The sequence below is a fragment of the Pseudomonas sp. GW821-FHT02H09 genome (assembly GCF_059421425.1).
The window spans coordinates 394225-436081 of record NZ_JBWKVA010000002.1; the positions used below are offsets into that span (position 1 = coordinate 394225).

37 protein-coding genes (1 of these 37 cut by a window edge) are annotated in these 41857 nt (G+C 57.8%); 14 read left to right on the forward strand and 23 right to left on the reverse strand.

Features of this window, described 5'->3' with window-relative positions:
- On the forward strand, nucleotides 1-1622 hold the 3' portion of the coding sequence (polA, locus tag AC07VR_RS04370) for a DNA polymerase I (protein WP_495010549.1). Its footprint begins 1147 nt before the window's first position; the window shows 1622 of its 2769 coding nt (coding positions 1148-2769); its start codon lies off the left edge, out of view; the stop codon is at nucleotides 1620-1622.
- Nucleotides 1623-1910: 288 nt separating this feature from the next.
- Here the strand turns inward: polA and yihA are convergent, their stop codons facing one another.
- Nucleotides 1911-2552, reverse strand: a complete 642-nt coding sequence (yihA, locus tag AC07VR_RS04375; RefSeq protein WP_494991136.1) for a ribosome biogenesis GTP-binding protein YihA/YsxC — start codon at nucleotides 2550-2552, stop codon at nucleotides 1911-1913.
- 190 nt (nucleotides 2553-2742) lie between these two features.
- Here yihA and AC07VR_RS04380 point away from each other — a divergent pair, with 190 nt between their 5' ends.
- From AC07VR_RS04380 to AC07VR_RS04410, 7 genes are all read left to right on the forward strand, one after another.
- The gene (locus tag AC07VR_RS04380; RefSeq protein ID WP_495010550.1) at nucleotides 2743-3033 is read left to right on the forward strand and encodes a c-type cytochrome; all 291 of its coding nucleotides are present in this window, start codon (nucleotides 2743-2745) and stop codon (nucleotides 3031-3033) included.
- 46 nt (nucleotides 3034-3079) lie between these two features.
- Nucleotides 3080-3685, forward strand: a complete 606-nt coding sequence (locus tag AC07VR_RS04385) for a c-type cytochrome (protein WP_495010551.1) — start codon at nucleotides 3080-3082, stop codon at nucleotides 3683-3685.
- Nucleotides 3686-3883: 198 nt separating this feature from the next.
- On the forward strand, nucleotides 3884-4513 hold the full coding sequence (locus AC07VR_RS04390; RefSeq protein WP_494991139.1) for a thiol:disulfide interchange protein DsbA/DsbL: 630 nt from the start codon (nucleotides 3884-3886) through the stop codon (nucleotides 4511-4513).
- Between the two features lie 12 nt (nucleotides 4514-4525).
- Nucleotides 4526-5404 (forward strand): endonuclease/exonuclease/phosphatase family protein, encoded by an 879-nt coding sequence (locus AC07VR_RS04395; protein ID WP_494991140.1) that lies wholly within the window; start codon nucleotides 4526-4528, stop codon nucleotides 5402-5404.
- Nucleotides 5401-7539, forward strand: coding sequence for a GGDEF domain-containing protein (locus tag AC07VR_RS04400; protein WP_495010552.1), 2139 nt, complete (start codon nucleotides 5401-5403; stop codon nucleotides 7537-7539). Before AC07VR_RS04395 ends, AC07VR_RS04400 begins: the two co-directional genes overlap by 4 nt.
- Nucleotides 7540-7642: 103 nt before the next feature.
- Nucleotides 7643-8422, forward strand: coding sequence for an N-acetylmuramoyl-L-alanine amidase (locus AC07VR_RS04405; RefSeq protein WP_494991142.1), 780 nt, complete (start codon nucleotides 7643-7645; stop codon nucleotides 8420-8422).
- Nucleotides 8423-8497: 75 nt separating this feature from the next.
- A complete protein-coding gene (locus AC07VR_RS04410; protein ID WP_495010570.1) occupies nucleotides 8498-10117 on the forward strand; it encodes an EAL domain-containing protein in 1620 nt (539 codons plus the stop codon).
- Nucleotides 10118-10132: 15 nt separating this feature from the next.
- On the opposite strand, the gene AC07VR_RS04415 is transcribed toward AC07VR_RS04410, so the two are convergent.
- Both AC07VR_RS04415 and algB read right to left on the reverse strand, forming a co-directional pair.
- Nucleotides 10133-11926, reverse strand: coding sequence for an ATP-binding protein (locus AC07VR_RS04415; RefSeq protein ID WP_495010553.1), 1794 nt, complete (start codon nucleotides 11924-11926; stop codon nucleotides 10133-10135).
- A 10-nt stretch (nucleotides 11927-11936) separates the two neighbouring features.
- Entirely contained in the window at nucleotides 11937-13283 is a 1347-nt protein-coding gene (gene algB, locus AC07VR_RS04420) for a sigma-54-dependent response regulator transcription factor AlgB (RefSeq protein ID WP_495010554.1), read from the reverse strand.
- A gap of 429 nt (nucleotides 13284-13712) precedes the next feature.
- On the opposite strand from algB, the gene AC07VR_RS04425 reads away from it, so the two are divergent.
- The 4 genes from AC07VR_RS04425 to AC07VR_RS04440 all read left to right on the forward strand — a co-directional run bounded on the left by AC07VR_RS04425 (nucleotide 13713) and on the right by AC07VR_RS04440 (nucleotide 17653).
- Nucleotides 13713-14000: a hypothetical protein gene (locus AC07VR_RS04425; protein WP_495010555.1), complete on the forward strand. Its 288-nt coding sequence runs from the start codon at nucleotides 13713-13715 to the stop codon at nucleotides 13998-14000.
- Between the two features lie 80 nt (nucleotides 14001-14080).
- Complete coding sequence (locus tag AC07VR_RS04430; RefSeq protein ID WP_494991146.1) at nucleotides 14081-14245, forward strand: DUF1328 domain-containing protein; 165 nt, start codon at nucleotides 14081-14083, stop codon at nucleotides 14243-14245.
- Between the two features lie 742 nt (nucleotides 14246-14987).
- Nucleotides 14988-16319 (forward strand): glutamate/aspartate:proton symporter GltP, encoded by a 1332-nt coding sequence (gene gltP, locus AC07VR_RS04435; RefSeq protein ID WP_494991147.1) that lies wholly within the window; start codon nucleotides 14988-14990, stop codon nucleotides 16317-16319.
- A gap of 104 nt (nucleotides 16320-16423) precedes the next feature.
- Entirely contained in the window at nucleotides 16424-17653 is a 1230-nt protein-coding gene (locus AC07VR_RS04440; RefSeq protein WP_494991148.1) for a nucleoside recognition domain-containing protein, read from the forward strand.
- A gap of 48 nt (nucleotides 17654-17701) precedes the next feature.
- On the opposite strand, the gene AC07VR_RS04445 is transcribed toward AC07VR_RS04440, so the two are convergent.
- From AC07VR_RS04445 to AC07VR_RS04540, 20 genes are all read right to left on the reverse strand, one after another.
- Complete coding sequence (locus tag AC07VR_RS04445; RefSeq protein WP_495010556.1) at nucleotides 17702-18358, reverse strand: ABC-type transport auxiliary lipoprotein family protein; 657 nt, start codon at nucleotides 18356-18358, stop codon at nucleotides 17702-17704.
- A complete protein-coding gene (locus tag AC07VR_RS04450; protein ID WP_494991150.1) occupies nucleotides 18355-19293 on the reverse strand; it encodes an MlaD family protein in 939 nt (312 codons plus the stop codon). Before AC07VR_RS04450 ends, AC07VR_RS04445 begins: the two co-directional genes overlap by 4 nt.
- A 1-nt stretch (nucleotide 19294) precedes the next feature.
- Nucleotides 19295-20098 (reverse strand): ABC transporter ATP-binding protein, encoded by an 804-nt coding sequence (locus AC07VR_RS04455; RefSeq protein WP_495010557.1) that lies wholly within the window; start codon nucleotides 20096-20098, stop codon nucleotides 19295-19297.
- On the reverse strand, nucleotides 20095-21243 hold the full coding sequence (locus AC07VR_RS04460; protein WP_494991152.1) for an ABC transporter permease: 1149 nt from the start codon (nucleotides 21241-21243) through the stop codon (nucleotides 20095-20097). Before AC07VR_RS04460 ends, AC07VR_RS04455 begins: the two co-directional genes overlap by 4 nt.
- A gap of 54 nt (nucleotides 21244-21297) precedes the next feature.
- Nucleotides 21298-22341: a DUF5924 family protein gene (locus AC07VR_RS04465; RefSeq protein WP_495010558.1), complete on the reverse strand. Its 1044-nt coding sequence runs from the start codon at nucleotides 22339-22341 to the stop codon at nucleotides 21298-21300.
- A gap of 47 nt (nucleotides 22342-22388) precedes the next feature.
- Complete coding sequence (locus AC07VR_RS04470) at nucleotides 22389-23783, reverse strand: M16 family metallopeptidase (RefSeq protein WP_495010559.1); 1395 nt, start codon at nucleotides 23781-23783, stop codon at nucleotides 22389-22391.
- Nucleotides 23784-23882: 99 nt separating this feature from the next.
- The gene (locus AC07VR_RS04475) at nucleotides 23883-25541 is read right to left on the reverse strand and encodes a Na/Pi cotransporter family protein (RefSeq protein WP_495010560.1); all 1659 of its coding nucleotides are present in this window, start codon (nucleotides 25539-25541) and stop codon (nucleotides 23883-23885) included.
- Between the two features lie 227 nt (nucleotides 25542-25768).
- Nucleotides 25769-26536 carry a TerC family protein gene (locus AC07VR_RS04480; protein WP_494991156.1) on the reverse strand — a complete coding sequence of 256 codons (768 nt, stop codon included), beginning with the start codon at nucleotides 26534-26536 and terminating at the stop codon, nucleotides 25769-25771.
- 84 nt (nucleotides 26537-26620) lie between these two features.
- Entirely contained in the window at nucleotides 26621-27928 is a 1308-nt protein-coding gene (locus AC07VR_RS04485; protein WP_494991157.1) for a CitMHS family transporter, read from the reverse strand.
- A 420-nt stretch (nucleotides 27929-28348) separates the two neighbouring features.
- Nucleotides 28349-30310 carry a DUF7844 domain-containing protein gene (locus AC07VR_RS04490; RefSeq protein ID WP_494991158.1) on the reverse strand — a complete coding sequence of 654 codons (1962 nt, stop codon included), beginning with the start codon at nucleotides 30308-30310 and terminating at the stop codon, nucleotides 28349-28351.
- The gene (locus tag AC07VR_RS04495) at nucleotides 30307-30627 is read right to left on the reverse strand and encodes a DUF2388 domain-containing protein (protein ID WP_494991159.1); all 321 of its coding nucleotides are present in this window, start codon (nucleotides 30625-30627) and stop codon (nucleotides 30307-30309) included. The genes AC07VR_RS04490 and AC07VR_RS04495 overlap by 4 nt, the downstream gene beginning before the upstream one ends.
- Nucleotides 30628-30653: 26 nt before the next feature.
- A complete protein-coding gene (locus AC07VR_RS04500; protein ID WP_494991160.1) occupies nucleotides 30654-30962 on the reverse strand; it encodes a DUF2388 domain-containing protein in 309 nt (102 codons plus the stop codon).
- Between the two features lie 107 nt (nucleotides 30963-31069).
- Complete coding sequence (locus AC07VR_RS04505) at nucleotides 31070-31387, reverse strand: DUF2388 domain-containing protein (protein WP_494991161.1); 318 nt, start codon at nucleotides 31385-31387, stop codon at nucleotides 31070-31072.
- A 184-nt stretch (nucleotides 31388-31571) separates the two neighbouring features.
- Entirely contained in the window at nucleotides 31572-31781 is a 210-nt protein-coding gene (locus AC07VR_RS04510; RefSeq protein WP_494991162.1) for a DUF1127 domain-containing protein, read from the reverse strand.
- Nucleotides 31782-32052: 271 nt separating this feature from the next.
- The gene (locus AC07VR_RS04515) at nucleotides 32053-32268 is read right to left on the reverse strand and encodes a DUF1127 domain-containing protein (protein WP_494991163.1); all 216 of its coding nucleotides are present in this window, start codon (nucleotides 32266-32268) and stop codon (nucleotides 32053-32055) included.
- 319 nt (nucleotides 32269-32587) lie between these two features.
- Nucleotides 32588-34081 (reverse strand): succinyl-CoA:acetate CoA-transferase ScpC, encoded by a 1494-nt coding sequence (gene scpC, locus AC07VR_RS04520; protein ID WP_495010561.1) that lies wholly within the window; start codon nucleotides 34079-34081, stop codon nucleotides 32588-32590.
- Between the two features lie 180 nt (nucleotides 34082-34261).
- Nucleotides 34262-35698 carry an NAD(P)(+) transhydrogenase (Re/Si-specific) subunit beta gene (locus tag AC07VR_RS04525; RefSeq protein ID WP_495010562.1) on the reverse strand — a complete coding sequence of 479 codons (1437 nt, stop codon included), beginning with the start codon at nucleotides 35696-35698 and terminating at the stop codon, nucleotides 34262-34264.
- Entirely contained in the window at nucleotides 35698-36021 is a 324-nt protein-coding gene (locus AC07VR_RS04530) for an NAD(P) transhydrogenase subunit alpha part 2 (RefSeq protein ID WP_005783507.1), read from the reverse strand. The genes AC07VR_RS04525 and AC07VR_RS04530 overlap by 1 nt, the downstream gene beginning before the upstream one ends.
- 15 nt (nucleotides 36022-36036) lie before the next feature.
- Nucleotides 36037-37158, reverse strand: coding sequence for a Re/Si-specific NAD(P)(+) transhydrogenase subunit alpha (locus AC07VR_RS04535; RefSeq protein WP_495010563.1), 1122 nt, complete (start codon nucleotides 37156-37158; stop codon nucleotides 36037-36039).
- Nucleotides 37159-37608: 450 nt separating this feature from the next.
- Complete coding sequence (locus AC07VR_RS04540; RefSeq protein ID WP_494991167.1) at nucleotides 37609-38508, reverse strand: LysR family transcriptional regulator; 900 nt, start codon at nucleotides 38506-38508, stop codon at nucleotides 37609-37611.
- 157 nt (nucleotides 38509-38665) lie between these two features.
- Here AC07VR_RS04540 and AC07VR_RS04545 point away from each other — a divergent pair, with 157 nt between their 5' ends.
- Nucleotides 38666-39847 (forward strand): acyl-CoA dehydrogenase, encoded by a 1182-nt coding sequence (locus AC07VR_RS04545; RefSeq protein WP_494991168.1) that lies wholly within the window; start codon nucleotides 38666-38668, stop codon nucleotides 39845-39847.
- Nucleotides 39848-39860: 13 nt separating this feature from the next.
- Nucleotides 39861-41081: a CaiB/BaiF CoA transferase family protein gene (locus AC07VR_RS04550; RefSeq protein ID WP_495010564.1), complete on the forward strand. Its 1221-nt coding sequence runs from the start codon at nucleotides 39861-39863 to the stop codon at nucleotides 41079-41081.
- The last annotated feature ends 776 nt before the right edge of the window (nucleotides 41082-41857 follow it).

Consider the following 41857-nt stretch of genomic DNA (forward strand, 5'->3'; position numbering starts at 1 on the left):
GCGACACCGTCCTGCGAGCCTTGAAACCGTTACTGGAAGACCTGAGCAAACTCAAGGTCGGCCAGCACGCCAAGTTCGACATGAACATTCTGGCCAACTGCGCCATCGGTGGTGATCAAGCCTGTGGCATTTCGGTGCAAGGCATTGCCTTCGATACCATGCTCGAATCCTATGTACTGGATTCGACGGCGACCCGCCACGACATGGACAGCCTGGCGCTCAAGTACCTGGACTACACCACCACCAGCTTCCAGGACATCGCTGGCAAAGGCGCCAAGCAACTGACCTTCGACCAGATTTCTCTGGAGCTGGCCGGACCCTATGCGGCCGAAGACGCGGACGTGACCTTGCGTTTGCATCAGGCCCTGCAGGAAAAACTCACGGCCATCCCGAGTCTTTGTAACGTGCTGAGCGAAATCGAGATGCCGCTGGTACCAGTCCTGGCGCGGATTGAACGTCAGGGGGCGTTGGTCGATGCCAATCTGCTAGGTATTCAGAGTGTCGAACTGGGCGACAAGCTGGTCGCTCTTGAACGCGAAGCCTTTGCCATTGCCGGTGAAGAATTCAACCTCGGTTCGCCCAAGCAATTGGGCGTGATTCTGTATGAGAAACTCGGCTTACCGATTCTCAGCAAAACTGCCAAAGGCCAGGCCTCGACGGCCGAAGCTGTGCTGGCGGAACTGGCCGAGCAGGACTTCCCGCTGCCCAAGGTGCTGATGCAGTACCGCTCCATGAGCAAGTTGAAAAGCACCTACACCGACCGCTTGCCTGAGCAGATCAACCCGCGTACCGGGCGGATTCACACCTCCTACCATCAAGCGGTGGCGGCGACCGGGCGTTTGTCTTCCAGCGATCCGAACCTGCAGAACATTCCGATCCGTACTGCTGAAGGTCGGCGGATTCGTCAGGCATTTGTCGCGCCTGAGGGCTACAAACTGCTAGCGGCCGACTATTCGCAAATCGAACTGCGGATCATGGCGCACCTGGCCAAGGATGAAGGTTTGTTGTACGCCTTCCGTCACAATCTGGACGTGCACAAGGCGACCGCTGCCGAGGTGTTCGGCGTTGAGCTGGCAGAGGTCACCACCGATCAGCGCCGCAGTGCCAAGGCCATCAACTTCGGTCTGATTTACGGCATGAGCGCGTTCGGCCTGGCCAAGCAGATCGGTGTCGACCGCAAGCAATCACAAGCCTATATCGACCGCTATTTTGCTCGTTACCCGGGCGTGCTTGAGTACATGGAGCGCACTCGCGCCCAGGCTGCAGAGCAAGGTTTCGTTGAAACCATCTTCGGTCGTCGCCTCTACCTGCCTGACATCAACGCAAAAAACCCGGCCTTGCGCAAAGGCGCCGAGCGTACGGCAATCAACGCGCCTATGCAGGGCACGGCGGCTGACATCATCAAGAAAGCCATGGTCGCGGTGGATAACTGGCTGACGTCTTCAGGTCTGGACGCCAAAGTCATCCTGCAGGTACACGACGAACTGGTGCTTGAAGTTCGCGAGGACCTGGTGGACCGGGTTCGCGATGAAATTCGCGTCCATATGAGTGGTGCTGCGTCGCTCGATGTGCCGCTTTTGGTCGAAGTAGGTGTCGGAAATAACTGGGACGAGGCTCATTAACCTGTCTTGAGGATGCCTTTTGCTGCGGCATCGTGCCGCGGCAAAGGCTGGCTAAGGGCTATTGGTTCGGAAAACCGGGCCGGTTATTACCAATAGTTTTTGAACCTGTCCGGAACTAAATCCGCGAACCGCCACTCAGATTTACTGAATGGCTGGTGAAGCCCTTCGATGCTCCTATGTTGTGTTAAGTGTTGGCAGATATCTGGACCCCGCCCTAGCGGTCCGGAATTTGAACCCCGAACTTCTCCTCCCCATACGAAGTCCGGGGTTTTTTTTGCCTGAAATTCCTTATTCCGTAGCCTCTGCGCCTTTATCGGCCAGTTCCATCCAGCCCGCCAGTACAGTGTAGGCCTCTTCCAGACCAAGGCGTTTCGGTGCGGAGAACAGCTGGATGGTGATGGTATCGCCCCAGCCTTTGCGGATGTCCGCCTGCACTTTGAGCAAGGTGTTTTTCGCTGCACCGTAGGTCAGTTTGTCGGCCTTGGTCAGCAGGATGTGCATCGGCATGCCACTGGCTACGGCCCAATCGAGCATCAGCAGGTCGAAGTCAGTCATTGGATGACGGATGTCCATCATCAAAATCAAACCTTTCAAACTCTGGCGACCGCCCAGATACGCTTCCAGGTGGCGCTGCCAGTGAAGTTTCAGCGGGATTGGGACTTTGGCGTAGCCGTAACCTGGCAGGTCGACCAAACGGCGATCATCGTCTAGCTTGAAGAAGTTCAGCAGCTGTGTGCGACCCGGAGTCTTCGAGGTTCGGGCCAGGCTGGCGTGAGTCAGGGTGTTCAGAGCGCTGGACTTGCCGGCGTTGGAACGCCCCGCGAAGGCCACTTCAAAGCCTTCGTCGTCGGGACATTGGTCAACTTTGGCCGCGCTGAGCATGAAGGTGGACTGTTGGCACAGACCGAGAATGGGGTTCTTGAGTTGCATGGGATTTCCGATGTGGGCGGTGCCGAGAATGGACGCGGCGAGCAGTGTCGTTTCCGTTTCAGTAACGCCAGTATATAATGCCGCAGATTTTGTGTGCGCTTTGTCCCGGCGTAGGATGAAGTTCACGGGAGCGATTGACCGAAATTGCGCACTAGAACGCAGCTCGCTCTCAACCCTGAAAGGTCGTTTTATGACGAAATGGCTGCTAGCTGCCGGTGTCTTGATGCCGCTTTACAGTGCGCAGGCTACACAGGATCCGGAAGCTGTGTACAACCGTGTTTGTGGAGCCTGTCATTCCGGCCAACTGCCAACGGCGCCTGTAAAGGGTGATCTGGAAGCCTGGAAGCCAAGATTGGCGCAAGGTATGGAGACGCTGGTGCAACACGTGACCCAGGGTTTCAAGGCGATGCCGCCGCGTGGTTTGTGCATGGACTGCAGTGCCGAGGATTACCAGGCAATCATCCACTGGATGAGCGAGTGATCCCGGTCCATAACTCTTTAACCCTTAGCCGTAGTTGGATTAGCTGATGAACAAATTGATCGTGAGTCTGCTGTTGACCCTGGGGATCTCCGGCATTGCCCATGCTGCAGGCGATGCGACTGCTGGTCAGGCGAAAGCCGCAGTATGTGGCGCCTGTCATGGCCCGGATGGCAATAGCATGGCGCCCAACTTTCCAAAACTGGCGGGTCAGGGCGAACGCTACCTGAACAAGCAATTGCACGACATCAAGTCCGGCAAGCGCACCGTCCTGGAAATGACCGGCCTGCTGACCAACCTGAGCGATCAGGATCTGGCTGATCTCTCGGCCTACTTCGCCAGCCAGAAGGGCAGCGTTGGCGCAGCAGACCCGAAAGTCGTGGCTCGCGGTGAAGAGTTGTTCCGTGGCGGCAAGCTGGACCAGGGCATGCCTTCCTGCACCGGTTGCCACTCGCCTAACGGTGCAGGCAACGCCGCTGCTGCTTTCCCGCACCTGGGTGGCCAGCACGCTCAATACATCGCCAAGCAACTGACCGATTTCCGTGAAGGTAACCGTACCAACGACGGTGACACGAAGATCATGCAAAGCATCGCGTCCAAATTGAGCAACAAGGACATCGAAGCAGTGTCCAGCTATATTCAAGGCCTGCATTAAGGGTGGATCAATTGACGTTGTGCATGACTTACATCTTTTGCAACGTTAACGCTCTATTAATCCATTGATGCAAGCATAAAAAGGGTGGCTTTGGCCGCCCTTTTTTGTGGCTGCTGCCGTTACACTAGAAATCAAGCCCGACTGGGCCTGTCTGAGTGCAGGTCGCATGAGGCGACCTTATTTGTCCAGGAGTAAAGCATGCGTAATCTGATTCTCAGCGCCGCATTCGTCACAGCCAGTCTGTTTGGCATAACCGCCCAAGCTGCCGAGCCGCTTGAAGCTGGTAAACAATATGTCGAATTGAGCAGCGCCGTTCCGGTTGCTATACCTGGCAAGATCGAAGTAGTGGAGCTGTTCTGGTACGGCTGCCCGCATTGCTACGCGTTCGAGCCAACCATCAATCCCTGGGTTGAAAAGCTCCCTGCCGATGTGAACTTCGTACGTATTCCGGCCATGTTCGGCGGTATCTGGAACGTTCACGGCCAGTTGTTCATTACCCTGGAAGCCATGGGCGTGGAGCACAAGGTTCACAAAGCGGTCTTCGACGCGATCCACGGTGGCAAGAAACTCGCGACTCCAGAAGAAATGGCCGAGTTCCTGGCGACCGAAGGCGTCGACAAGGATAAATTCCTGAGCACCTACAATTCCTTCGCCGTTAAAGGCAAGGTTGAAGATGCCAAGAAGAAGGCTCAGGCCTATCAGATCTCCGGTGTACCGACCATGGTCGTCAACGGCAAGTACCGCTTCGACCTCGGCACTGCCGGTGGCCCTGAAGGCGCCTTGAGCGTGGCTGACCAGTTGATCTCCAAGGAGCGCGCCGCTAAGTAAGCGGCGCCCACCATGCGCCGCTGGGGTACTGAGCGTGTCGTTGGCCTGCATGACCCGCAGGTCAACGCGCATCATCTGGAGTCGACGGGCTTGCCCGCAGACAGTCGTCTGCGTTTGCTCAGTTTCAATATTCAGGTTGGTATCAGCACCGAGCGTTATCGGCATTATCTGACCCGTGGCTGGCAGCATCTGTTGCCGCACACCGGGCGAGCAGACAATCTGCAAAAGATCGGCAATCTGCTGGGCGATTTCGATCTGGTCGCCTTGCAGGAAGCCGATGGCGGCAGCCTGCGGTCGGGCTACGTCAACCAGGTCGAGCACCTGGCCCAACTCGGCGCCTTTCCTTACTGGTATCAACAGCTCAATCGCAATCTCGGTCGCTTGGGGCAGCACAGCAATGGTGTGCTCAGCCGCTTGCGTCCGTGGGTTATCGAAGATCATCCATTGCCGGGTCCGAAGGGCCGTGGTGCGATTCTGGTGCGCTTCGGCGAGGGACCGGAAGCGTTGGTGGTGGTGATGATGCATCTGGCGCTGGGTGCCCGTACCCGAACCCGACAGCTGGCCTATATTCGCGAATTGATTGCTGGGTACAAACACCAGGTGCTGATGGGTGATATGAATACCCATGCCGGCGACTTGCTGCAAAGTTCCCCATTGCGCGATCTGGGTCTGCTCGCGCCACAGCTTGAGGCGACGTTTCCCAGTTGGCGCCCGCAACGATGCCTCGATCACATTCTGCTCAGCCCGAGCCTGACCCTTGAACGGGTCGAGGTGCTGGCTCAACCCATTTCCGATCACTTGCCGGTCGCGGTAGAGATTCGGCTGCCGGGTTCGCTTACGGCTGACGCATTGCCCGCATTGAGTCTTGTCCCTCGCGGATCCCTTGAATGAGCGACGAAGCGCAGCGCTGGAAAGAAAAGTACCTCAAGAGCATCGAGCAGCAAGAGAAGCTCGAGCGCCGATGGGATGCCCGCCTTGATTTGCTTCGCCGAGGGTTGGTTCGCAGCACGCTGGCGGCGGAGGGCACTGACCGGGCCGTTGACCAGTGTATGAAGGAAATGCGTGAGGCTATTCGCACGGACGATATGGACGCGGCTTTGGCAGCGTTGCTGCCACGCCTGGAAAAAGCCGTGCTCGATTCCGAGCAGCGCCGGGAAACGCGCGTTGATCAAATGGGAGCAGCGCTGACTGCTCTGGTCACTCAATTACAAGCCTTGCCGCTGCCGCGAGAAGTGAGTCGGCCGCTCAAGAACTTTGCCCGGCAACTGGATGGGCGTGTCAGCCAGGCCCGTGAAATCCCCTTGCTGCTTGGTGAGCTGAGCGGCTTGCAAGGCCGGGCGCTGAGCTTGCTGGAGAACCCTGAAGAGCCGAATCGTCCCGGCTTGTTGCAACGTCTGTTCGGTGGGCGGGAAACCGCGGACGTTGTGCCGCAGGCTAATGCTTGCTTGGTGGCGTTACCGGGTTCGAATCCCGCTGAACAGATTCAGATGCAGGCCGTCGAGACGACGCTTGAGCCTGTTCGTGACTATTTCCAGCCTGTTCCTGTCGCTCCAAGCGTTGTGGCGATCACGCAGGAAGTGCCGTTGCCGGCCGTAGAAATGCCGGTATCCGTGGTTTCAGTGGTCGAGTCGGTTTCGAATCCAGAGCTGACTGATAAAAAACCACACATCGAAGTGCAGGTTTTTGTCCCTCCAGTGCTGGAGTCAGAAGGGCTGAGGGCTCCTCAACTGTCAGGAGTCGAAGAACTCGTCGCTGCACCGCAACCGACTCTGACTGCGAGCCCCGAAGACTCACTCGCTCAGGTTGATATCAATCCTGACGAACTGATATCCCCTGTGCCCTCGGAAACCAGACACGAAACACCTGACCTCCTCGACAGCCTGCCTTTGCCGTCAGCTACGGCGCAGGCGTCGGTGGCCTTTGATCCAGAGCAGCCTGAGCAGGATGTCCACTACGCCTTGCCTGATTCACCAGAGCCTTCTTACAGCTCGGTGGCCAGGCACATAGAAGACACGCTGCTGGGTCTGCTCGACGACTTGTCCCTGCCCGAGCGCCACCGACCGCAAGCCGAGGCCATGCGTGATCGACTGCAAAACGGTCTGAACTGGTACGAACTGCTACCAATCCTCGACGATTTGGCCGTCTTGATGCTGGCGATCACCAACAGTGGACAACATGAGTTTGAGGTTTACCTCAAGCAGCTCAACGAGCGGCTCGAGTCATTTCAAAGCAATCTGCAGGCGGCCAGCGACGGTCATGCGGACAGCCGTTCAGCTGCGCGAGAAATGGATACCCAGATCCGCGAACAGGTCGATGGCTTGCAGAGCAGCGTTCAAGATGCGGCAGACCTGGACAGCCTCAAGCATGTGTTGGAGAACCACCTTGAGGGTTTGCTCGGCACCATGGATCAGCACCGCAAGCAACGCGATCAGCGTGAGCAAGAGGTCGCCGGGCGTCTGCAAGGGCTGGCCGAACGCGTGGCAAGCATGGAGCAAGAGGCTCAGGGCTATCGCGAGCACCTTGAGGAGCAACGGCAGAAGGCGCTGATTGATCCGTTGACCGGCCTGCCCAACCGAGCTGCTTGGGGTGAGCGACTGGATCACGAAGTTGCTCAATGGCAGCAGAATGGCAACACACTTCTGTTGGCAATGCTCGATCTGGACCACTTCAAGCGAATCAACGATAACTATGGCCATCTGGCTGGTGACAAGGTTCTGAAAATCATTGCCGGCGTCCTGCGCAAGCGTATGCGCGGCTCGGACTTCATCGCCCGATTTGGTGGTGAAGAATTTGTCCTGTTGGCTCCCAATACCTCATTGCCGTTGGGTTCAAAACTTGCCGAAACGCTGCGGGCAGCCATTGAGGCTTGCCCGTTTCACTTCAAAGGTGAGCGGGTAACGATAACCGTCTCCATGGGCATGACGGCATTCAAACCAGGTGAGCGCAGCGAAATGGTGCTTAAAAGAGCCGATCAGGCGCTTTACCGCGCCAAAGATGCCGGGCGTAACAGGGTGGAACTGGGCTGATCCCGATTGTTCCATTTTGTTTAATCTCGGGCTTTTGCCGGTCCATCCAGAGGGCAATACGTTACACTGTTGCATTACTGTCTTCAGCGTACTGCACACTGCCATGAAATTTTACTCTCTCGTCCTGTCGCTTCTTGTGTTGGCCGGCTGCGCCAGCGGGCCTCGACTCGACACCCGTCATCCTTCGGTCAATTACGATAACCGTGTTCAGTTCGTGGTGGTGCATTACACCAACGCTTCTCTGGAACGCTCGCTGGCACTGTTGACCCATGGCGACGTCAGCAGTCATTACCTGATTGGCGACAACAATCCGCCGACTATCTATAAGTTGGTTGATGAAAACCTGCGGGCCTGGCATGCCGGGGAAAGTGAATGGCAAGGCCGGACCTGGTTGAACTCCAGCTCCATCGGCATCGAAATCGTCAATCCGGGCTACCGCGAGACACCGACTGGCCGCGTCTGGTATCCGTATACCGAGGGTCAGGTCCAGGCGTTGATCGTTCTGCTCAAGGACATCAGCAAGCGCAACAACATCGACCCGCGCCATATCATCGGGCATAGCGATATCGCTCCATTGCGTAAACTCGACCCTGGCCCGTTGTTCCCCTGGAAGCGTCTGGCTGACGAGGGGCTGGTGATCTGGCCGAACGCTCAGGCCGTGGCACGCCAGCAAGCGTTGTTTGCGGCTGAACTACCGAGCATCACCTGGTTTCAGGAAGAGCTGGCTCGTCTGGGCTATACCACGCCGCAAACCGGCCAACTGGATGTCGCGACCCGTCATGTACTGGCGGCGTTCCAGATGCATTATCGACCGTCACGCTTCGACGGTATGCCAGACGCGGAAAGTGCAGCAATTCTGCAGGTCTTGAACCAGACAAAATAATGACGCCGCCCGACGGTCCGGGCGACTTCTCAATCAGTTGCTATAACTCATTGGTAATCCTTTGGATATTCAATGATGCCGGCCGCTGGCGAGACGCTACATAGTTGGTTTCATCGCCCGTGGTTTCTGGCGATGCTGGCGGCTGTGCTCAGCGCGGCGTTGTTACTGCTGGGCAGTCTGGGCGTGGCGCTGCATCAGGTGCAACAACGCGAAAGCGAGCAGATGAATGCTCAGGGCGAGCGTTTTCTTGAGCGTCTTGAGCAACTGTTCGGCCAATTGCGTGAAGGTCTCGATGAGCTGGAAGCCCAACCATTGCGTGGATGCAATGCTGAAATGGTCGCGACATTGCAAAAGGTCAGCTTCAGTTACCGCTTCGTTTATGAAGCGGCTTATATCGATGCCACTCAGTCCTGCTCAAACCGGCCGCGCCAGGACACCCTTTCTTCCCCAGGGCCTCCAGACATCAAGGGGCCGACCTACAGTTACTGGTTGAATACCTCGACAGAACCTAATGAAAACCGTGCAGCATTGATGCTCGGACGGGGCAACTTTCGTGTGGCGACCTCCCGAGGTCATTTGACCGATATGGTCGACCTGCACCCGGGCAGCAGCTTGCTGGTGGTGCTCGACCATGGCACCAGAGCGATCCCGGTACTGGGCGCGGCTCAACCCTGGCCACCGATCCAGCCCTGGCCTCCAGTGAGTCGTGACGCCCTTCAGGTCACGCAAGACCAACTGATTTACCGAATGCCGACCAACAACCCGGAGTACCAGCTTGTACTCATGACCCCGCGTACAAGTTTGCAAGTGGAAATGACTACGGCATGGCGCTGGTTGTTACCGATAAGTCTTCTATTAGCGATTTTTATCGGGTGGCTGGTCTTACAGTTGGCTCGCCAGCGTCAGTCATTGGGTGGTGAGTTACAGGGCGCTCTGCGTCGTAACGAGTTGCAGGTCTTGTACCAGCCGATTTTCGAGCTCAGCAGTCGTCAATGTGTCGGCGCCGAAGCACTGCTGCGTTGGCGTCGGCCAGACGGCACATTGACCAGCCCGGATCTGTTTATCCCTATGGCGGAAAATACCGGGCAAATCCGACAGATCACCGATTTCGTGCTGCAGCGTTTGCTTGAGCAGTTAGGCCAGCTGTTACGCGCCAATCCGCATCTCTACATCTCGGTCAATCTGGCGGCCTGCGATGTGATGGTTCCGCGCATCGGGCAGGTTATGGCCCGTTTATTGGCCATGCATCGGGTCGCAGCGCGACAGATTGCCTTTGAGGTTACCGAGCGTGGCCTGATCGACGTGGTCGTCGCGCGGGACAACCTGCAGGCCTTGCGCGATGCCGGGCATCAAGTGCTGATCGATGATTTCGGCACGGGCTATTGCAGCCTTGCGTATCTGCAAACCCTGCCTGTGGACTGTTTGAAAATCGATAAAGCTTTTATCGATGCCTTGGGGCACGATGCCGCCAGCAGCGGAGTGGCGCCGCATATCATTCGCATGGCGCATGCCTTGCAACTCAAGGTGATTGCCGAAGGGATCGAATATGAAGCACAGGCCTCGCTGTTGAGTAGTGAGGGTGTGAATTACGGGCAGGGTTGGTTGTTTGCCCATGCCCTGAGCGCTGTGCAGTTCATTGAGTTGATCACCCGCGGTCGCCGGATGGCTGCGCGGCGACTGGATGATGAAGCCTGATTGTGCGCCGCGCGCCTACAACGGAAGCGCCATGTAGAACTGCGAGCCCTGCCCCGGCCGTGAGTAGACGCCCATCCTCCCGCCGTGCAATTGCACGATTTCCTTGCACAACGCCAGGCCCAGGCCTGCGCCACCCTTCTTGCGACCGACCTGAACGAAGGGTTCGAAAATCCGCCCCTGTTGGCCGTAAGCGATGCCTTCGCCGTTGTCCTCGACGCTGATAATCACTCGCTCACCATGTCGGCGTGCTTGTAAGCGGACCTGGCCGTGCCGCGCGGTATGGCGTAGCGCATTGGCAATCAGGTTATCCAGCACCCGTTCCAGCTGTGGGTGGTCGACTTGTAGCCTGGGTAGCCGTGTTTGAACCTCCACCAACAACTCGATGTCTTGCTCGTGGGCTTGCTCTGCGAAGCGAGCTTGAGCGTGTTCGAGCAGTTCATCGATGGCGCAGGGCACAAGGGTGAGCTTTTGCAGGCCGTTCTGATAACGTGAGAAGTTCAGCAGGTCGTTGATCAGCTGCATCAAACGCTGCATTTCTTCGTTGACGGTGTTTAGCAGGTCGGCTTCGCGAGAGTCATCAGCAAAATGCACGCGTTCCTGAAGTAAGCCAAAGGCCATGTGCATACCGGTGACCGGTGTGCGCAGCTCATGTGAGGCACGTAACACGAATTCACTTCGGACCCGTTCGAAGGCCCGCTGTTCGGTGACGTCATGCAGCACCATGACCGCGCCAAGAATGTGCCCTTGGGTGTTGTGGCTGACCGGTGTCAGGCTGTAGGTCAGCAGCCGCGATTCGCCATCAACCTCGATACTCAAGTCCTCAGGCGCCCGTTCCAGACTGCCGCCACGCAGGATCAGTTGCAGTTGCTCATCGAGCTCCGCGCGTTCAAGGGCGCTGCCCAATCCCTGACCCAGACGATCTTTGTCCCAGCCCAATTGCCGTTGCGCTACTGGGTTGAGATGTTCCAGACGGCCCTGGCGGTCGATCATCAGCAAGCCGTCATCGATGCTGTCGAGTACCGCTTGCAAGCGTTGCTGGCCGGCGAGTAACTCATCGACGTTGGTGGCCTGATGCTGACGCAGGGCTTCGGCCATGATCCCGAAACGGCGGGTCAACAGGTTCATTTCCGCCACCGCCGATATGGGCAGCGTCACCTCGAAATTCCCTTGACCGATATTGTCCGCAGCCTTGGCCAGCGCCTCGATAGGGGCACCGAAGCGTCGGGCAATGCCGTGGGCAGTAATGAATCCGATGATCAAGATCGCCAATCCCACCAGCCCGAGCAATCCTGAAATCAATAGTGCGCGCTCGCGAGTCTGGTACTGGGCTTCATTGATGCTATCCAGTGTCAGTTTGTGTTCGGTGATCAGGCCGTTGCGCAGCACATTGAATTTTTCGGTCAGGTTATGGCTGCCGGTCAGGCTGCCCGAGAGATCCCGAGAGTGGCCGAATGCTTCGAGAAATTTCAGGTAGTCAGCTCGGGCCTGGCTGAAGCCGGTGTGCTGGCCACCGGTGCTTTGCTCGTGCTGGATGCCTTGATCGAGCAGCTCGAAGTAATGTTGCCTGGATGCCTCCAACGCCGCCAGGTCAGGTTTTTCGTTGAGCATGATGATCAACTGGTCGTCCAGGGTCTGTCGCAGTTTGAGTCCCAGATCAAGGGTGATGAAGTCGTTGTGGATCAGCGAATCCTGGGTACTGGCCATCTGTATGATGCCCATGAACCCGAGCAGAAGCCCAAGCAGGGCGACGGTGATCAGCGCCGAGATACTCAGAAACAGCCGAGTATGCAGTTTCATCGCGAGCTTCATGGGGCGCCGCTCATAGGTTGTACTGTTTGCGTTTTCGGTACAGCGTCGAAGCATCGATGCCGAGGGTTTTGGCGGCTTGATCAAGGGTGTCGCTAGTGGCCAGCACTGCGCCGATATGGGCTTTCTCCAACTCGTCCAGGCTTAACGCCGCACCGATCCGCGGAGCGTTGCTGGTCGCTTGTTCGGCCAAGCCCAGATGGCTGATTTCTACCCGTTCCTGAGGGCAAATGATGCTCGCGCGCTCGACCACATTGCGTAGTTCGCGGATGTTGCCCGGCCAGCGATAGTTGAGCAGTGCTTCGCGCGCTTCATCGCTGAAGCCGCGCGCCGGGCGCGCGTATTCCTTGACGAAGCGGGCCAGAAAGCGATCCGCCAGGGTCAGAATGTCTTCACTGCGCTCACGCAGCGGCGGCAGGTGCAAGGTGATGACATTGAGCCGGTACAGAAGGTCCTCACGAAAACGTCCGTCACGGACCATGTCTTCGAGATTGAGGTTGGTCGCGGCGAGGATGCGCACGTCCGCGCGACGGGTCACCGGGTCGCCGACGCGTTCGTATTCCTTGTCCTGAATAAATCGCAACAGTTTGGGTTGCAAGGTCAGCGGGAAGTCGCCAATTTCGTCGAGGAACAGTGTCCCGCCATCGGCCTGGTTGACCCGTCCGAGGGTGCTTTCGCTGGCCCCGGTAAATGCCCCGCGGCTGTGGCCGAACATCTCGCTTTCCATCAGCTCGGCGCTCAGCGACGGACAGTTGATGGTGACGCAGGATTTCTTCGCGCGTTTGCTCCAGCCATGAATGGCTTGGGACAGCTCGCCTTTACCGGTGCCGGATTCGCCAAGAATCAGAATGTTGGCATCGGTACCGGCGACCTGGCGTGCGGTTTCCAGTACCACTTTCATCGCCGGGCTGTGAGAGTCCAGGCCGTCCCTGGATTTGCGTATTTCCCCTTCGAGCGCTTCCAGGCGCGCCGAGAGCTGGCGCATTTCCAGTTGCTTGGCAGTGGCAAGGCGCAATTGGTCCGGGCTGCAGGGCTTGACCAGGTAATCCGCGGCACCGGCCTGGATCGCATCGACTGCGGTATCCACCGCCGAGTGGGCGGTGACGATCACCACACGCATCCACGGTGCTTGAATGCGCATCTGCGCGAGCACATCGAGGCCATTGTCTTCACCCAACCGCAGGTCGAGGAAACACAGGTCAAACACCTGACGTTGTAATAAGGCGTCGGCTTGGGCTGCGCTGTTGGCAGTGGCTACGGTATAGCCTTCGTCTTCCAGGCAGAAACGGAAGGTGCGCAGGATGGCGGACTCATCATCTACCAGAAGAATACGGCCTTGATGTTCCGTGGCTGATTCCATTTCCCACGCTCCATTAGTGAGTCATCTTATTTAGTCCCGGAAAAATCGGGCAAGTTGCATGGTCGATTCTGATTGATTCCACTAGATGCAGGTTAGCGACCTATTGATTTGTTTATAACATGCTGATTAATAAGGGTTTTATGTAGAAGCCTGATTGCTCCTTGACCCTCCCTTCTGACATCCACCGCTATCTTCCGGCTCCAGGGCTTTTCAATTCCCTCCCTATGGATCGTGCATTACGCACGACCCATAGGGAGTCATCGTGCAAGATGCGTTTGAAAGCACTTTTGTAACGTTTATAACCTACTGATTTGTTTAACTTATTGTGAAATGAAAGCTGGCATGCAGGCTGCAACAGTTTGAATAGCCAAAGGCGCTATTGAAGGGCGCCTTCTTCCGAATGACCACCCGTATGGGAGGAGCTTGAGGATGAATCGCCAACGTCTCGCCCAAATGCATATTTCACTACTGCATATACAGCAAGGACTGTTTGCAAGTTTGGCACTGCTTGTCATGCTCATTGGTGGTCAGCAGTTTCAGCGTTGGGGTCAGAGCCAGCAGGAAATGGCGCTGCGTTTGCCACCTCATTACACAAACCAAATGCATTTCAGCGCGCTCAGCAGCCAGTTTGCTGACTCTGCCCCAGTGCACCTGATGGGTGTTGACCAGGCACAGGCAGTAGTTGAATCCATCCCTCAGGAGCGTTGGGTGTTTTAGGCATAAGACCGGCGTGGGGGAAGCTGCACCAGGAATCGCGATACAAGCAACACTCCATTAGACGCGTAAGGAGAATTGTTATGTTGAGCTGGGCAATCACATTCTTGATCATTGCCATTGTGGCTGCGGTGTTGGGCTTCGGTGGCATCGCGGGCACCGCCACGGGTATCGCCAAAATTCTCTTTGTCGTGTTCCTGGTGATGTTTATTGCGTCTTTCTTCTTTGGCCGTCGCGACCGAGGTTGAATACGAGCGTTTTGTTAAAGACACCGAGTTCTGCTCTGGAAAGAGGCCCTGGCTTCTTTCTATTTGCGCCACCCGATGAAGGCAGGCGTATGACCAAGGGGTCGGGACGTTCTGATTGATGTGGAATCGGAGTGACCTAGGGGTACAAGGGGTGCCTCCGTAAGGGCCGGGTCAGGAAAAGCTGCGCCGCAAGTTCACGAGTCGTTGAGGATTTCGCGGACCTGCGGCGCGCTTGAACACGCAAAGGCTTGTTCTAGAGCGATCCGCTGGATCCTCATGCGCTTATCCCCTGAAATGTCCTTTCTGCGTTTTTCTCAACCGGTTTACGGTGCTTTATCGCGACCGTATATCGAGAAACTCGTCTTTTATTCGGGCTCTGTTTTCGCTCCTAGGCGTAGGAAATTTCCCGGATTTCGTCGTTATTCATGCCGCCAATAAATCCCGCATATCGCCTGTAATGGCCGTCTCATGGCGCTTATGACTTCTTTAGTGTCGTATTCGAACCGGTTAGGACGATGGGTTTGTTCAAAAAAGCTCATGCCGATTCGGCATAGGGTAGGCGTTTACAGCATTAGACGCGCCTCTCTTGCATCGGAATAGTTGCGCCTTTTTCCGCCAGCCAGAGAGCCGTAAATGCTCGCTCGCGGTGATTTTTTACGGGGGCAGATGCACAGACTTTTCCGCACTTGAGCGTTCCAGTTCGCGCATCTTCCCGAGTCCACTTATAAGAAAGGGTAATGATATGAAGAAGGCAAAGCTTAGCCTCGCCTGGCAGATCCTCATCGGTCTGGTTTTGGGGATTGCAATTGGGGCGCTGCTCAACCATTTCAGTGCCGAAAAAGCCTGGTGGATCAGCAACGTCCTGCAACCGGCGGGCGATATCTTTATCCGGCTGATCAAAATGATCGTGATTCCGATCGTGATCTCCTCGCTGGTCGTCGGTATTGCCGGCGTGGGTGATGCGAAGAAGCTCGGGCGCATCGGTCTCAAGACCATCCTTTACTTTGAAATTGTCACCACCATCGCCATTCTGGTGGGGTTGGTGCTGGCCAACCTGTTTCACCCAGGCTCGGGCATCGACATGAGCACCCTGGGTACTGTGGATATCTCCAAGTACCAGGCGACCGCAGCCGAGGTTCAGCATCAACACGCGTTCATCGAAACCATCCTCAACCTGATTCCATCGAACATTTTTGCCGCCATGGCGCGTGGCGAGATGCTGCCGATCATCTTCTTCTCCGTACTGTTCGGTCTCGGTCTGTCGAGCCTGCAATCGGATCTGCGCGAACCGCTGGTGAAGATGTTCCAGGGCGTGTCGGAAAGCATGTTCAAAGTCACCCACATGATCATGAGCTACGCCCCGATTGGCGTTTTCGCACTGATCGCGGTGACTGTTGCCAACTTCGGTTTCGCTTCCCTGCTGCCGCTGGCCAAGCTGGTGATCCTGGTCTACGTGGCAATCGCCTTTTTCGCCTTCGTGGTACTGGGCCTGGTTGCTCGTCTGTTCGGCTTCTCGGTGATCAAGCTGATGCGCATCTTCAAAGATGAGCTGGTACTCGCCTACTCCACTGCCAGCTCGGAAACCGTGCTGCCGCGAGTGATCGAGAAGATGGAAGCCTACGGCGCGCCGAAAGCCATTTGCAGCTTCGTAGTGCCGACCGGCTACTCCTTCAACCTTGACGGTTCGACCCTGTATCAAAGCATCGCGGCGATCTTCATCGCGCAGCTGTACGGCATCGATCTGTCCATCAGCCAGCAATTGCTGCTGGTGCTGACCCTGATGGTTACCTCCAAAGGTATCGCCGGTGTGCCGGGTGTGTCCTTCGTGGTGCTGCTGGCGACTCTGGGCAGTGTCGGCATTCCATTGGAAGGTCTGGCGTTCATCGCGGGTGTCGACCGCATCATGGATATGGCCCGTACTGCGCTGAACGTGATCGGCAACGCCCTCGCTGTATTGGTCATCTCCCGTTGGGAAGGCATGTACGACGACGCCAAGGGCGAGCGCTACTGGAACTCCCTGCCGCACTGGCGCAGCAAAGAGCCGTTGCCCAAGGGTGAAGTCTCCAACAGCTAAGCTCCTTCGAGCCACGCACCTACAACAAACCCCGGGAAACCGGGGTTTGTTGTTTCTGGTATCTGACCGCTATTATTCGCCGCATCTTTTGGGGGATTTAACTGATGCTCAACGGCCTATGGCTTGGCTTCTTCATCGTGGCTGCCGTTTCGGCACTGGCGCAGTGGTTGATTGGCGGTAATGCCGGGATATTCGCGGCGATGGTGGAAAGTATCTTCGCCATGGCCAAGTTGTCGGTGGATGTAATGGTTCTGCTGTTTGGCACCCTGACCCTCTGGCTGGGCTTTCTGCGGATTGCCGAAAAGGCCGGGATCGTCGACTGGCTGGCCAAGGTGCTGGGTCCACTGTTTCTGCGCCTGATGCCGGAAGTACCCGCTGGCCACCCGGCCATTGGTTTGATCACCCTGAACTTCGCCGCCAATGGCCTGGGCCTGGACAATGCGGCCACGCCGATCGGCTTGAAGGCCATGCGCGCCTTGCAGGAGCTCAACCCCAGCACGACCACGGCGAGCAACGCACAGATTCTGTTTCTGGTGCTGAACGCTTCATCGCTGACCCTGCTGCCCGTAACGATCTTCATGTACCGCGCGCAGCAAGGCGCTGCCGATCCAACACTGGTATTCCTGCCGATCTTGCTGGCCACCAGCGCCTCGACCCTGACGGGTTTGCTGTCGGTGGCAATCGTGCAGCGCTTGCGGCTGTGGGACCCGGTGGTGCTGGCTTATCTGATTCCGGGTGCGCTGGTGTTGGGCAGCTTCATGGCGTTGCTGGCGACGCTTTCCTCCACAGCTCTGGCAAGCCTCTCGTCGATTCTCGGTAATCTGACGATGTTCGGGCTGATCATGCTGTTCCTGGTGATTGGCGCGCTGCGCAAGGTCAAGGTTTACGAAGCGTTCGTCGAAGGCGCCAAGGAAGGCTTTGATGTCGCCAAGAACCTGCTGCCATATCTGGTGGCGATGCTCTGTGCGGTAGGCGTATTGCGGGCGTCGGGGGCGCTGGACTTTGGTCTGGACGGGATTCGTCACCTGGTGGCATGGGCCGGCTGGGACACGCGATTCGTCGACGCGTTGCCGACGGCGATGGTCAAACCCTTCTCTGGCAGCGCCGCTCGGGCAATGCTGATCGAAACCATGAAAACTCAGGGTGTGGACAGCTTCCCGGCACGGGCGGCGGCCGTCATTCAGGGCAGCACGGAAACCACCTTCTATGTGCTGGCGGTGTACTTCGGTGCCGTCAACATTCAGCGGGCTCGCCACGCCGTGGGCTGCGCGCTGCTGGCTGAATTTGCCGGTGTAGTGGCGGCAATCGGGGTGTGTTACTGGTTCTTTGGCTGAGCCGGAAAGCGAAAGCACACATGCCCCCGCAGCAGCTGCCGAAGGCTGCTACAAGGGGCTTGTGCCGCTCTTGATAACCAGAGCATGTCTCTGCCCCTGCTCTACTGCCCAGCTAATTACCTGGCCAGTCAGCTTGTCGCTGGCCTGACCGAAACCTGCGACCACCGCCGGGACTTTCGGATCGCTCAGCGGTTGACGCACTTCAAAGCGGCGGCTGGCGATGATCCGTTGATCATTGCCGCGCACCAGTCGTGCATCCAGGCGAACCACCACTTCCACGGCGCCACCCTGATACTCGGTCTGAAACGCCTGCAATTCCCCGCCTAACTCGAAATCAGCCTGCAGATTACTGTCGTCGGTACTGAGCAACTGCACCCGTCCGTCATGTTGAAAGGCGTCGAGCAGGCGGTTGCGTAACAGGATTGGCGCCGGGTCGCTCCAGCGTGAAGCCTTGTAGCTGCTGATCAGATCGCCCTGTGGCACGACGGCAATTTTCGGACTGTTCAAGGTTTCGCTGGCTTGCGGTTTGGCCAGGCGCAATGACCATGGCAGCGCACTGCCGCGAGGCGTCGGTGTGCTGCTCTGCGCCGTGGGTAGCCGATAGACATCGGCCGGTTCCGACTTGGGCAGGATCGAGCAGGCGCCGGTCAGCGCGAAGCTGGTGATCAGTGTGAGGTGGCCGACTACACGGCAGGCGAGCTTCATGGCGTGAACTCCTTGTTCTTGTCGCTGCCCAGCAGGTAACCACTGGGGTTGGCTTCCAGACGGTTGGAGATAGCTCGTAGCGAATTCAGGGTCTCGCGCAGTTCACGCACGGCCGGGGCCAACCCGTTCAATCCCTGCATACCGTTGTTGAGCGAGTCCTGATTGTCTGTCAGCAGTTTGTTGATGGTCGCGCTGCTCTGCTCCAGAGACTGCATGGCCTGTTTGGCACTGCCGAACATCTGCTTGCCCTGATCGTTGAGCAAACCGTTGGCATTGCGCATCAGTGTGGTGGTTTGTTCCAGGGTGGCACTGGCCTGTTTTCCTACAGAAACAAGCTGCTGCATGGTCTGGCGAATGTCTCCACGCTGATCGGCGATGGCTCCGGTAGTTTGCTCCAGATGCTCGAGAGTGCTGCTGATGCGCTCAACGTTATCTGGCGACATCATTTGGTTGGCGTTGTTAAGTAGCAAGTTGACGCTGCTAATCAGGTCATCGCTATTGGTCAGCAGCCGGGCAATCGGCGACGGCGAGGCGACGATCTCCGGCAGATTACCGTCGTGCCCTCTGAGTTCGGGGCTTTGCGGCGTACCACCGCTGAGCTGGATGATTGAGGTTCCGGTGATCCCGGTCAGGGCCAGTTTGGCCTGAGTGTCTTCCTTGATCGGGGTTTCGCCGCTCAGACGGATTCGCGCCAGCACCCGACGCGGGTCTTTCGGGTCCAGTCGCAGCGAGATCACGTCACCAACCTTGATTCCGCTGTACTGCACCGGGCTGCCCTTGGACAAGCCGCTGACCGCCTCATTGAAGACGATCTCGTAATCCTTGAATTCGGTGTCGACACTGGATTTGGCCAGCCACAGACCGAACAGCAAGGCGCCTACCACCACAATCACGGTGAACAGGCCGATTAATACATGATGGGCTCGGGTTTCCATGTCATACCTCGTTGAGCTGTGAAGCTGCTTGGAATGCCGCGCGGCCGCGAGGGCCATGGAAGTATTCGTGAATCCAGGCGTCGTCGGTCTCGGCGACTTTGTCGATGGCGTCCGCCACCAGCACTTTTTTTTGCGCCAGCACCGCGACCCGGTCGGTGATGGTGTACAGCGTGTCGAGGTCGTGGGTGACCAGAAACACGCTCAGGCCCAACGCATCGCGCAGGGTCAGGATCAACTGATCGAAGGCGGCGGCGCCAATCGGGTCGAGACCGGCAGTCGGCTCATCGAGAAACAGGATGTCCGGGTCCAGCGCCAAGGCCCGGGCCAGCGCCGCGCGCTTGATCATGCCGCCGGACAGCGAGGACGGGTATTTTTCCGCGGCCGACAGCGGCAGACCAGCCAGCGCGAGTTTCACCGCTGCCAGGTGTTCGGCGTCGGGACGGCTCAAACCCGCGTGCTCGATCAGCGGCAGCGCAACGTTTTCGGTGACCGTCAGCGAGGAAAATAACGCGCCCTTCTGAAACAGTACACCCAAGCGCCGTTCCACCCGCGAACGCTCGTGTTCTGGGAGGTTCGGCAAATCCTGGCCAAACACCCGCACCGATCCTTCGCTGGGCCGACGTAGACCAATGATGCTGCGCAACAGCACGGACTTGCCACTGCCGGAGCCGCCGACCACGGCGAGAATCTCGCCCTTGTACAAATCCAGGTCGAGATTTTCATGCACGCTCTGGCTGCCGAAGCGATTGCACAGCCCACGGACCTCGATCACCGCCTCGGCGGGCGTACGGGGTAAACGACTCACCAGCCCATCTCCATAAAGAACAACGCGGCCACGGCGTCGAGAACAATCACCACAAAGATCGACTGCACCACACTGGAGGTGGTGTGAGCTCCTACTGATTCGGCACTGCCACTGACCTTGAAACCTTCCAGACAGCCGATCGCTGCGATCAGGAAAGCGAAGATCGGTGCTTTCACCATCCCGACCAGAAAGTGCTGAATCCCGATATCAGATTGCAGCAGTGAGAGAAACATCGCCGGCGAAATACCCAGCGAGAGCGCACAGACCACTCCGCCGCCGACAATGCCCGAGAGCATCGCCAGAAAGGTCAGCATCGGCAGCGCCACGAGCAGCGCCAGAACGCGGGGCAGTACCAGCAGCTCGACGGGATCGAGGCCGAGTGTACGAATCGCGTCGATCTCTTCGTTGGCCTTCATTGAGCCGATTTGCGCGGTGAACGCACTGGCTGTTCGCCCGGCCATCAATATCGCGGTGAGCAACACGCCGAACTCCCGCAGGAAGGAGAACGCGACCAGGTCCACGGTAAAGACGCTTGCACCAAAACTGGCCAGCACTGTGGCACCGAGAAAGGCCACTACCGCACCCACCAGAAAGGTCAGCAAGGCAACGATAGGCGCCGCGTCGAGGCCGGTCTGCTCGATGTGCGCGACCGTCGGAGTGATGCGCCAGTGCTTGGGCCGCAACAGGTTGCGCACCAGCGTTTGGAGGATCAGACCAATAAAGCCCAGCAGTTGCAAGGTGTCCTGCCAGACCGCGTCGACGGCGCGGCCGATTCGGGTCAGCAGTTGGATACCGACGCTCACCTCAGGTTCTTTGACCGGTACACAGAAGTCGGTCAGCGAGCAGTAGACGGTTTGCAGCAGCGCGCGGTCGGCGGAGGACAGGCTGCAATCGGGATGTTCGGTGGATTTGCCAAGCCGCTCGGCGCCCAACAGTTCTACCAGCAGCGACGCTCCGGCGGTGTCGAGCGCGCCGAGGTTATTAAGGTCGATGTGGGTAGTGTCGTCGTACTGGCCGTGAAGATCATCGGTCAGCCGCTTGAGATCGGTGTAATGGGCAAGCGTCCAGTCGCCCGTGACCCGCAGCCGCACAGGGGTGTTCGACGTATCCAGTTGGGCGTTGCCGGCCATCGTGCTACTGCTCATAAGCTCTGTGCTTGTTCGGCTATTACACAGTGCTACGTAATAGCACGATCACGGTTACTTTGCCTCGCCAGGCGTCTCGACGCCTTGGCCTTTGTCGGTCACGTCAAAGCGCAATACGCCGATCATCTGACCGTCTTCGGTCAGCACGCGAACCTGCCAGCGGCCAACCGGATTGTCCGGAAAGTTCTGTTTGTGGGTCCAGGCCCGGTAGCCTTCCTTTCGCCCACCGTGAATATCCAGGGCGATGCGGTCGACCTCTTTACCCTCAAACTGCCAGACGTGGTAAATCCGCTCGTCCAGCCCCCGTGGCGCGTTGATCGCCGTGTAGGCATACAGACCGCTGCTGCGCACCTGGCTGGCGCTGACTTCGTCCAGGTCGTCGCCAGGGGTTCTGCCCTGGAGTTCAGTGCTGATCGCCACCTCGGTCATCCACAGGGTCGCCGGTGGCACCCAGGAGCGCAGCAGCCAACCGGCGCAGCCGATAGCCAATGTTATCCCCAGTAACATCAGCCCTCCGCGCCAGTTGCGGATTGGAAAACTCGACGCCAGGCTCGGGAAAGACAACAGCATGGCGATGCCCAGCGCCAGCATGAAGCTTTGAGTGGTGGTCAGGTGCACAATAATCGGCAACGCCGTCAGCAACGCGGCAAACAACGTCAGGGTGTGCAGTGCCAGAAACAGCCAGCGGCGTGGTGCCAGCCATTTGTAATACAGCGGATCGGTAATCGAAATCAGTGCCGCCGCGCCGAGCAGACTGGTGAATACCAGTTGCCCGCTGTTCCAGGTGGTGGTGATAAAGAAGAACGGCAGGACGAAGAACAGACTTTCCTGATGGATCATCTGCGTCGCATAACGCAGCAAGGGCTGCGGGATCTCGCGCTTGAAGACCTTGGTGAACAGCTGGGTGAGACTGTTTTCCAGCATCAGCCAGACCCAGCTCACCAGCATGATGGTTGCGATCCAGGTCGCCAGGCTTTGCTGGCGATCCACCAGAATGAAGCTGCCGATCCCAGAGATAAAACCGCCGAGCGCTATCACTCCTGGATAGCGCTTCATCAGCTCCAGCATGCGCTGTATGTAAAGAGTCCAGTCAGGCATTCGGCGGTTCGCAGTCTCAAGGGAAAAATCCCCGACAGAATAACGTCTTAGCTGCGTCTAGAGCGGATCTGTTTGCGATAAAACCGCCAGCCGAGCAGTAACGTCATCAACAGAGCGAATATGCCTGCAACCAGCCCGCTCAACGCGTCATAACTGAGCAAGGACTTCTCGATGCGCAAGTAGCCGGGCTGGTTGAGCAACTGGCGCATGGCCTGGTTGGCTTGCTCCAGGCTGACTGCTTGCAGGCGTCTGGCCGGGTCGGCAAAACGCCCATCCTCGTAATCGCCCAGCGCGCTCCAGTAGTAATCGGCCAGAGCGCTATTGCCTTGCACTGCCCACGCCTGACGGGCAACGGCGGCCTGCTGCAGGCGAGCGAAGGTGGTGGGGTCGAGTCCGTCCTTGAGCAGGCGGGCCTTCATGTCATTGAGCACTTGCTCAGCCTGCGGCAGATCATCGCGCTCCAGGTCGGCGTTCAGGCTGAAAAAACCGACGCCACCGAACACTTCGCGTTCGCTCCAGGGGCCGTAGGACAGCCCATGGTCCAGGCGCAGTTGGCGATACAGCTCCCAATCCAGGTAGTCCTTGAGCAGGTCGAAGGTTTCGTCGGGTTGGTTGTCCAGTACTGGCTCGGGGAATAGCCAGTGCAGTTTGGCGCCACCACCGGCCCAGCCCTGGATCAAGCTGCGCTGCGGGGCAGCTTTGGTCTGGATTTCGGGCAGTGGCAAGTGCTCGCTGGGGTCGACCGGATCCAGTTGCCCATAGGTGCGTTCCAGATACGCCGGCAGCAGGCGGTCAAGTTCGCCGACGACGATCAGGGTCATGTTGTTGGGGGCGTACCAGGCTTTGCGCAGTTGCTCCAGTTGTTCGCGGGTCAGGTGGTCGACCTCGGCCCGCTCGGTGCATTTGAGACCGAGTTCCACCGCCAACTGATTGCTGGCCTTATGACCCAGGTCCTGGCGGTCCAGCCAGCGCTGCAGGTGCGAATAATGACCGCCATCTTCACGTTCGACGACTTGTTTGGCGGCAGCGATGGCAGTGTCGTCAATCTCGGTGCGGGTCAGCAGTGCCAGTAACAGATCGAGGACTTTGCGTTGGTTCTTCGCTGGGGCTTCGATGACGAAAGTGGTGTCGGCGTTGCTGGTGTAGGCGTTCCATTCGCCGCCCAGTGCCTGCATGCGTTCTTCCAGCCCGCCCTCACCGCTGGCATCGATGCCGCTGAACAGCAAGTGTTCGAACAGGTGCGGGAGCTCCTTGTTGGCACAGCTGAAATCATCCAGGCCAACGCCGACTACCAGACGAATCGCCACATGGCCGCGTTCGCTGCCGGGTTTGAGCAGCAATTGCAGGCCGTTGGGCAGCAGATAGCCCTCGACCTGGAAACGATCCAGGGCAATAGAATGGGTTGAGCCGAGCAACAGAAAAACGAACAACAGGCAACGCATGACGGGCTTCCTGGCGGGGTAGGAGCTGCCGAAGGCTGCGAACGATCCGCGAAACGGTCGCGCTTTCAGTTTTAACTGACTTCTACCAAAGCCAGACGTTCAAGGCGAATGTGTGATGTCAGCAACATCGTCCACCGCCAGCGCTCCGGTGTCGGTGGTCTCCAGCACCGCATAGGCGCTGCTGCAGAACAGCGAATTCAGACGCTTCATGTCTGCAATCAACTCCAGATGCAGCGAACTGGTCTCGATGCTTTGCACGATCTTGCGTTGCAGACGGCTGACGTGAGCATGGGCCAGACGCCGTTCCAGCGCGCGGAAGCGGCGTTTTTCACGCAGCAGTTGCCGTGCGCTTTCCTTGTCGGCGCTGAGGAATACCGACAGGCCCAGGCGCAAGTTGGCGATCAGTTGGCTGTGCAAGTCCACCAGTTCTTCCAGGCCCACATCGGAGAAGGAGCGGCGTTGCGAGGTCTTCTGCTGTTGAACCTTGCGCAGCATGCGCTCGATCAAATCCCCTGCGAGCTTCAGGTTGATCGCCAGCTCGATGATTTCGGCCCAGCGGCGGCTGTCCTGCTCGCCGAGGTCCTCGCGGGGCATCTGCGCCAGATACAGCTTGATCGCGCTGTAAAGCACCTCAACGTCGTCGCTCAAACGGCGCACTTCCAGGGTGACAGCGGTTTGTTTACCGCGCAGCACATCGAGCATCGCTTCAAGCATGTTGTCGACCAGGTCGCCGATACGCAGGGTTTCCCGCGCTGCGTTGGCCAGCGCCAGGCTCGGTGTGACCAGGGCAGTCGAGTCCAGGTGGCGGGGTCGAGCCAGCCCGTTTGCTTCCGAGCGCTGGGGTAGTAGCCAGCTACAGATCCGTGCCATCGGCCCGACGCTGGGCAACAACAGCAGGCAGCGCACGGAGTTGTAGAGCAGATGAAAACCGATCACCAGCCCTTGAGGTCGGAAGTGCAGAGCGTCCATCCACTTCACCAGCGGAGTGAGTACAGGGATGATCAACAGCAGGCCGATCAGCTTGTACAGCAGGCTACCCAGTGCCACTTGCCGGCCAGCGGCGTTCTGCATGCTGGTACTGAGGAAGGCCAGCACACCACTGCCAATGTTCGCTCCGATCACCAGGCCGATGGCCACTGGCAGGCTGATCACGCCCGCGCTGGCCAAGGTCGCCGTCAGCAGGACCGCCGCAAGGCTGGAGTAGGAGATCATCGCAAATAGCGCGCCGACCAAGGCGTCGAGCAGGATATCGCCGGTCAGGGAGGCAAATACTACCTTCACGCCTTGCGCATGGGTGATGGGCACAGCGGCTTCGACGATCAGTTGCAGGGCGAGGATGATCAACCCCAGACCGATGCCAACCCGCCCCAATTGTCCGACGCGGGTCTGTTTACGCGACAGAAAGAAAATCACCCCAAGAAAAATCAACAGCGGCGACAGCCAGGACAGGTCGAGGGTCAGTACCCGCGCCATTAACGCTGTACCAACGTCGGCGCCCAGCATGGTCGCCAGCGCGGGCGTCAGCGCCATCAAGCCCTGGCTAACGAACGAAGTGACCAGCATGGCCGTGGCGTTGCTGCTCTGGACCATGGCGGTTACCAGAATTCCGGCGACAAAGGCCAGCGGGCGCCTGGACATATTCTGGCTGATCACGTGGCGCAGATTCGAGCCGTAGACCCGCAGGATGCCGGTTCGGACGATGTGCGTGCCCCAAATCAATAAGGTCACGGCGGATAGTAAATTGAGCAGGGTCAGCATGCTGGGGCCCCTGTGGTGAATAGCGCCCCAAAGGGGCAAGTCGACGGTGCCGCGCGACGTCTTACGTTCTGTACTTAAGCTGTAGCTGGCTAAGGTGTTGGGCGCCAGCATCGCATAGCTAAAGAGTCGATTGAAACAAAACTGTCATTAATTCAGCTTCTTTTGTGACAGCGTGCAGGCGCAAAAAAGGGGCTCGAAAGCCCCTTCCTTAACTGCGCGCTCTCAGGTTATTGACCCGGAATGTCCTTGCGTAGTTTCACGGGATCTTGTTGTTTGCGCTTTTTCGCGATGGCAGTACGCATCTTGATGTTGATCGCTTCCACCGCCAGCGAGAACGCCATGGAGAAGTAGACGTAGCCTTTTGGTACATGCACATCGAAGGCCTCGGCAATCAGGACCGTGCCGACCACCAGAAGGAACGACAGCGCGAGCATTTTCAGCGACGGGTGCTTGTCGATGAATTCGCTGATGGTGCCGGAAGCCATCATCATCACCAGTACCGCGACGATAATTGCAGCGATCATGACCGGCACATGGGAAACCATGCCGACTGCGGTGATCACTGAGTCCAGGGAGAAGACGATGTCGATGATCGCGATCTGGATGATGGTGTAAAAGAAATTACCGCCCTTGCCTGTCGGCTCGCCGTCGGTTTCATCTTCGCCCTCCAGCGCGTGGTACATCTCCTGGGAGCTTTTCCAGAGCAGGAACAGGCCACCGAAGAACAGGATCAGGTCGCGACCGGAAATACCCTGGCCGAAGACCACGAACAGATCAGCCGTGAGACGCATGACCCAAGTGATCGACAGTAACAACAGAATCCGCGTGACCATGGCCAGCGCCAATCCGAAAATCCGCGTGCGCGCCTGCATGTGCTTGGGCATGCGGCTGACCAGGATCGAGATCATGATGATGTTGTCGATGCCCAGGACGATTTCCAGGGCGGTCAGCGTAAAGAAGGCAACCCAGATTTCCGGGTTGGTCAGCCATTCCATGTGTATTCCTTTGAGCGAGTGTTAAACCGCGCCGGGCCATGCTTCGAGAATCGAAGTTCAGGCCCGGCGCGGTGAGTCTTGGGCCTATAGAGTGCTGAACAGCGGAAAAATCCCCATCAGCAAAGCAGCGAACATTATGCATAGGCATACCAGCACTGCCCACTTGAGGGTGAAGCGCTGGTGATCACCGAATTCGATTCCGGCCAGCGCCACCAGCAGATAGGTCGACGGCACCAGCGGGCTCAGCAAGTGGACGGGTTGACCGACGATCGAAGCACGAGCCATCTCCACAGCCGTGATCCCGTAGTGGCTGGCGGCTTCGGCGAGAACCGGTAATACGCCGTAATAAAAAGCATCGTTGGACATGAAGAAGGTGAACGGCATGCTCACCAGCGCAGTGATCATGGCGAGGTACGGGCCGAGTGCGTCCGGGATCACCGACAGCAAGCTTTTCGACATCGCGTCGACCATGCCGGTGCCGGACAGTATGCCCGTGAAGATACCCGCGGCAAAAATCAGCCCGACCACTGCCAGTACGCTACCGGCGTGGGCCGCGACGCGGTCCTTCTGTTGCTGCAGGCATGGGTAGTTGACGATCATGGCGATACTGAAGGCGACCATGAACAACACCGGCAATGGCAGCAGACCGGCGACCAGTGTGCACATCAGCGCCAGAGTCAGTGCGCCGTTGAACCAGATCAGTTTCGGACGACGGGCATCCGGGAACTGCGAAACGCTGATTTCGCTGTGGTCGATTTCGTCACCATGCAGGTGCAACTCACCCAGACGCGCACGTTCGCGTTTGCCGTACATGTAGGCAATGACCAGGATCGCCACGACACCGGCGAGCATCGCCGGGATCATTGGAACGAAGATGTCCGACGGGTCGACATGCAGGGCGCTGGCTGCGCGAGCAGTCGGGCCGCCCCACGGCGTCATATTCATCACGCCGCCGGCGAGGATGATCAAACCGGCCATGATCCGCGGGCTCATGCCGATGCGGCTGTAGAGCGGCAGCATGGCGGCCACGCAAATCATATAGGTTGTGGCGCCATCACCGTCCATGGACACGATCAGTGCCAGTACCGCGGTACCGACCGAGACTTTCAGCGGATCGCCCTTGACCAGTTTGAGGATCTTGCGCACCGCCGGGTCGAACAGTCCGGAGTCGATCATCAAGGCAAAATAGAGAATGGCGAACATCAGCATCACCCCGGTCGGGGCTAGTTTGGTGATGCCTTCGAGCATCATCGGGCCGATTTTCGGTGCAAAACCACCGAATAAGGCGAACAGGATCGGAACGATGATCAACGCGATCAGCGCCGACAGGCGCTTGGTCATGATCAGGAACATGAACGTGATGACCATGGCAAAGCCAAGGAAAGTCAGCATAGGAATACTCCAGGCGTAGCGCGGCTAGGGAATGGCGAACCGATTGGGGTCAGCGCAGAACGGAAAGCACGAGGCGTACGGGGGGAGTTGGGGCAAGCAGGCGGGTCGCAGCAAACATCAGAATCACCATTGTTGTTGTTAATTGGGCCGCATGAGGTCGAAACGCTCGCTTTGGCCAACCGGTCTGGTGCCGGCAGTGAGGGCGATCCTAATCGTGGAAGCTTTCAGCCAGCTTTCGCTGATGAAATGACTGACGAGTTGTATGTCGGACGTATCCAGGACTTGTAGCAGCTGCCGCCAGGCTGCGTTCGGCCGCGAAGCGGTCGTAAAATCAGGCACCGCGGTTTTTCAGGTTAACCGTGGAGGCAGGATTTACGACCGCTTCGCGGCCGAACGCAGGCTTCGCCAGTTGTTACAGGGTTAAGGCAGCTCCAGCCCGCCAGCTGCCTTGTGCAACGCCCGCAAATGCTCGCCTACCTGCTTGAGATTGGCCTCATTCGCCGCAATCTCCGCCGCGCGGCCTGGCTCGAGCAAGGCTCGGACTTCTTTATCAAGATCGCCGGTCAAGGCTTGCAGCTGCTTCTGACGCAGGCTGCTCTCCGATTCCAGCCGCTTCCACTCACTGGCCTGAGGCAAGCCATAACCGCTACTGCCTAACAGTTCGGCCGGTCGGCTGAGGAAGCCGCTGTTAGCCAGGATCTGCTGCAAAGTGCCGCTGGCTTTATCCATGCCGCCATTTTTCAGCTCGCGCGCACCGAGGTAACGCTGTTTGACTTCATTCTGAGCCAGCAGTAATTGCTGACGGAAACTCGCCTGCTCCAGCAGCAGCAAGGCAGCACTGGTGCGCAGGTCGGCCTGATCGAACCATTGGCGACGTTCTGTTGCGCTCAGCGATAACCAGTCTTCGACGCTGTTCTGCTTGATCGGCAGATGCTTCTTCAACACCTCGAACATTGTCTGATAGCGGTCACGGAACGAGTCGAAGCGATAGCCCAGACGCAAGGCCTCGCGCGGGTTGTCCAGCACACTGGTGTCCGCCAGACCACGGCCCTTGAGCACTTCCAGCAAACCGTTGGGCATGATGCTGTCCAGGCCGGTCAGCTGTGGGTTGTTGCTGCCGCTGCGTAGCAACTTGAGGCTTTCGACCGCGCAGTTGTTGGACAGGAAGAAATAGTTACCGTCGTAGCTCCAGTGCATCTCGGCCGCATGCTCGACCACGTCTTCGATCTCGCTACGCGACAGGTTGAGAGGCACCGAGGCCAGGCTACGCAGTTCCGTCTTGGTGTATTCGTCGATGACTTGCGCCAGCGGCAACACGAATAGTCGAGACGGATACTTTCCGACCAGACCATCCCAACTCGACAATTGTACGTCGCCAACAAAGGCGCGATAGGACAGCACCAGATGCTGGTCCAGATCCAGTCGGCAGTCTGGCCCACGAGGACGGCCAGGCGCGCAGATCACCAGCCGCAACATGCTATGACCCCAGCGGCTGACCCAGTTCTGGTTGGCTTCGGCCAGTAGATAGTCGACGGCATACACCCGCTCCGGATCGACCTGCCCTAGCGGTTGTTTGGCGAAGTCATTGCCGGCGTTGAGGAACGCGAAAGACTTGGCGCAGGTGTCCCTGGCGGCGGGCGCCCAGCCGAAATGTTCTTTGTAGTAGCGATACAGCGCGGGACGACGACAGGCGTAGCTCGGGTCAAGGAGGAAGTACTCCATGTTGACCGCAACGAACTCTTTCGGATTGCTTGTCTCGTAGATATCCGGGCTGCGGGCGATCTGTCGGTTGTGCTGCTCGCGTTCGCCACGGCGCCCGACGTATTGTGGCCAGCCGGCCAGATCCAGCAGGCGCGGGTCATCACTGAGGGTAAAGCGTCGCGCCGTCTGGCCACGGCATTGGTCCGGGATGCCGATCAGTCCTGAGCTGTTGTTCTGCCGTGTGCAACGCTGGATCAGCGTGCGTTCGGCGTCCGGCCATAAACGCGCGCGATCGTAGATGTGGGTCAGTTCGTGCAACACCGTGGCGAGCATTTCCTGGCGCACGGTGCCGTGGGGGCGATTGGTTTTTTTCGTCGCGGCGGAGCCGTCGGTGAGACCGGCCAGCAGGTTGCGATTGAGCTCAAGTTCGGCCACCAGCGACGCCTCGCCGTAGGCGTTGCCTGGCATGTCGTTGGTCCAGTCAACATCGATGCGGCGGTCCAGTTGTTCGGTAAAACGCGGTGGCAGAGCCTGTACGGCTTCATCGAGCAGTGCCTGGCTGGCGTGTTGCTCAGCAGGGCTCAGACCATCGGTCTTGAGCCGTAATTGCAGGTCGGCCTGGGCCGTGTTGGCCAGCAGCGAAACAACCCCGGCCAGTATCCAGGCGGCGAGCGGCTTCACAGTGCGAGGATGGCTTCGGCGAGTACCTGATCGCTGGCATCGCGGGCTTCAGGTACGCGGGTGCGTAAGGTGTTGAAAGCGGCTTCCAGATGCGCGCCACGGATATCACCATTGCTGGCGACGAAACTGGCCGCATCGTCGTGGGCTTCACGCACGATTTTTGAGTCACGGATGGACGTGGTGGTATCGGAAGTGAAATCGATTGTGCGCCGGGAGGCGCGAACAATCATGTTACTGGTGGCTACCAGGGTGTGCGCCTGGACCGCGTCGGCCAACAGCAGCAGGCCAAGGGTGGCAGCAATCAGCGGGTTGCGCATGGAACGACTCCGAAAAGCATGGGTAATTATTGGACGAGAATTGCCTGTGCCAGTTCAAGGTCACTGGCACGAAGTTTTGGTTGGGTCTGATGCAGGTAAACCAGGGCGGATTCCAGTTGCGCGCCTCGCAGTTGGCCATCACTGGCAATGAAGGCTGCGGCGTCATCCTGTGCGGCGAGTATCAGTTTATTGTCGAAGGGCGCGGACGTCACTTTGCTTGTGGCGTAGCCGCTGACTACAAGGCCTTGCGTGCTGAGGTCGAAGGCATGGACCGAACCTGTCCAGCAGACAGCGATAAATGCCAGGGCGATGAGCAGATCTGAGAGAAAGCGCATGAGGCTCGATAGCTGAAAACGAGCGCCAAGGCTAGCGTAATGCCTGGGCCAGAGCCAGCGCCGAAGGATTGGGACGCAGCGTTTGCGCCCCGCTTCCCGACCTGCGGTCAGATCGCCAGGATGGCCTGGGCCAGCTGTGCGTCGGTCGCATTCAACTGCGGCGCCTGATGGCGAATGTAATCAAAAGCGCTTTCCAGTTTCACACCGCGAATGGCGCCTTCGCTGGCGACGAAGCTGGCAGCGTCGTCACGGGCCGCGAGGACGATCTTGTGGTCACGCAATGACGAAGTGGCATCGGACGAGGCGTCGGATGTGCCCTTGAGCGCGCCGACAATGGCATCAGTGGTGACGATCAGGCTGGAGGCATGCGCATTGGCGGCTACGGCCAGCAGGGCTGCAGCGCTGAGCAGGCGAAAACGGGACATTGGGGGGGTAACTCCTGTGAATAAACAGATAAAAGTGGAGCGGGTCAAAACACCGGGCAGCCACTGCGAGTTGCGTAGTGCCTTGGGCATCAGACGCACGCTCTGCAGTGTTCGCCACGTTCTTGCCGGATATTAGGCCGCACAGTGTCTGTTCGAATAGTCCCGTTTCGTCTGCTGTGTACGGCTAGCGCCAGAATGGTTTATCCAGTTCAGCCAGCCGATCGGAGTGACTGATGCCCAGGTCGGACAGTTGCTGAGCATTAAGCTGGGCCAGCAAGTGTCGGGTGCGGGTTCTTTCCATGCTCCGAGCCAGTGCTGCAAACAGCCGACCCAGGCCACTGGCGAACGAACGCTGTTGAGAGTTGGGTATCGATGTATCCAGTAGGCGATTCATGGTGCAGTCCTTGCGAGCAGGCCGAGGTACCGGCCCTGGGGCACCATCTTGTTCTCTGGGCATTGGTGGATACAGATACACCAGCGTTAAATTGTACTGGTTCAATTTAACTTGTTTATTAACTGTATCTGTCAGGAAACAGATCTTCTGTACAGGCTCGATTACAGGTTCTGAAACGACAAAACCCGTCGCAGTTGCCTGCGACGGGTTTTGTTTGTGCAATTCGGGTTGCTGGCGGTGGGCCCGGAGGGCCAGAGCCAGCGACGCTAACTTAGCGCCAGAACGGCTTGCTCAGCTCTTCGTAGCGTTGAGCTTCGCTAATCCCTGCGTCAGCCAGCAGACGCGAATCCAGGCGAGCCAGTTGATGGCGGCTGGAGATGCGGCGCTGCCACAGCATCAGGTTGGCGATAACGCGAAAAGGCATGGAAGCCTGGGTGTTTACAGCATTGTCTTCGAAGAACAGGTCGGAACTGAGTGTACGTTCCATGGTTGACATCCTTCCGCTTATGGCGGGATTAGGTAGTGGTTTAACTGATGCCAATGATCCTCCTCTTGCGCAAGTCTCTCTAGATACAGTTCACCTGTATTGTGATGGGCCAGTTAACTGTTTATAGGTGCTGTACTGCTCATAATTGAGGCAACTGTACCTGTCGGCACTATTATGGTGCGTTTTAGAGTGTTGAGCTCTGAAAGGTAGGAGATTTCGGTAGGAAAAGACCGGTACAGCAGTACAGTTTTAGGCGGGTGTTCCTGCGACTATGAGCAGCTGACGAAATTGCATTTGCGTCAGCTGCCAACTGTATCAATTACACCGCGAGCATTTTCCCGGTTTCCTCCAGGTTGATGTGCCAGCTCAGTGCATCACGCAGGATATGCGGAGTGTGCCCGCCCACTGCGCAGGCCGCATTGAAGTAGTCGTTCAATGCTTCGCGATAAGCCGGATGCACGCAGTTGTCGATGACCGCCCTCGCCCGCTCCCGCGGCGCCAGGCCCCGCAGGTCGGCCAGGCCTTGCTCTGTAACGAGGATGTCGACGTCATGCTCGGTATGGTCCACGTGGCTGACCATTGGCACCACGCTGGAAATCGCGCCGCCTTTGGCAATCGACTTGGTGACGAAGATCGCCAGGTGCGCATTGCGCGCGAAGTCGCCCGAGCCGCCGATGCCATTCATCATCCGTGTACCACAGACGTGCGTGGAGTTGACGTTGCCGTACAGGTCGAACTCCAGCGCGGTGTTGATGCCGATGATGCCCAGGCGACGAACTACTTCGGGGTGGTTGGAGATTTCCTGTGGACGCAGTACCAGTTTGTCCTTGTAGCGCTCAAGGTTGCCGAACACATCAGTATTGCGACGGCTCGACAGGGTGATCGAGCTGCCCGAGGCGAAGCTCAGTTTTCCGGCATCGATCAGGTCGAAGGTCGAGTCCTGCAGGACTTCGGAGTACATGGTCAGGTCTTCGAATGGCGAGTCGATCAGCCCGCACATCACTGCGTTGGCGATGCTGCCGATACCGGCTTGCAGAGGTCCGAGCTTGTTAGTCATGCGCCCGGCGTCGACCTCCTGTTTGAAGAAGTCGATCAGGTGGTCGGCAATGGCCTGGGTTTCGCTATCCGGCGGCAGTACAGTGGAGGGCGAGTCGGACTGATTGGTAATCACCACGGCGACAATCTTGGCCGGGTCGATCGGGATGGCGGTGCTGCCGATGCGGTCATCAACCTTGACCAGCGGAATCGGTGTGCGGGTCGGACGGTAGGTCGGGATATAGATGTCGTGCAGACCTTCCAGATTGGGATTGTGTGCCAGGTTGATCTCGACGATCACGTGTTTGGCGAAGATCGCGAAGCTGGCCGAGTTGCCTACCGAGGTGGTCGGCACGATGTGGCCTTGCTCAGTGATCGCCACGGCTTCAATCACTGCGATGTCCGGCAGCTTGAGTTGCTGGTTGCGCAGTTGCTCCACGGTTTCCGACAGGTGCTGGTCGATGAACATCACCTCGCCTGCGTTGATGGCCTTGCGCAGTGTGCTGTCGACTTGGAACGGCATACGGCGGGCCAGAACACCGGCTTCAGTGAGCTGCTTGTCGAGGTCGTTGCCCAGGCTGGCGCCGGTCATCAGGCTGATTTTCAGTGGCGTGAACCTGGCGCGTTCGGCCAGTGCGTGGGGTACGGCCTTGGCTTCGCCGGCGCGGGTGAAGCCGCTCATGCCGACGGTCATGCCGTCCTGAATCAGAGCGGCAGCGTCAGCAGCGCTCATTACCTTATCCAACAACGAAGGCAAGCGGATACGATCACGGTACATGGATTGTTATCTCGGGCAACGGAAGCAAGATGCGCAGTCTAGTGATTTCAAAAAAAATCGTCCCGCGACCATGGTCGAATGCCGGGCCTTGATTTAGAGCCTTTGGTCGGTTTTTAGCAGGCAATAAAAAACCCCAGCCTGCTTCAGGCCGGGGTTTTCGGTATTGCGCGAAAGCAGGGTTTAATCGACAGCCTTGACCATATCTTCGATGACCTTCTTGGCGTCGCCAAAAACCATCATGGTCTTGTCCAGATAGAACAGTTCGTTGTCCAGACCGGCATAACCGCTGGCCATCGAGCGCTTGTTAACGATGATCGTCTTGGCCTTGAACGCTTCGAGAATCGGCATGCCGGCAATCGGCGATTTCGGATCGTTCTTCGCGGCCGGGTTGACCACGTCGTTGGCACCCAGTACCAGCACCACGTCGGCCTGACCGAACTCGGAGTTGATGTCGTCCATCTCGAACACCTGGTCGTAAGGCACTTCGGCCTCAGCCAACAGGACGTTCATGTGACCTGGCATACGACCCGCTACCGGGTGAATCGCATACTTCACGGTCACGCCATTATGGGTCAGTTTCTCGGTCAGCTCTTTAAGCGCGTGTTGCGCCCGGGCGACCGCCAGGCCATAACCCGGAACGATGATCACGGTGTCGGCGTTGGTCAGCAGGAAGGTCGCGTCGTCAGCCGAGCCGGATTTCACCGGACGGACTTCTTTCGCGCCGGCCGGGCCAGCGGCATCTGCATTGTTACCGAAGCCGCCAAGCAGTACGTTGAAGAACGAACGGTTCATCGCCTTGCACATGATGTACGAGAGGATCGCACCGGACGAGCCCACCAGGGAACCTGCGATGATCAGCATCGAGTTGTTCAGCGAGAAGCCGATCCCGGCCGCGGCCCAGCCGGAGTAGCTGTTGAGCATCGACACCACGACCGGCATGTCGGCACCGCCGATCGGGATGATGATCAGCACGCCGAGCACGAAGGCCAGCGCCAGCATCAGTGCGAAGGCACCGAAGTTACCGGTCATCATAAAGGTGATGCCCAGGCCCAAGGTTGCCAGGCCCAAGATCAGGTTCAACTTATGCTGACCGCCGAACTGTACCGGTGCGCCCTGGAATAGACGAAACTTGTACTTGCCCGACAGCTTGCCGAAGGCGATCACCGAACCCGAGAAGGTAATGGCACCGATTGCTGCGCCGAGGAACAGCTCCAGACGGTTACCGGCCGGAATCGAATCACCCAGTTGTTTGACGATGCCCAGAGACTGCGGTTCGACGACGGCAGCGATGGCGATGAACACCGCCGCCATGCCGATCATGCTGTGCATGAAAGCGACCAGTTCCGGCATCTTGGTCATCTCGACGCGCTTGGCCATGATCGAACCGGCCGTGCCGCCGACCAACAGACCGACGATCACGTAACCGATTCCGGCCGTGGCCAGCTCGGCCCCCAGCTTATAGAAGAGGCCGATGGTGGTGACAATCGCCAAGGCCATTCCGAGCATTCCGTACACATTGCCGCGTCGGGAAGTGGTCGGATGCGACAGGCCTTTCAGGGCCTGGATGAAGCAGATCGACGCGATCAAATAGAGCGTCGTTACAAGATTCATGCTCATTACTTCTGCACCTCTTCTTTCACAGCTTTGGGCGCTTTCTTCTTGAACATCTCAAGCATCCTGCGGGTCACCAGGAAGCCACCGAACACATTCACCGCGGCCAAAGCCACAGCCAGGGTGCCCATGGTTTTACCCAGCGGAGTCACGGTCAAAGCAGCAGCGAGCATGGCGCCGACGATGACAATTGCCGAAATGGCGTTGGTCACCGCCATCAATGGCGTGTGCAGTGCAGGTGTAACGTTCCAGACCACGTGATAACCGACATAAATCGCCAGCACGAAGATGATCAGGTTGTAGATACCGGGGGAGATAAGCTCTTCCATCGTCTGAATCCCTGCTTAGGCGTTTTTGCGGATGACTTGGCCGTCGCGGCACATCAGGCACGCGGCGACGATGTCGTCTTCGAGGTTGAGCTGGAATTGGCCTTCTGGAGTGAAGACCAGCTTCAGGAAGTCCAGCAGATTGCGGGCATACAGCGCCGAGGCATCTGCAGCGACCTGCGCCGCCAGGTTGGTATGGCCGACGATGGTCACGCCGTGAGCGACGATCACCTGATCGGCTACCGTCAGCGGGCAGTTGCCGCCTTGAGCTGCCGCGAGGTCGATGACCACCGAGCCGGGCTTCATTTGCGCGACGGTTTCCGCGCTCAACAATACCGGTGCCTTGCGACCCGGAATCAGCGCGGTGGTAATGACAATGTCCGCCTGCTTGGCGCGCTCGTGTACCGCCAGCGCTTGACGCTGCATCCAGCTGGCAGGCATTGGCCGCGCATAACCGCCGACACCCACGGCGCATTCGCGTTCCTCATCGGTCTCGTAAGGCACGTCGACGAACTTGGCACCCAGGGACTCGATCTGTTCCTTCACCGCCGGACGCACGTCCGAGGCTTCGATCACTGCACCCAGACGCTTGGCGGTAGCAATCGCCTGCAAACCGGCAACGCCTGCGCCGAGGATTAGCACCCGCGCGGCTTTCACCGTGCCTGCGGCGGTCATCAGCATCGGCATGAAGCGTGGATAGTGATAAGCGGCCACCAACACGGCTTTATAGCCGGCGATGTTGGCCTGGGAGGACAGTACATCAAGGCTTTGTGCGCGGGAGGTGCGCGGAGCGGCTTCCAGCGCGAAGGCCGTGATACCGCACTCAGCCAGCTTGGCAATGGTTTCATTGCTGAACGGATTGAGCATACCCACCAGCACGGTGCCGCGTTTGATCAGGGCCAGTTCGCTGTCGCTGGGCGCGACCACTTTAAGAATCAGCTCCGCACCGAACGCCTCGTTGGCGCTGCCAATGCTTGCGCCTACTGCTTCATAGGCACTGTCGACAACGCTGGCGTTAATGCCGGCGCCGCTTTGCACAGTGACTTTATGACCCTGGCCGATCAGCTTCTTGATGGTTTCAGGGGTTGCAGCAACCCGCGTTTCACCCGTCTGGGTTTCGAGAGGAACACCAATGTGCACGTCAAATCTCCTGCATGATCTTATTGCATTTGATCTTTATAAGAAGGCCAGCGCACTCCGGATGGTGCTGCTGGGGCGGCCGATCAGCACGACCCCGTGTAATCAAGGCGGGGCGCGGCATTTTGCAGGCGAACTTTGTGCCCTTCAAGGGATTATGACGGGTGACGGAAAATTAACTACAAGTCACCCTGTGACCGAATGTCGCAACAGTAGCGCTTGATCCCTTGTAAGCCGTGCCTTGTATAGGTTTTTGCTGAATTTCAAGAATTTATACATCGACGCTGTGAATGAAGCCGCATTGCTTCAAAATAGATGCCGCAAGCCACGTCTTTAGGCGCTTATGGGACGATTGTCCCTCCTTCCGGTACAGTTTTCTAAAATGCGACATATAGTTATATCTGTAGTAATTTACATTTACTGACTACCGGGTCAATTAAAGCCTTGAAGCCCCTATTCTTCTAAGCTGTAGCTCTGCGCCTGCCTTACCAGCCAATCCCTGAAAGCCCGTAACGATGCCGATTCGACCTTTCGGTCAGGAATCATCAGGTAATACGCCTTGATGCTGGACAGCGCCTGGGGATTGGCGATCACCAGCCGCTTCTCTGTTAACTCCCGCTGAATAAGGAATGGTGGAATCAATGCGATGCCCATGTCATGCATGGCGGCCTGGGCAAGCATGGAGAATAGCTCGTAACGCGGTCCTGTCATGTCTCGAGGGACATTCAGGTTCTGTGAGCTGAACCACTGACGCCAGGCATAAGGCCGGGTGGTTTGTTGCAGCAGAGGCAGTTCGGCGATCTCTTCGGCGCTCAATTGGCTTCGAATGCCCAGAAGTCGCGGGCTGCAAACCGGCATGGGGGTTTCGCCCATCAGTCGATGGGACTCGGTGCCTGACCAATCGGCATCGCCAAAATAAATCGCCGCATCAAAGTCAGTGTCGGCGAACAGGAAAGGCCGGGTACGGTTGGTAAGGTTAACCGTGACTTCGGGGTGTTGCTGCTGGAAGTCCTTGAGCCGCGGTAGCAGCCATTGAGTGCCAAAGGTGGGGACTACGGCCAGCTCGATGACGTTGGCGCCCTGCTGTCCCATCACCGAGAGCGTATCGCGCTCGACGGCATCCAGCTGTGTCGCGACCCGGCGACTATAAGACAGCCCTGCTTCGGTCAGCTTCACTCCCCGGCGTGAGCGTCGAAACAATTCGACGCTCAAAAATTCCTCCAGGCTGGCGATCTGCCGACAAATGGCTCCCTGTGTAAGGGAGAGCTCTTGCGCAGCCTTGGTAAAGCTTTCGTGCCGAGCTGCTGCTTCAAAGCTGATCAGTGCAGCTGTACTGGGGATTTTTCTGCGCATGTACGGCAATCTCAATAATAAAGCGCCAGTAAGTAGTTTAGCGCTATCACGGAGTGAGAAATTAGCACAACAGTATGCAAAATCCTCGTTTGCTGTATCCGCGAGCCAGGCCTAGGATCAGTCCACGATATTTGACCTACTTCGCGAGGACTCACTCATGGGCGGTAAAGCTAGCTTTAACTGGATCGATCCCCTGCTGCTGGATCAACAGCTCACTGAAGAAGAGCGCATGGTGCGCGACAGCGCTGAGCAATTTGCTCGCGACAAGCTGGCTCCGCGGGTTCTCGAAGCTTTCCGCCATGAAAAGACTGACCCGGCGATTTTCCGCGAGATGGGTGAAATCGGCCTGCTGGGTGCCACCATTCCAGAGCAATACGGTGGCAGCGGCCTGAACTATGTCAGCTACGGACTTATTGCCCGTGAAGTCGAGCGAGTCGACTCCGGGTATCGTTCGATGATGAGCGTGCAGTCTTCTCTGGTAATGGTGCCAATCAACGAGTTCGGCACTGAAGCACAGAAGCAGAAATACCTGCCCAAGCTTGCCTCTGGTGAATGGATCGGTTGTTTCGGTCTGACTGAACCTGACCATGGTTCCGATCCTGGCGCGATGATCACTCGTGCGCGCAAAGTGGAAGGCGGCTACAGCCTGACTGGCAGCAAGATGTGGATCACTAATAGTCCGATCGCTGATGTTTTCGTGGTCTGGGGTAAGGACGATGCGGGAGACATCCGCGGCTTCGTACTGGAAAAAGGCTGGAAGGGCCTGAGTGCTCCGGCGATTCACGGCAAGGTCGGTCTGCGCGCCTCCATTACCGGCGAAATCGTCATGGACAACGTGTTTGTGCCAGAAGAGAACATTTTCCCTGACGTTCGTGGTTTGAAGGGGCCTTTTACCTGCCTTAACTCGGCCCGTTATGGCATTTCCTGGGGGGCGCTGGGCGCTGCTGAGTTCTGCTGGCACACCGCTCGCCAGTACACACTGGATCGTCAACAGTTTGGCCGACCGCTGGCGGCTACTCAGTTGATCCAGAAGAAACTGGCCGACATGCAGACTGAGATCACCCTCGCCTTGCAAGGTTGCTTGCGCCTGGGCCGTATGAAGGACGAAGGCACTGCAGCCGTCGAGATCACGTCCATGATGAAGCGCAACTCTTGCGGCAAGTCCCTGGATATTGCTCGTATGGCTCGTGACATGTTGGGCGGCAACGGTATCTCCGATGAATTCGGTGTTGCCCGTCACCTGGTCAATCTGGAAGTGGTGAATACCTATGAGGGTACTCATGACGTACATGCGCTGATCCTTGGTCGTGCGCAGACCGGTATCCAGGCGTTCTATTAATAGGAGAACGACCATGGGCGCGCTTTCGCATCTGCGGGTATTGGACTTGTCGCGAGTGCTGGCCGGTCCTTGGGCCGGGCAGATCCTTGCGGATCTCGGGGCTGAGGTGATCAAGGTCGAGCGCCCGGGTAATGGCGACGACACGCGCGCCTGGGGGCCGCCCTTCCTGAAAGACGCCTATGGCGAGAACACCAGCGAAGCGGCCTATTACTTATCGGCCAATCGCAACAAGCAATCGGTCACCATCGACTTCACGCGTCCGGAAGGCCAGCAGCTGGTGCGTGAGCTGGCGGCCAAGTCCGACATTTTGATCGAAAACTTCAAGGTCGGTGGTCTGGCGGCTTATGGTCTGGACTATGAGTCGCTCAAGGCGCTTAACCCTGATCTGATCTATTGCTCGATCACAGGCTTTGGTCAAACGGGGCCTTATGCCAAGCGTGCCGGTTATGACTTCATGATTCAGGGCTTGGGCGGATTGATGAGTCTGACTGGCCGACCTGAAGGAAGTGAAGGTGCCGGGCCGGTGAAAGTCGGAGTAGCACTGACGGATATTCTGACCGGGCTCTACTCGACGGTCGCAATTCTGGCAGCGCTGGCTCATCGGGATCATGAAGGTGGCGGCCAGCATATCGACATGGCGCTGCTGGATGTTCAGGTGGCCTGTCTGGCCAACCAGGCGATGAACTACCTGACCACAGGGGTTGCGCCCAAGCGGTTAGGGAACGCTCATCCGAACATCGTGCCATACCAGGACTTCCCGACCGCAGATGGTGACTTCATTCTTACCGTTGGGAATGACGGGCAGTTTCGCAAGTTTGCTGAAGTGGCCGGACAGCCACAATGGGCGGACGATCCGCGGTTTGCCACGAACAAGCTGCGGGTGGCTAATCGGGCAGTGTTGATTCCGCTGATCCGTCAAGCAACGGTGTTCAAGACTACGGCTCAATGGGTGGCGCAACTGGAGCAAGCCGGTGTGCCTTGTGGGCCGATCAACGATCTGGCTCAGGTGTTCGCCGATCCTCAGGTTAAGGCTCGTGGGCTGGCAATTGAACTACCCCATGCCTTGGCTGGACTGGTTCCACAGGTGGCTAGCCCAATCCGTCTTTCTGAGACGCCGGTTGAATACCGCCATGCCCCGCCTCTATTAGGTGAGCACACCTTACAGGTGTTGCAACGGGTGCTGGGTCTGGAGGCATCAGCCGTTGCTGTGTTGAAAGAGGCTGGAGTGCTGTGAATGTCCCCTTCTATATATAGGTGCTGACGGCTCTACTATATAGAAGGGTTAAAAACGGGTTCTTTTGGCAATGCCAGTCAGTTAAGACATTACGCGGACAGTAGCAGCTGGCGAAGCCTGCGTCCGGCTGCGCAGCAGTCGTAAAACAGTCACTGCGGTATTCCAGACAAATCGTGGAAGCAGGATTTGCGACGGCTTCGCCGCCGGGCGCAGCCTTCGGCAGCTGCTGCGGGGGACAGTGCTGAACTTAAAACTCCTTAACTGACTGGCATTGGGTTCTTTTGGTCCATTTCAGCTTTGTTGATAGATAATTTGAATTAACCCTTGACGGCAGAATCTGGAAGTCTATAATTCGCCCCACTTCCGGCGCAGTCGAAACGGAAAACTCCTTGGTAAACAAAGAGTTACGCAGTTTTCGACAGCGCTTGAGCTTCAGTTCAGCGAAGCCGGAAAGAGTTACTGGGGCGGTGAGGTTTGGCTCTATTAACGGTTCGATCCACTCGGTCGAAAGCGGTGTAAAAGAGGTGTTGACAGCAGCGTGTAACGCTGTAGAATTCGCCTCCCGCTAACGAGTGATCGGAAGCGCCAAGTGGTTGAAGTTACAAAGGAAACTTTGAAAACTTCGAAAAATAACCGCTTGACAGATACAGAGGAAAGCGTAGAATGCGCGCCTCGGTTGAGACGAAAGATCTTAACCAACCGCTCTTTAACAACTGAATCAAGCAATTCGTGTGGGTGCTTGTGGAGTCAGACTGATAGTCAACAAGATTATCAGC

Excerpts from the sequence above, each read along its gene's own strand:
- AC07VR_RS04440 (WP_494991148.1), top strand. The coding sequence starts at position 16,424 with ATGCTCAACGGCCTATGGCTTGGCTTCTTCATCGTGGCTGCCGTTTCG.
- AC07VR_RS04500 (WP_494991160.1), bottom strand. The coding sequence starts at position 30,962 with ATGCGCTTTCTCTCAGATCTGCTCATCGCCCTGGCATTTATCGCTGTC.
- AC07VR_RS04515 (WP_494991163.1), bottom strand. The coding sequence starts at position 32,268 with ATGGAACGTACACTCAGTTCCGACCTGTTCTTCGAAGACAATGCTGTA.
- AC07VR_RS04445 (WP_495010556.1), bottom strand. The coding sequence starts at position 18,358 with ATGAAGCTCGCCTGCCGTGTAGTCGGCCACCTCACACTGATCACCAGC.
- scpC (WP_495010561.1), bottom strand. The coding sequence starts at position 34,081 with ATGTACCGTGATCGTATCCGCTTGCCTTCGTTGTTGGATAAGGTAATG.
- AC07VR_RS04465 (WP_495010558.1), bottom strand. The coding sequence starts at position 22,341 with ATGCCTGACTGGACTCTTTACATACAGCGCATGCTGGAGCTGATGAAG.
- AC07VR_RS04550 (WP_495010564.1), top strand. The coding sequence starts at position 39,861 with ATGGGCGCGCTTTCGCATCTGCGGGTATTGGACTTGTCGCGAGTGCTG.
- AC07VR_RS04470 (WP_495010559.1), bottom strand. The coding sequence starts at position 23,783 with ATGCGTTGCCTGTTGTTCGTTTTTCTGTTGCTCGGCTCAACCCATTCT.
- AC07VR_RS04460 (WP_494991152.1), bottom strand. The coding sequence starts at position 21,243 with ATGAGCAGTAGCACGATGGCCGGCAACGCCCAACTGGATACGTCGAAC.
- AC07VR_RS04475 (WP_495010560.1), bottom strand. The coding sequence starts at position 25,541 with ATGCTGACCCTGCTCAATTTACTATCCGCCGTGACCTTATTGATTTGG.
- AC07VR_RS04505 (WP_494991161.1), bottom strand. The coding sequence starts at position 31,387 with ATGTCCCGTTTTCGCCTGCTCAGCGCTGCAGCCCTGCTGGCCGTAGCC.
- AC07VR_RS04415 (WP_495010553.1), bottom strand. The coding sequence starts at position 11,926 with ATGAAGCTCGCGATGAAACTGCATACTCGGCTGTTTCTGAGTATCTCG.
- AC07VR_RS04480 (WP_494991156.1), bottom strand. The coding sequence starts at position 26,536 with ATGGAATGGCTGACCAACCCGGAAATCTGGGTTGCCTTCTTTACGCTG.
- AC07VR_RS04380 (WP_495010550.1), top strand. The coding sequence starts at position 2,743 with ATGACGAAATGGCTGCTAGCTGCCGGTGTCTTGATGCCGCTTTACAGT.
- AC07VR_RS04450 (WP_494991150.1), bottom strand. The coding sequence starts at position 19,293 with ATGGAAACCCGAGCCCATCATGTATTAATCGGCCTGTTCACCGTGATT.
- AC07VR_RS04485 (WP_494991157.1), bottom strand. The coding sequence starts at position 27,928 with ATGCTGACTTTCCTTGGCTTTGCCATGGTCATCACGTTCATGTTCCTG.
- AC07VR_RS04390 (WP_494991139.1), top strand. The coding sequence starts at position 3,884 with ATGCGTAATCTGATTCTCAGCGCCGCATTCGTCACAGCCAGTCTGTTT.
- AC07VR_RS04405 (WP_494991142.1), top strand. The coding sequence starts at position 7,643 with ATGAAATTTTACTCTCTCGTCCTGTCGCTTCTTGTGTTGGCCGGCTGC.
- AC07VR_RS04545 (WP_494991168.1), top strand. The coding sequence starts at position 38,666 with ATGGGCGGTAAAGCTAGCTTTAACTGGATCGATCCCCTGCTGCTGGAT.
- gltP (WP_494991147.1), top strand. The coding sequence starts at position 14,988 with ATGAAGAAGGCAAAGCTTAGCCTCGCCTGGCAGATCCTCATCGGTCTG.
- AC07VR_RS04385 (WP_495010551.1), top strand. The coding sequence starts at position 3,080 with ATGAACAAATTGATCGTGAGTCTGCTGTTGACCCTGGGGATCTCCGGC.
- AC07VR_RS04400 (WP_495010552.1), top strand. The coding sequence starts at position 5,401 with ATGAGCGACGAAGCGCAGCGCTGGAAAGAAAAGTACCTCAAGAGCATC.
- AC07VR_RS04410 (WP_495010570.1), top strand. The coding sequence starts at position 8,498 with ATGCCGGCCGCTGGCGAGACGCTACATAGTTGGTTTCATCGCCCGTGG.
- algB (WP_495010554.1), bottom strand. The coding sequence starts at position 13,283 with ATGGAATCAGCCACGGAACATCAAGGCCGTATTCTTCTGGTAGATGAT.
- AC07VR_RS04430 (WP_494991146.1), top strand. The coding sequence starts at position 14,081 with ATGTTGAGCTGGGCAATCACATTCTTGATCATTGCCATTGTGGCTGCG.
- AC07VR_RS04540 (WP_494991167.1), bottom strand. The coding sequence starts at position 38,508 with ATGCGCAGAAAAATCCCCAGTACAGCTGCACTGATCAGCTTTGAAGCA.
- AC07VR_RS04525 (WP_495010562.1), bottom strand. The coding sequence starts at position 35,698 with ATGAGCATGAATCTTGTAACGACGCTCTATTTGATCGCGTCGATCTGC.
- AC07VR_RS04425 (WP_495010555.1), top strand. The coding sequence starts at position 13,713 with ATGAATCGCCAACGTCTCGCCCAAATGCATATTTCACTACTGCATATA.
- AC07VR_RS04530 (WP_005783507.1), bottom strand. The coding sequence starts at position 36,021 with ATGGAAGAGCTTATCTCCCCCGGTATCTACAACCTGATCATCTTCGTG.
- yihA (WP_494991136.1), bottom strand. The coding sequence starts at position 2,552 with ATGCAACTCAAGAACCCCATTCTCGGTCTGTGCCAACAGTCCACCTTC.
- AC07VR_RS04395 (WP_494991140.1), top strand. The coding sequence starts at position 4,526 with ATGCGCCGCTGGGGTACTGAGCGTGTCGTTGGCCTGCATGACCCGCAG.
- AC07VR_RS04495 (WP_494991159.1), bottom strand. The coding sequence starts at position 30,627 with ATGCGCAACCCGCTGATTGCTGCCACCCTTGGCCTGCTGCTGTTGGCC.
- AC07VR_RS04510 (WP_494991162.1), bottom strand. The coding sequence starts at position 31,781 with ATGAATCGCCTACTGGATACATCGATACCCAACTCTCAACAGCGTTCG.